Source organism: Bartonella pachyuromydis (assembly GCF_039543065.1).
GTDB classification, from domain to species: Bacteria; Pseudomonadota; Alphaproteobacteria; order Rhizobiales; family Rhizobiaceae; genus Bartonella; species Bartonella pachyuromydis.
In genome coordinates, this window is record NZ_BAABJA010000012.1 from 1 (window position 1) to 42,734 (window position 42,734).

At 37.3% G+C, this 42,734-nt stretch carries 33 protein-coding genes, 1 tRNA gene and 5 pseudogenes; 24 read left to right on the forward strand and 15 right to left on the reverse strand.

Going from position 1 to position 42,734, the window contains the following annotated elements; genetic code table 11:
• The 12 genes from ABD917_RS06980 to ABD917_RS07035 all read left to right on the forward strand — a co-directional run.
• Positions 1–119 (forward strand): EF-Tu C-terminal domain-related protein (locus ABD917_RS06980; protein WP_208436598.1); only part of this gene is annotated, 119 nt, incomplete at its 5' end.
• A gap of 43 nt (positions 120–162) precedes the next feature.
• Positions 163–238 (forward strand) — tRNA-Trp (locus ABD917_RS06985).
• A gap of 209 nt (positions 239–447) precedes the next feature.
• The gene (gene secE / locus ABD917_RS06990) at positions 448–660 is read left to right on the forward strand and encodes a preprotein translocase subunit SecE (protein WP_345119380.1); all 213 of its coding nucleotides are present in this window, start codon (positions 448–450) and stop codon (positions 658–660) included.
• A gap of 20 nt (positions 661–680) precedes the next feature.
• Positions 681–1,211, forward strand: coding sequence for a transcription termination/antitermination protein NusG (nusG, locus tag ABD917_RS06995; protein WP_345119381.1), 531 nt, complete (start codon positions 681–683; stop codon positions 1,209–1,211).
• A 149-nt stretch (positions 1,212–1,360) separates the two neighbouring features.
• Positions 1,361–1,789, forward strand: a complete 429-nt coding sequence (gene rplK, locus ABD917_RS07000) for a 50S ribosomal protein L11 (RefSeq protein WP_345119382.1) — start codon at positions 1,361–1,363, stop codon at positions 1,787–1,789.
• Positions 1,790–1,793: 4 nt separating this feature from the next.
• Positions 1,794–2,492: a 50S ribosomal protein L1 gene (rplA, locus tag ABD917_RS07005; RefSeq protein ID WP_345119383.1), complete on the forward strand. Its 699-nt coding sequence runs from the start codon at positions 1,794–1,796 to the stop codon at positions 2,490–2,492.
• A gap of 365 nt (positions 2,493–2,857) precedes the next feature.
• Positions 2,858–3,376, forward strand: a complete 519-nt coding sequence (gene rplJ, locus ABD917_RS07010) for a 50S ribosomal protein L10 (protein ID WP_345119384.1) — start codon at positions 2,858–2,860, stop codon at positions 3,374–3,376.
• A gap of 102 nt (positions 3,377–3,478) precedes the next feature.
• The gene (gene rplL / locus ABD917_RS07015; RefSeq protein WP_004860149.1) at positions 3,479–3,850 is read left to right on the forward strand and encodes a 50S ribosomal protein L7/L12; all 372 of its coding nucleotides are present in this window, start codon (positions 3,479–3,481) and stop codon (positions 3,848–3,850) included.
• A gap of 281 nt (positions 3,851–4,131) precedes the next feature.
• On the forward strand, positions 4,132–8,283 hold the full coding sequence (gene rpoB, locus ABD917_RS07020) for a DNA-directed RNA polymerase subunit beta (protein WP_345119385.1): 4,152 nt from the start codon (positions 4,132–4,134) through the stop codon (positions 8,281–8,283).
• A gap of 177 nt (positions 8,284–8,460) precedes the next feature.
• Positions 8,461–12,672, forward strand: coding sequence for a DNA-directed RNA polymerase subunit beta' (gene rpoC, locus ABD917_RS07025; RefSeq protein ID WP_345119386.1), 4,212 nt, complete (start codon positions 8,461–8,463; stop codon positions 12,670–12,672).
• A gap of 2,477 nt (positions 12,673–15,149) precedes the next feature.
• A complete protein-coding gene (locus ABD917_RS07030; protein ID WP_345119387.1) occupies positions 15,150–15,551 on the forward strand; it encodes a hypothetical protein in 402 nt (133 codons plus the stop codon).
• A gap of 905 nt (positions 15,552–16,456) precedes the next feature.
• The gene (locus ABD917_RS07035) at positions 16,457–19,195 is read left to right on the forward strand and encodes an autotransporter family protein (protein ID WP_345119413.1); all 2,739 of its coding nucleotides are present in this window, start codon (positions 16,457–16,459) and stop codon (positions 19,193–19,195) included.
• Between the two features lie 96 nt (positions 19,196–19,291).
• On the opposite strand, the gene ABD917_RS07040 is transcribed toward ABD917_RS07035, so the two are convergent.
• From ABD917_RS07040 to ABD917_RS07060, 5 genes and pseudogenes are all read right to left on the reverse strand, one after another.
• Positions 19,292–19,735: a toxin-activating lysine-acyltransferase gene (locus ABD917_RS07040; RefSeq protein WP_345119414.1), complete on the reverse strand. Its 444-nt coding sequence runs from the start codon at positions 19,733–19,735 to the stop codon at positions 19,292–19,294.
• 19 nt (positions 19,736–19,754) lie between these two features.
• Positions 19,755–20,843: pseudogene (locus ABD917_RS07045) on the reverse strand (HlyD family type I secretion periplasmic adaptor subunit); the annotation flags it as partial.
• Positions 20,844–20,858: 15 nt separating this feature from the next.
• On the reverse strand, positions 20,859–21,080 hold the full coding sequence (locus ABD917_RS07050) for a hypothetical protein (RefSeq protein WP_345119388.1): 222 nt from the start codon (positions 21,078–21,080) through the stop codon (positions 20,859–20,861).
• Positions 21,070–22,308 carry a peptidase domain-containing ABC transporter gene (locus ABD917_RS07055; RefSeq protein ID WP_345119389.1) on the reverse strand — a complete coding sequence of 413 codons (1,239 nt, stop codon included), beginning with the start codon at positions 22,306–22,308 and terminating at the stop codon, positions 21,070–21,072. Before ABD917_RS07055 ends, ABD917_RS07050 begins: the two co-directional genes overlap by 11 nt.
• Positions 22,256–22,738 carry an ABC transporter transmembrane domain-containing protein gene (locus ABD917_RS07060; protein ID WP_345119390.1) on the reverse strand — a complete coding sequence of 161 codons (483 nt, stop codon included), beginning with the start codon at positions 22,736–22,738 and terminating at the stop codon, positions 22,256–22,258. The genes ABD917_RS07055 and ABD917_RS07060 overlap by 53 nt, the downstream gene beginning before the upstream one ends.
• A 2,321-nt stretch (positions 22,739–25,059) precedes the next feature.
• Here ABD917_RS07060 and ABD917_RS07065 point away from each other — a divergent pair.
• On the forward strand, positions 25,060–25,425 hold the full coding sequence (locus tag ABD917_RS07065) for a response regulator (RefSeq protein WP_345119391.1): 366 nt from the start codon (positions 25,060–25,062) through the stop codon (positions 25,423–25,425).
• A gap of 373 nt (positions 25,426–25,798) precedes the next feature.
• Here ABD917_RS07065 and rpsI read toward each other — a convergent pair whose 3' ends face one another.
• Positions 25,799–26,284 (reverse strand): 30S ribosomal protein S9, encoded by a 486-nt coding sequence (gene rpsI, locus ABD917_RS07070; RefSeq protein ID WP_273720992.1) that lies wholly within the window; start codon positions 26,282–26,284, stop codon positions 25,799–25,801.
• A 2-nt stretch (positions 26,285–26,286) separates the two neighbouring features.
• Entirely contained in the window at positions 26,287–26,751 is a 465-nt protein-coding gene (rplM, locus tag ABD917_RS07075) for a 50S ribosomal protein L13 (RefSeq protein ID WP_208441926.1), read from the reverse strand.
• 293 nt (positions 26,752–27,044) lie between these two features.
• On the opposite strand from rplM, the gene recJ reads away from it, so the two are divergent.
• Positions 27,045–28,829, forward strand: coding sequence for a single-stranded-DNA-specific exonuclease RecJ (gene recJ / locus ABD917_RS07080; RefSeq protein ID WP_345119392.1), 1,785 nt, complete (start codon positions 27,045–27,047; stop codon positions 28,827–28,829).
• 19 nt (positions 28,830–28,848) lie between these two features.
• On the opposite strand, the gene parE is transcribed toward recJ, so the two are convergent.
• The 6 genes and pseudogenes from parE to ABD917_RS07110 form a co-directional block, all read right to left on the reverse strand.
• Positions 28,849–30,906 carry a DNA topoisomerase IV subunit B gene (gene parE / locus ABD917_RS07085; protein ID WP_345119393.1) on the reverse strand — a complete coding sequence of 686 codons (2,058 nt, stop codon included), beginning with the start codon at positions 30,904–30,906 and terminating at the stop codon, positions 28,849–28,851.
• Positions 30,907–30,987: 81 nt separating this feature from the next.
• Positions 30,988–31,725 (reverse strand): lipoyl(octanoyl) transferase LipB, encoded by a 738-nt coding sequence (gene lipB / locus ABD917_RS07090; RefSeq protein WP_345119395.1) that lies wholly within the window; start codon positions 31,723–31,725, stop codon positions 30,988–30,990.
• 147 nt (positions 31,726–31,872) lie between these two features.
• Positions 31,873–32,742, reverse strand: coding sequence for a TPM domain-containing protein (locus ABD917_RS07095; RefSeq protein ID WP_345119396.1), 870 nt, complete (start codon positions 32,740–32,742; stop codon positions 31,873–31,875).
• On the reverse strand, positions 32,742–33,386 hold the full coding sequence (locus ABD917_RS07100; RefSeq protein WP_345119397.1) for a LemA family protein: 645 nt from the start codon (positions 33,384–33,386) through the stop codon (positions 32,742–32,744). Before ABD917_RS07100 ends, ABD917_RS07095 begins: the two co-directional genes overlap by 1 nt.
• Positions 33,387–34,751: 1,365 nt before the next feature.
• A pseudogene (locus tag ABD917_RS07105) lies at positions 34,752–35,330 on the reverse strand (LysE family translocator).
• 77 nt (positions 35,331–35,407) lie between these two features.
• A pseudogene (locus ABD917_RS07110) lies at positions 35,408–35,641 on the reverse strand (integrase); the annotation flags it as partial.
• 9 nt (positions 35,642–35,650) lie between these two features.
• On the opposite strand from ABD917_RS07110, the pseudogene ABD917_RS07115 reads away from it, so the two are divergent.
• The 8 genes and pseudogenes from ABD917_RS07115 to ABD917_RS07150 form a co-directional block, all read left to right on the forward strand.
• Positions 35,651–35,983: pseudogene (locus ABD917_RS07115) on the forward strand (hypothetical protein); the annotation flags it as partial.
• 14 nt (positions 35,984–35,997) lie between these two features.
• The gene (locus ABD917_RS07120; RefSeq protein WP_345119398.1) at positions 35,998–36,843 is read left to right on the forward strand and encodes a hypothetical protein; all 846 of its coding nucleotides are present in this window, start codon (positions 35,998–36,000) and stop codon (positions 36,841–36,843) included.
• A gap of 246 nt (positions 36,844–37,089) precedes the next feature.
• A complete protein-coding gene (gene ssb / locus ABD917_RS07125) occupies positions 37,090–37,533 on the forward strand; it encodes a single-stranded DNA-binding protein (RefSeq protein WP_345119399.1) in 444 nt (147 codons plus the stop codon).
• A 48-nt stretch (positions 37,534–37,581) separates the two neighbouring features.
• Positions 37,582–38,076, forward strand: a complete 495-nt coding sequence (locus ABD917_RS07130; RefSeq protein WP_345119400.1) for a hypothetical protein — start codon at positions 37,582–37,584, stop codon at positions 38,074–38,076.
• Positions 38,077–38,170: 94 nt separating this feature from the next.
• On the forward strand, positions 38,171–38,428 hold the full coding sequence (locus ABD917_RS07135) for an AbrB/MazE/SpoVT family DNA-binding domain-containing protein (protein ID WP_345119402.1): 258 nt from the start codon (positions 38,171–38,173) through the stop codon (positions 38,426–38,428).
• Entirely contained in the window at positions 38,428–38,760 is a 333-nt protein-coding gene (locus ABD917_RS07140; protein WP_345119404.1) for a type II toxin-antitoxin system PemK/MazF family toxin, read from the forward strand. Before ABD917_RS07135 ends, ABD917_RS07140 begins: the two co-directional genes overlap by 1 nt.
• 84 nt (positions 38,761–38,844) lie before the next feature.
• Positions 38,845–39,072 carry a type II toxin-antitoxin system RelB family antitoxin gene (gene relB / locus ABD917_RS07145; RefSeq protein WP_273789883.1) on the forward strand — a complete coding sequence of 76 codons (228 nt, stop codon included), beginning with the start codon at positions 38,845–38,847 and terminating at the stop codon, positions 39,070–39,072.
• The gene (locus ABD917_RS07150) at positions 39,056–39,325 is read left to right on the forward strand and encodes a type II toxin-antitoxin system RelE family toxin (RefSeq protein WP_273722079.1); all 270 of its coding nucleotides are present in this window, start codon (positions 39,056–39,058) and stop codon (positions 39,323–39,325) included. The genes relB and ABD917_RS07150 overlap by 17 nt, the downstream gene beginning before the upstream one ends.
• A 1,013-nt stretch (positions 39,326–40,338) precedes the next feature.
• Here the strand turns inward: ABD917_RS07150 and ABD917_RS07160 are convergent.
• The gene (locus ABD917_RS07160) at positions 40,339–40,509 is read right to left on the reverse strand and encodes a hypothetical protein (RefSeq protein WP_345119410.1); all 171 of its coding nucleotides are present in this window, start codon (positions 40,507–40,509) and stop codon (positions 40,339–40,341) included.
• Positions 40,509–40,880, reverse strand: a complete 372-nt coding sequence (locus ABD917_RS07165; RefSeq protein ID WP_345119411.1) for a hypothetical protein — start codon at positions 40,878–40,880, stop codon at positions 40,509–40,511. Before ABD917_RS07165 ends, ABD917_RS07160 begins: the two co-directional genes overlap by 1 nt.
• 94 nt (positions 40,881–40,974) lie before the next feature.
• On the opposite strand from ABD917_RS07165, the gene ABD917_RS07170 reads away from it, so the two are divergent.
• Both ABD917_RS07170 and ABD917_RS07175 read left to right on the forward strand, forming a co-directional pair.
• Positions 40,975–41,136, forward strand: a complete 162-nt coding sequence (locus tag ABD917_RS07170) for a hypothetical protein (protein WP_345119412.1) — start codon at positions 40,975–40,977, stop codon at positions 41,134–41,136.
• 258 nt (positions 41,137–41,394) lie between these two features.
• A pseudogene (locus ABD917_RS07175) lies at positions 41,395–42,487 on the forward strand (hypothetical protein); the annotation flags it as partial.
• Positions 42,488–42,734 lie beyond the last annotated feature (247 nt).

A 42,734-nucleotide genomic window follows, 5' to 3' on the forward strand; every position in this document is an offset into this window, starting at 1 on the left:
ATGTTGCGATGGATGTTTCTCTGATTGTTCCGATAGCTATGGAAGAGAAACTTCGCTTTGCTATTCGTGAAGGTGGTCGTACTGTTGGTGCCGGTATCGTTTCTAAGATCATTGAGTAAATAATGGTCTTTGAGAGGATTTGATGGTATGATTTAAAAGGTTAGGGGTATAGCTCAGTTGGTAGAGCGGCGGTCTCCAAAACCGCAGGTCGCGGGTTCAAGCCCTGCTGCCCCTGCCAGAGGGAAATGAGAATTTAGCTGTGAGGAGGTAGATTTTTTGACTGCCTTCTTCTCTTTTTTGTCGATAGGGCTTGTTTTTTTGTGCGTGAATCGTTATTGAATAGAAAATGAGGAAGCTGCATACGGTTTGAGATTGGCTTTTCGCATTTTTATTGTATTTATTTTGTTGTGTGAGAACAATAAGGCTAGAAAGAATATAGTGTGACTGATGGCATCTAAAACCAATCCAATTACCTTTTTAAAGCAGGTTTATGCAGAAACGGTGAAAGTGAAATGGCCTACACGTCGTGAGACAGTTATTTCGACTGTTATGGTGTTGTTGGTAACTACTTTGGCTTCGGCTTTCTTTTTTGTTGTGGATCAGATTATGCATTTTGGTGTTTGGCGGGGTATTGATCTTCTAAAATATCTTTTTAGTTGAAAGTGCAAGGAAGTGTGACTGTGGCTGCTCGTTGGTATATTGTTCAAGCATATTCAAATTTTGAAAAGAAGGTAGCAGAATCTATCGAGAAGGAAGCGAAGCAGAAGGGGCTTGATCATCTGTTTGAAAAGGTTTTTGTACCCACAGAACGTATTGTAGAGGTTCGTCGTGGACGCAAAGTTGATGCTGAGCGAAAATTTTTTCCTGGTTATGTTCTTGTTCGTGCTGAGTTGACGGATGAGGTTTATCATCTTATTAAGAATACTCCCAAAGTGACCGGTTTTCTGGGATCAGATGCGCGTCCAGTTCCTATTTCTGATAGAGAGGTTGAGCAAATTCTTAAACAAGTTCAAGAAGGGGTTGAGGTGCCAAAATCTTCTGTATTGTTTGAGGTGGGGGAACAGGTTCGCGTTGCTGATGGTCCTTTTATTTCGTTTAATGGTATTGTTCAAGAGGTTGAAGAAGAGCGCTCCCGCCTTAAGGTGGAAGTGTTAATTTTTGGGCGTCCTACGCCTGTTGATTTAGAGTTTAATCAGGTTGAAAAACTTTGATTAGGCTTAAGGTGATTTGGATCACCTTGAGTAACCGGTGGGAGGTAATTTATAGCTTTTGTCGGCTTAATGAACCGAACCACTCTACTGCAGCGGGTAGCAGGCAAGGTGTGTTGTCTGTGTACCAGTGAGATTAAAGGCAGATTATTATGGCAAAAAAAAGTATAGGTCAGCTCAAGTTGCAGGTTCCTGCAGGGGCTGCTACTCCATCCCCACCGATTGGTCCAGCTCTTGGTCAGCGTGGTATTAATATCATGGAATTTTGTAAAGCATTTAATGCAGCGACACAGGAAATGGAAAAGGGGGCACCGATTCCAGTTGTTATCACCTATTACCAAGATAAGTCTTTTACCTTTTCTTTAAAGACACCTCCTGTATCCTTTTTCTTGAAAAAGGAAGCGAATTTAAAATCTGGCTCCAAAGAGCCTGGTAAAGTGTCTGTAGGAAGCGTCTCTCGCGATAAGATACGTTCAATTGCGGAAGCAAAGATGAAAGATCTTAACGCGAATGACATTGAGTCAGCGATGCGTATGGTTGAGGGTTCTGCTCGCTCTATGGGCTTGGAAGTGGTGGGCTAATGTTATGGCAAAACTAGCAAAGAGAATAAAAAATATCCGCAAAGATGTTGATTTTAATCAACTTTACGCTTTAAATGATGCTGTTTTGATGGTTAAGGAGCGTGCAGTTGCTAAATTTGACGAAACAATTGAGATTTCTATGAATTTGGGTGTTGATCCTCGTCATGCAGATCAAATGGTTCGGGGTGTTGCTCATTTACCCAATGGAACAGGGAGAAATGTTCGTGTTGCCGTTTTTGCGCGTGGTGATAAGGCTGAGGAAGCTAAGTCTGCCGGTGCAGATATTGTAGGAGCTGAAGATTTGTTTGAAAGCATTAATGGTGGGACGATTGATTTTGATCGTTGTATTGCAACGCCAGATATGATGCCTTTGGTTGGTCGTCTTGGTAAGATTCTTGGTCCGCGCAGTTTGATGCCTAACCCAAAAGTTGGTACTGTGACACTTGATGTTGCTGGTGCTGTCAAGGATTCTAAAGGTGGTGCTGTTGAATTTCGTGTTGAAAAAGCTGGTATTGTACATGCTGGTATTGGTAAGGCTTCTTTTGGGGTTGAGAAAATAGTGGAAAATATTAAAGCTTTTGCGAGTGCTGTTATGAAAGCCAAACCGCAAGGTGCAAAAGGTGAATATATCAAACGTGTTGCAGTTTCTTCAACTATGGGGATTGGAATCAAAGTTGATCCTACAACAGTTCGTTCAGAGTGATTTTTAAACAGATTTATAATTTTGTTTGGGGTAGATGAATATCAAAATTATATTTTAAGGTATCGATTTTTATCGGTATTGGGTTATCTAAGCTTTATTAGCTTAGGTTATGCCGGAGGAAATTCCGGAATATCCTGTCCGAGATTGTGGGTGATGCTGTTGGAGTATCTTAATCGAAAAAAAACCTGCATGAGACTGGGGTAAAAACTGAGAGTTAAAAGACTTAAAGGGTTTGAACCAAGGTTGCCTTTGATCGCTGTGCGTGAAAAAGGGGACAGGATCCTCATCGATAGCATAAATATTTTATGTTATCAAAGGTAACCAACAGATTTGTTTTAAGCAAATCTGTTAAATGGAGAGAGACAGTGAATAGAGCGGAAAAACGCGAGTTTGTTACATGGCTTAATGAGGCTTTTCAGAAGTCTGGTTCTGTTGTTGTTGCACATTATTCCGGTCTGACAGTTTCGCAGATGAACGATCTTCGTTCGAAAATGGGCGAAGCTGGAGGTGCCGTGAAAGTCGCCAAAAACCGTCTTGCTAAAATCGCTCTTCAGGGCACGGAATCTGAAACAATAGCGAGTCTTTTTACAGGGCAGACGCTTATTGCTTATTCAGAAGATCCAATTACAGCACCGAAAGTTGCTGTTGATTTTGCAAAAACCAATGATAAATTTGTTATCCTTGGCGGTTCAATGGGTGCAATAAGTTTGAGTGTAGATGCTGTGAAGTCATTGGCTTCATTGCCTTCACTAAACGAATTGCGTGCAAAACTTGTAGGTATGATTTCTACTCCTGCAACCCGTATCGCACAAGTTGTTAATGCGCCTGGTAGTCAGGTCGCGCGTGTCATTGGAGCATATGCTCAGGAGAATAAGGCGGCTTAAGGCTGTTTTGTATTCATAATTTATAGAAGAGTTTTGGCTTTTCTATTTTTTTGAATAAGTTTTAATAATGGTTCGAATCTTTTAATTGAAGGAATTTAAAAAATGGCTGATCTAGCAAAGATCGTAGAAGACCTTTCTAACCTAACCCTTTTGGAAGCAGCAGAGCTTTCTAAGTTACTTGAAGAGAAATGGGGAGTTTCGGCTGCTGCTCCTGTAGCTGTTGCTGCTGTCGCTGGTGCTGCTGCTCCAGCTGCTGAAGAGAAAACAGAATTTGATGTTATTCTTGTTGAAGGTGGTGCGCAAAAAATTAATGTTATTAAGGAAGTTCGTGCTCTTACAGGCCTTGGTCTTAAAGAAGCTAAAGATTTGGTTGAAGGAGCACCTAAACCTATTAAAGAAGGTGCTTCTAAAGATGAAGCAGAAAAAATTAAATCTCAACTTGAAGCTGCTGGTGCTAAAGTTGAACTTAAATAAATTTGATTTTATCGGCGAGCATTTATGTTCGCCGATTTCCTTTCTTCTAACAAGAAGATACGATCAATAAAGGCCTTTTCCCAACAGTTAAGTAGCTGTTGGGAATGGTTTTTACTCTTAGTCCCTTATTGTGCAGCCAATTAAATGGATGGTTTGTGTTAGGGGGACAAGTTGGTAATACCCTTATTGGGTATCAAGTGAACTGATCTGCATATGCAGGTTAATGATATAAAGCTTTCAAGGTTTAGTCTACCTTGAAGAGTAAAGATCAAGGAGCGACGATGGCTCAGACCCTAACGATGATGTCTCAATTCAATGGTCGTAAGCGCGTACGCAAATTTTTTGGTAAGATTCCTGAAGTAGCAGAGATGCCGAATCTTATTGAGGTTCAAAAAGCGTCATACGATCAGTTTCTCATGGTTGAGGAACCAAAAGGTGGACGACCAGATGAAGGTTTGCAAGCTGTTTTTAAATCGGTATTTCCTATTTCGGACTTTTCCGGTACAGCGATGCTTGAGTTTGTTGGTTATGAATTTGATTTACCGAAATTTGATGTTGAAGAATGTCGTCAGCGTGATTTGACTTATGCTGCACCATTGAAGGTGATATTACGTTTAATTGTTTTTGATGTTGATGAAGATACCGGCTCGAAAGATATCAAAGATATTAAAGAGCAGGGCGTGTATATGGGCGATATGCCTTTAATGACGACAAATGGTACCTTTATCATTAATGGTACGGAGCGTGTTATTGTTTCACAGATGCACCGTTCTCCTGGTGTCTTTTTTGACCATGATAAGGGAAAATCCCATTCATCAGGTAAGTTTCTTTTTGCTGCTCGTGTTATTCCTTATCGCGGCTCTTGGCTTGATATTGAGTTTGATGCGAAAGACATCATTTATGCTCGTATTGATCGGCGACGTAAGATTCCTGTCACCAGTCTTTTGATGGCATTAGGCATGGATGCATCGGATATTTTATCGACGTTTTATAATAAAGTTGCTTATGAGCGAGATGGGGATGGGTGGCGTATTCCTTATTCTGTTGACCGCTTTAAAGGAATGAAGCTCGTTTCTGATCTTATTGATGCAGAGAGTGGTGAAGTTGTTGCTGAGGCTGGTAAAAAACTAACAGTTCGTGTTGCAAAGTCTTTAGCTGAAAAAGGTCTAAAAGCAGTAAAAGTCAGTGAGGATGATTTATTAGGGTGCTATTTAGCAGAAGACATAGTCAATTATCAGACGGGTGAGATTTATCTTGAAGCTGGTGATGAAATTGATGAAAAAATATTGAAGACTTTATCTGATGTTAATGCAGATCAAATCAATATCCTTGATATTGATCACATGAATGTTGGAGCATATATCCGTAATACTTTAAAAGTGGATAAAAATGAGAGTCGACAGGATGCGCTATTTGATATTTACCGTGTAATGCGTCCAGGTGAGCCACCAACAATGGATACAGCGGAAGCTATGTTCCATTCGTTATTTTTTGATCCAGAGCGTTATGATCTTTCTGCGGTTGGGCGTGTTAAGATGAATCTGCGTATGGATCTTGATTGTCCAGATACAGTTCGCGTTTTGCGTCAAGAGGATATTCTTGCTGTTGTTAAGATGTTGGTTGAATTGCGTGATGGTCGTGGTGAAATTGACGATATTGACAATCTTGGCAATCGTCGTGTTCGTTCCGTTGGAGAATTGATGGAGAATCAATACCGCATTGGTTTGTTACGTATGGAGCGTGCAATAAAGGAGCGGATGTCATCGGTTGAAATTGATACGGTCATGCCGCAGGATTTGATAAATGCAAAGCCTGCTGCAGCAGCAGTTCGCGAATTTTTTGGGTCTTCACAATTATCGCAGTTTATGGATCAAACCAATCCATTATCGGAAATTACCCATAAACGCCGTCTTTCTGCTCTTGGTCCGGGTGGTTTGACTCGTGAGAGAGCAGGATTTGAAGTTCGTGACGTACATCCTACGCATTATGGTCGTATTTGTCCGATTGAAACGCCTGAAGGCCCTAATATTGGTTTGATTAATTCCTTAGCAACATTTGCGCGCGTTAATAAATATGGTTTTATTGAGAGTCCATATCGTAAAATTGTTGATGGTAAAGTAACAACAGAAGTTATTTATCTCTCTGCTATGGAAGAATCAAAGCATTATGTAGCGCAAGCCAATTCATCATTAGATAGTGAAGGGCGATTTACAGAAGAATTTGTTGTTTGTCGTCACGCTGGTGAAGTTTTGATGGCGCCGCGTGATCATGTGGATTTGATGGATGTTTCTCCAAAACAGTTGGTCTCAGTTGCAGCCGCTCTTATTCCATTTTTGGAAAATGATGATGCGAATCGTGCGTTGATGGGATCAAATATGCAGCGTCAGGCGGTTCCTCTGATACGAGCTGAAGCACCATTCGTCGGTACGGGGATGGAATCTGTTGTTGCTCGCGATTCAGGTGCAGCTGTGAGCGCAAAGCGCAGTGGTATTGTCGATCAAGTTGATGCAACCCGTATTGTTATACGCGCAACAGAGGATTTAGATCCTTCAAAGTCTGGTGTTGATATTTATCGTTTACAGAAGTTTCAGCGGTCTAATCAGTCCACTTGTATTAATCAGCGTCCTCTTGTGCATGTTGGTGATCGGATAGAAAAAGGCGATATTATTGCAGATGGTCCCTCTACTGATCTTGGTGATTTGGCTCTTGGGCGAAATGTACTTGTCGCTTTTATGCCTTGGAATGGATACAATTACGAAGATTCCATTTTGTTATCGGAACGTATTGTTGCCGATGATGTCTTTACTTCGATTCATATTGAGGAATTTGAAGTTGCAGCACGGGATACGAAGCTTGGTCCTGAAGAAATTACACGCGATATTCCTAACGTTGCAGAAGAAGCGTTAAGGAATCTTGATGAAGCTGGTATCATCTATATTGGTGCTGAAGTCCAACCTGGTGATATTTTAGTTGGTAAGATTACACCAAAAGGTGAAAGTCCTATGACCCCAGAAGAAAAGCTTTTACGCGCGATTTTTGGGGAAAAGGCTTCAGATGTTCGCGATACTTCTATGCGAATGCCGCCAGGAACTTTTGGGACTGTGGTTGAAGTTCGCGTTTTTAACCGTCACGGTGTAGAAAAAGATGAACGTGCAATGGCAATTGAACGTGAGGAGATTGAGCGTTTAGCAAAAGACCGTGATGATGAACAGTCAATTCTTGATCGCAATGTTTATGCGCGTCTTTCTGATATGTTGGCCGGTAAAGTAGCAATAGAAGGACCAAAGGGTTTTGCAAGCAGTAAGAAGCTTGACAATACGATAATGAGTCAGTATCCGCGCTCACAATGGTGGCAATTTGCTGTTGAGGATGAAAAGCTTCAGAATGAAATTGAGGCTTTGCGCAAGCAATATGATGAATCAAAAGAAGCATTGCAACGTCGCTTTATGGATAAAGTTGAGAAGGTCCAAAGAGGCGATGAAATGCCTCCTGGTGTCATGAAAATGGTGAAGGTTTTTGTGGCTGTAAAACGCAAAATCCAACCAGGTGATAAAATGGCGGGACGCCATGGTAATAAAGGGGTCGTATCCCGTATTCTTCCTGTAGAAGATATGCCATTTCTTGAAGATGGAACCCATGCTGATATTGTCTTGAATCCGCTTGGTGTGCCTAGTCGTATGAATGTTGGACAAATTCTTGAAACGCATCTTGGTTGGGCATGTGCTGGTATGGGTAAGAAGATTGGAGATTTGCTAGAGTTATATCAAGAGACTGGGGATATCCTGCCTCTGCGTCAGCGTATCGAAAATCTTATGCCTGATAATGATCATAATGAACCAGTTCGTCAGTATGATAATGAAAGCCTCTACAAATTGGCGCAACAGATGAAAAAAGGTGTTTCAATCGCAACACCTATTTTTGACGGAGCGCATGAAGCTGATATCAATATGATGCTGGAGGATGCAGGTTTAGATAGCTCGGGACAGGTTACACTTTACGATGGTCGGACTGGAGAGCCTTTCGATCGTCCGGTGACGGTGGGCTATATCTACATGTTGAAGTTACACCACCTTGTTGATGATAAAATTCATGCGCGTTCGATTGGGCCATATTCGCTTGTTACACAACAACCTTTAGGTGGTAAGGCGCAATTTGGTGGTCAGCGTTTTGGTGAAATGGAGGTTTGGGCACTTGAAGCTTACGGTGCTGCGTATACTTTACAGGAAATGCTGACAGTTAAATCGGATGATGTTGCTGGTCGAACAAAAGTTTATGAAGCAATTGTACGCGGTGACGATACATTTGAGGCTGGTATACCTGAGAGCTTTAATGTGTTGGTAAAAGAAATGCGTTCACTTGCTCTTAATGTAGAACTTGATGATGCACGTGAACTTATTGCACAACGGGCGTTATCTGATACATCAGAACAATAATTTAAAGAGCGCACTGAATAAGGTGCGCTTTGGTTGTCTTGAGAGGGCTAAATCAAGAAACTTTTATATAAGAGAGCACAGACAGTTTTTAAAAGTAGAAATAGGTTTTAAATAACATCTGTGATAAAACAAATGAGATATTACAACAGGTTCTAAGAATCTTTGAAGGAGAACGGCATGAACCACGAGGTCATGAATCTTTTCAATCCTCAAGCGCCAGCGCAGACATTTGACTCTATTCGTATTTCCATTGCGAGTCCTGAGAAGATTTTGTCTTGGTCATACGGTGAGATCAAGAAGCCTGAGACGATTAATTATCGGACTTTTAAGCCAGAGCGTGATGGTCTTTTTTGTGCGCGTATATTTGGTCCAATTAAGGACTATGAGTGTCTATGCGGTAAATATAAACGCATGAAATATAAGGGCATTATCTGTGAAAAATGCGGTGTAGAAGTGACGCTTTCACGCGTGCGTCGTGAGCGCATGGGGCATATTGAGCTTGCTGCACCGGTTGCTCATATTTGGTTCTTGAAATCATTGCCGGGGCGTATTTCTACACTTTTAGATTTAACTTTAAAGGATATTGAGCGGGTTCTTTATTTTGAAAATTATATCGTAACAGAACCAGGATTGACATCCCTTAAGCTTCATCAACTGCTTTCTGAAGAAGAATATATGCTTGCTATTGATGAGTTTGGGGAAGATCAATTTACGGCTATGATTGGTGCTGAAGCTATTTATGAGCTTCTAGCAGGTATGGAATTAGAAAAAATTGCCAATGATTTGCGCGTTGAGTTATCTGGAACAACGTCGGAATTAAAACAAAAAAAACTAATTAAACGGCTTAAGATCGTTGAGAATTTCCTTGAATCTGGAAATAAACCAGAATGGATGATTATGAAAACGATTCCGGTCATTCCACCTGATTTACGTCCATTGGTTCCGCTCGATGGTGGGCGTTTTGCCACATCAGATTTGAATGATCTTTATCGTCGTGTCATAAATCGTAACAACCGCTTGAAGCGTTTGATTGAGCTGCGTGCTCCTGGAATTATTGTGCGTAATGAGAAACGTATGGTTCAAGAAGCGGTTGATGCATTGTTTGATAATGGTCGGCGTGGGCGTGTGATTACTGGGGCAAATAAGCGTCCATTAAAGTCTCTTTCAGACATGTTAAAAGGAAAGCAAGGACGTTTTCGTCAAAACTTGCTTGGTAAGCGTGTTGATTATTCAGGACGTTCCGTTATTGTGACGGGACCTGAATTAAAGCTACATCAATGTGGTCTTCCTAAAAAAATGGCTCTGGAATTATTTAAGCCTTTTATTTATGCGCGGCTTGATGCGAAGGGATATTCGTCAACTGTTAAGCAGGCTAAGAAACTTGTTGAAAAAGAACATCCTGAAGTTTGGGATATCTTGGATGAAGTTATCCGTGAACATCCTGTTTTGCTCAATCGTGCGCCGACATTGCACCGTTTAGGGATTCAGGCTTTTGAACCTGTTTTGATTGAAGGCAAAGCGATTCAGCTTCATCCATTGGTCTGTACGGCTTTTAATGCGGACTTTGATGGTGATCAGATGGCGGTTCACGTTCCGCTTTCGCTTGAAGCACAGCTTGAAGCTCGTGTTTTAATGATGTCGACCAATAATATTCTTCATCCAGCCAATGGTGCCCCGATTATTGTTCCATCACAGGATATGGTCCTCGGTCTTTACTATCTTTCGATTGTTTCTGAAAAAGAGCCAGGAGAGGGGATGGCTTTTGCCGATATGGGTGAGCTTCATCATGCTTTAGAAAATAAGATTGTAACGCTTCACACGAAGATCAAAGGTCGTGTTAAAAATATAGGAAAAGATGGAAAAGAGGTTGCTAAACTTTATGATACCACGCCTGGCCGTTTAATTATTGGAGAGCTTTTGCCCAAAAATCCAAATATCTCATTTGATATTGTCAATCAAGAGATGACAAAAAAGAATATTTCTAAAATGATTGATCAGGTTTATCGGCATTGTGGTCAGAAAGAAACGGTTATTTTCTGTGATCGCATTATGCAACTTGGCTTTTCTTATGCGTGTCGTGCGGGGATCTCATTTGGCAAGGATGATATGGTTATCCCTGATAGCAAGTCACGTTTGGTTGCAGAAACGGAAGCTTTGGCCAAAGAATATGAACAGCAATATAATGATGGTCTGATTACACAAGGTGAAAAATATAACAAGGTTGTAGATGCGTGGGGTAAATGTACGGATCGCGTTGCTGATGAAATGATGAAACGTATTCAGTCTGTTGAATTTGATCCTAAAACGGGGCGTCAGCGTCCAATGAATTCTATTTATATGATGTCGCATTCTGGTGCGCGTGGTTCTGCAAATCAAATGAAACAGTTGGCTGGTATGCGTGGGTTAATGGCAAAGCCATCGGGTGAAATTATTGAAACTCCTATTATTTCAAACTTTAAGGAAGGGCTGACCGTTAACGAATATTTCAATTCGACACACGGTGCTCGTAAAGGACTTGCTGATACTGCATTAAAAACGGCTAACTCTGGTTATCTCACACGGCGTCTTGTTGATGTTGCACAGGATGCTATTATCTCAGCTGTTGATTGTGGTACTGCAAAGGGGCTCACTATGCAGCCGATTGTTGATGCAGGACAAATTGTTGCATCTCTCGGGCAAAGAATTTTGGGGCGCACAGCACTTGTTGATATTTTGCATCCAGTTTCTGGAGAGGTTATCCTTGAAGGTGGAGCAATGATTGAGGAAGCTGATGTTGCTAAGATTGAAGAAGCTGGAATTCAATCTATTCAAATTCGTTCTGCTTTAACATGTGAAACACGTCTTGGTGTTTGTGCTAAATGTTATGGTCGTGATTTGGCGCGTGGAACACCGGTTAATCAGGGTGAGGCAGTTGGTGTTATTGCTGCTCAATCGATTGGTGAACCGGGAACTCAGCTTACGATGCGTACTTTCCACTTAGGAGGAACGGCGCAAGTTGTTGATTCATCTCATTTAGAAGCTTCTTATGAAGGTATAGTGGAGATTCGCAATCGCAATGTCGTTCGCAATTCTGAAGGTCATTTGGTGGTTATGGGACGTAATATGGCTATTCTTATCAAGGATGAGACCGGCAAAGAACGTGTAGCACACCGTGTGAGTTATGGTGCGCATATTTTTGTTGATGATGGTGACGTCGTTAAATGTGGTCAACGTATAGCAGAATGGGATCCTTATACCCGTCCAATTTTAACTGAAGTTGAGGGGTATGTGGGCTTTGAAGATATGATTGATGGCTTATCAGTGACTGAAACAGCTGATGAATCGACGGGTATTACGAAACGTTTGGTGATTGATTGGCGTGCAAATCCTCGTGGTGCTGAATTAAAACCAGCCATTATCATCCATACAGATAAAAAAGCTGAAACCATTGCCAAATTGCATAAAGGAGGTGAAGCGCGTTACATGATGTCAGTGGAAACTATTTTGTCTGTTGAACCTGGTTCTCATGTTAAGGCTGGTGATGTTATTGCTCGCTTGCCCATGGAAAGTGCTAAAACAAAAGATATTACAGGTGGTCTACCACGTGTGGCAGAGCTTTTTGAAGCACGTCGTCCAAAAGATCATGCGATCATTGCTGAAGTCAGTGGTACAATTCGATTTGGTCGTGGTTATAAGAATAAGCGTCGTATTATTATTGAACCCAATGATGAAACTCTTGAACCAGTAGAATATTTGATTCCGAAAGGTAAGTTATTCCACTTCCAAGAAGGTGATCAAATTGAAAAAGGAGATTATATCCTTGATGGTAATCCAGCACCTCATGATATCTTGGCAATTAAGGGTGTAGAAGCTTTGGCATCTTATCTTGTTAATGAAATTCAAGAAGTTTATCGTTTGCAGGGTGTTCTCATTAATGACAAACACATTGAAGTGATTGTTCGCCAAATGTTACAAAAAGTTGAAATTACTGAATCTGGGGATTCTAGTTATATTCCAGGCGATAATGTTGATCGTATTGAACTTGATGAGATCAATGATAATTTGATTGCTGAAGGGAAGAGACCTGCATCTGGTACTCCCATCCTTCTTGGAATTACAAAAGCATCTCTTCAGACACCATCATTTATTTCGGCGGCATCGTTTCAGGAGACAACAAGAGTACTCACTGAAGCGGCAGTTTCTGGTAAAATTGATACTTTGCAAGGTCTTAAGGAGAATGTTATTGTTGGTCGTCTTATTCCTGCTGGTACAGGGGGTACGATTGCGCAAATCCGCCGTATTGCAGCAGTTCGTGATGATTTAATCGTAGATGAGCGGCGCAAATCTAGCAATAATGAGGCAGCTAAGGCTATGTTGACAAATATGGCAACTGAAGCGGTTGCTGAATAATTTGAATACATGCAAAAATAAATAAGAGAGCGCCTAGATTTAGAATTTGGGCGTTTTTTATGTTAAAATGCAGAAAATAGGCATTAAAAAAACAAATACGCGAATAAAAACTATGAGATGATTGTCATTATAAGTATTTAGGGTGTTTTGCTGTGTTTTCTTATTAATGTGCTTTATCTTTTTGTTTAATTTATAAAATTTTTTAATGTTCTCAGATCAAAATGCTTTTTTAAGGCCTTCGAGGCAGAAGAATGCATAGAGTAATGGACAGCGATCTTTTAAAGAAAAATGGCGTCCTATTTAAAATAAGGAAATGATTAATTTAAATATTTTCTTGATTGATATTTTTTATAAAAATTGAAAAAGTCATCATGAATGAGCAAAAGTTTTTTATAATCCGAAGAACAATTTATTCGGTTATAAATTAATACGAAATTTTTAATAAATACTCAAATTTTGCTTTATTATGAAGAATAAGAGTTTCTTATGCCTTTTTAGCATGAGACAATATAGATTAACTATTCAAGTCAGTAGCTAGTATTTAAGCATTGTTTAGGTGGTAAGATGTAAAAAAGGTTGCCAATAATATTGTATGTCACGCAAAAACCTATGTTGAAATAGAAAGACATACCAAGTTTATTATCAGCAATGGCATCCTCCTCCTCACCTATAAAGCCAGCTATAGAGCAATGGGACAAGGTATTGAACGGGTCATTATTTCTCTCAACCAAAATACCGCAGCAACCCACCAGACTATGATCAATAGATGAATTTTCGTTGAGGAAATAGTTTATAATAGTCTAGATATGATTAATGAATTGATGAATAAAAGATTTGGATAGTTTGATAAAATTCATAAAATTACATATCTCAAAGAACATTCTGTGGGCATAGTTGAGTATAATAAAAATGACAATGTAATCTATTTAATGAATGAAGAGGGAAACTCTATAACAGAGGGTAATAGAAATTAATACTTCAATTATTATAAAAACTGAAGAGAAGAAGCATAAATAGGCTTGAGGGTATCTGTATATTTTTTACAATGGCATATTTTAATATATCAGATGATGTAACCCGTTATGCTGTCTGCTAATAATGATCATAAAACACTATATTTACAAATTCACTCATGGAAAGTAGAGTTTTGAGAGGCACTTTATCAAAAGTTTTGAGATGAGTAATTTGATAAAGAAATTTTAGAATTTTGGATGTCATAATGGTAATATAAGGCGCTTATTGATATGAACAGCCGTGACAATATGATAGTGGGCAATAGATTATAGGATTTGGACAAGTATGGCGCCTATAGTATAGAACAAAAACAGAAATCTATCTTTTCGAACCAGTTTATAATGCTCAGAATATAAAAAATACAATATATGGCGTAAGCTGATCATAGAAAAGATCATGTTTAGTTATAAAATGATATATCAAATTCCATTAGCATAGGAGCTGGCCTCAAGCTATCTATTTTATCAGGTATCCGTAGAGATAAATTTTTTATGGATGATATTCTCTATCTTTCCGAGAGAATTATGGTTGTGAGTCCACTTAAAGAGATAGGCAGAGCACTATTAGACTATTTTTCTAGTACTTATAATTGTTATAGTCATATAGGTGATGATGCATGTACAGGATGTTGTTTTTCATCTAATTCTACACCAATTTATTCAAAAATTCATGATGCAAAAAATGAAACAAATCTTAAAATCATTAAGTACGCTGATCCTGTTAACTATACTGAATATGATTTTTTACCTCTTTCAGAGTACATAAGTATGTGAGATAAGCCTAGTGCAGATTTTAATGAGATAAAAAGGTATATTGTGGGAATGTTGAATGCTCCCCTCTTATGATAAAGCTTCAGAAAACACAACAGTCAGCATTAATGCAAAAGCAGTAAGTTATGCGTGCAGGTTTCAAGGGGGGGGTGAATAAATTTTACGGACCGAATTCGTGTTAAACTTTAAAAAACGTTCCATTCATCATTTGATGCTACCATTCTTTAGAGATGTATTAAACTTTAGAGATCTTCCAAAATCACTGAAATAGTTCTTTTGGGAAAAGTATCCAGAATAATATGAATGCGCGTTTTAAGTGTTACTGCTAGTGATGATTAACAATTTCCGGATTCTTTTTTCTTGCTTATGCGAAATTGTTTTTTCAAAGCATCATCTCAATGCTATCTATTGATAGTTAGTATACAAAAATGTAGACATAAGATGTATAAAAAATTCTAGATTATAACGCGAATATTGATAATAATTAGGGCTATAGGGTTGATGAAAGAGGATTTAACGATAATTCTAATCTATTTTGATATAGCATTTGATAATACTAATCGTTAAAAATAAAATATTCAAAACGATAATAAAAGTTTATAACGTTTATCATCGTTTTGGAAACAAAGTACAGGGTGTAAAATAATAAAGTTCTGGATTGTTTCGTAATATCAAATGATTCAAGGATAGAAAATGAAGAAGATTTTTAAATTATTAAGCGTGATAGTTCTATTTATTATGGCTGGATGTTATCTAGAACAGTCATCTCAAACAGTTGTAGATGCATGGGAGAAGTCCGGTGTAGATCAAATTGAGATAAAAAAGGCTCTGTTAGAATGCGGAATACAGTATCTTGATGGTCGTCTTAATACAGATATAAGTTTCAATGAAAAGTTAAATGCGGAGGAAGCAGAGCGTCTATGTATGATAGAAGCAGGCTTCCATGAGAAGTTTGGGATGGTAAAATTGTGTGAGAAATATAAAAATCTTCCCATTTGCCAGCCTGATGCAGTTATTCCTCAGCGAAATGTCGATAGGCGCTTGAATAGCCCTCATTGTAAAGAGCACAAAGAACAACCTGAATGCCAGCCTTAAGTTTTACTGCTGACAATGATCAAAAATTCTACCTTCTTACTTTTTCTTGCTTGTGTGAGATTGTTTCGCCAATCTATTATTTTCATACAGTTCTGAACTATCTTGGAACATGGGAGTAAGAAATAATTACTAAGCTTAAAAGTCTTTTATCGTCAGTAAATCCAGTGAAAAAGGGACACGTGAAGAAAATCGTGAAATTATTTGAGCGGCATAGTTTCCTTAAGCACAGCTGGATGTATGAACCAGCACCTTTATTAACACCGGCATAATGAGAAAATAAAGTATTAAGAAAGTTCAATCCAATAGGCTCTGTCAAAATGTAGTAAGAAACCAATTTATGTTCCTTCTGAAAATATGATTTGCGTATGAATGAATTTTCATCAATTTATGATACTTGTTCAAAACAGAGGTTATCACTACAAAGTGCAGAATCTTAAGAGAATTTATTTTATATAAACTCTACGAAGTAACTTATTTTTAGCTAGTTTAGTGATAGCGAGAGATCAACAGCCTATGGATAATGATACTTTTGCGGAGACCAATGCAACAAAACAAGAATGCTAGCGCATTTTGAAAATGAAAAAAGGTATCGGCGAATAACACAAGTTTCAGTTTTTAAAATTAGCAATTTGTTATAAAATATGGGGATATTTTCGTATATATTGGCAACGATCCTCTAAAATTTCACTGCTATCGGAGAAATCCGTGGAGTTTCACTTTCCATACGATTTGTTTTTTAGGGCGGATTATTCTCACTTTACATAAAATACAAAACGTATTACAAATACAGCGATTTACCAGATGAGAAGCTGTTATTTATTTTATATTCATTGCATTTAAATCCATAGTTTGTTTTTGCCTGTATTTTTTGTTTTGCTGAGAAAAAGAAAGTTTGAAGAGGAATGATGATTAGGGTACCTAAAAGTCACTTATATTCGTGTGTTGTAACAACAGCTATTTTTCCTTTTTTATTGAGTATAAATATTAACGCGAGTTCTCGTTCGTCTGTGTCACTTCCATGTGAGGAAGGAAAATTACCTTATCAATGTAGTGATGGCACAAAACATACAATTAGCGATAAAATATACAAATTTACTAAATCTTCTAAAGAAGAGAAGAGGCGAGGTAATTCTCTTTCAAACTTTGCTACCGTAGTTGCACAGCAGACAGGTACGGTTATTGAAGCAAATCGTCTACAAATGAGTGGTGTAAATGATGTAAAAGATACTTATGGTGTCATTGCATCGCAAGGGGGAAAAGTTGTCTTGAATGATTCAACTTTTAAGGATGTATCAACAGGTCTGAGAGCTGATAAGGGAGTAATCGAGGTAAATGGTGGAACTGTGGAGGCAACCGAAATAGCTGTTCATGCAGAAAAGCAAGGAGCGTCTGTGCTTTTAACAAATGCGAAAATTAAAGTGAAGGGGCAGGACTTTAGCCAAGGAATAGCTCTTTTCAGTGGCACCGATGCGATTATTAAAATGACAGGTGGATCGATTGATGTGCAAGATGCAGCTGCACTTTATGTGGGGGTAAGGGGGCGCGCAACTTTAGAGGGGGTTGGCATTTCTTCAAAAGATCAACCAATAGAGATAGATGAAGATGATGAGATTGGTTTTGCGGTTTTTAATGTAAATCAGAATGGTTCTCTTTCTTTAAAAAAGAGCGATGTTGTGGCAACCGATATTCATGGTTTATGGATGGGATTAGATTCTCATACACAATCAGGTCGGAGTGGTGAGGAGAATATTTTAATTTCACGCGTTAATATTGAAGATTCGAAAGTTACTATTACAGGTAAAAAATATGGCATGCATTTTGATATGGACAAAGAAAACAATGAAGACCAACAAGGATTTGTTTTTTTAAAAAATACGACTTTTTCTGTTCCAAATGGTACAGCTGTTCATAGTCATAAGAGCAGTGGTTATATTGGCTCAGCAGAAGGCGCAGAGATCTCTGGTGACTTATTACTCACAGTTGAGGAAAGGTCCTCTGTAACGATTTTAGCAGATTCTTCATCTCTTATAGGAGGCACCCGCGTTACGGATGATTCTATCGCGGAACTTTATTTAACAGGAGAATCAAAATGGATTTTAACAAAAAGGAAAGAGGCAAATTCGCAAAATGTAAACAGTGTAAATTCGTCGATTTCATTTGTAAAGCTTTCTGATAGTTCTCTTATCTTCGAAGATCCAACTCTGCAAGAATACCAAACCCTTTATGTTGGAAAAGGAGAAGGAGAAGTTTACTATGCTCAAGATAATGCTCGGATTTATCTCAATACGCATCTCAATAGTGATGGCTCGCTTAATAACCAAAAGACAGACCGGCTTTTGATCCATGGTGATGTTTCTGGAAAAACCACAGTCCATGTGCAGTTTATCACAGCAAGTCAAGGGGAGGGAGCAGACGGTGAAAACGCTAAAACCATTTCACTTATTCAAGTCTCTGGAAAAGCAGCAGAAGATTCTTTTCAGCTGAGTAGTTCTTACATTGCGCTGGAAGGTTTTCCTTATCAATATTATCTGAGTGCTTATGGTCCGGATTCTTCTCTTGGAAGAGCAGAGACCTCTCAAAGATTAGTAAAAGGTGATGGGGATTTTTGGGATTTTCGCCTAGAAAGTAAATATATTCAGCCCATTCAAAATACATCAAAACTCCCTTATTCTGAGCTAAGAGTGAGGAATGTTGTTCCACAAATTCCAACTTATCTTCTTTTATCAAATACTTTGTTTCATACTGGATTGGTGGATATTAATAGTCAAAATGAGCAATTGAAAACTGTACGCTCTTTTTCTGGTGGACAGATTGATAAAGCTCCTACTTTATTTGTTCATGGTTACGGTGGAAAACATCATTATGTCTCAGATCTTTCCCCGTTTGAATATGGTTATGGAAGTGATCTTGATTATAATGCCATAGGGGCTGGTATTTTATTCAAAACAATTGAAAATGCATACGGTACAACATCCTTTGGCATTATGGGAACCTATGGAAGACTTTCTTTGCGACCTCAGAATGTTGAACAAAACGAAGAGAGTATATTTCATAAACAGTCAGTGACGGCCTATGGTAATGTGGAACATGAGGCTGGTTTTTATGTGGATGGTTTTTTAACCTATGGTCTTTTAAAAGGTGATGTTCTCACTTCTGTACGGGGAAGAGTGGCAACATTAAAAGGAAGTCCCCTAAATATTTCATTATCTGCTGGTAAGGCATTTATCACTGGGTATGAAGGTTTTGTTTTTGATCCACAAATTCATTTTGTTTATCAGCATCTTCAATTTCATAAAGCACGCGATATCGATGGATTTGATGTTGATATGGGAAAGCTTGATCAATGGGTAATGCGTATTGGTGGGCGTTTAACTAAGACATTTGCAGAGCCTGAAAAGGAGCGTACCATGTCTTTGTATGGCAAAATTCATCTTTCTCATAATTTTAGAGGAAAACAATTTGTGCATTTTAAAGATGCTTTTCAGTTAGGTTCCTTTGGCTCTTCTTTGGAAGCTGGTTTGGGTATCAATTCGCAATTATCTCCTAAAGTTACACTTTATGGTGATCTAAATTATCAACATAAGCTTACTAAAGCTGGTTTTACCGGAATTCATTTTTCTGGTGGTTTACGCTATCGTTTTTAAAATGCGTTCGGGAAAGTTAAATCTAAGCGAATTTATTATAAGGGCATGTACGGTGAAAGTTTCTAAGTGAATTTATGCTCACGTACTTTGTAAAAACTATTCGGCTGGCTTTTTTGTTCTATAGCTACACCAGCGTGCAATTTTTCGTATCCCACCATCTTCATTACGTCGTACAGCATAACAATAACGCTGATCAGGAAATATGTTTCGTTGCATATCGCGTACAATATGAGCAGTATGACCATAAGGTGCAACAAAATCAATAAACCATACGTATTTTCCATTCTGCCAATTGGCATCGGGTAAAAACTCTCCCTTTTTAAGCATAGAGTGATGATTCTTTTCATTTAAAAAAGCCCAAGTGATAAAGGCGCAAAATTCTCCACGTTCATTTTTATAGAGTTTATATTGCCCAGTCTGTAAAGCTGGACCTAAGTTTCGTTCAATATCCCAAATTCGCCAGAGACGGTATAGGGAGATGTAAGCATTAAAACGACCATGGCACCCAAAGCCGTAAGAGGATCTATGAGTGATAGTGATGAATTTTCATTTACAGACATTATCTTTCCTTTAGAGATTGTTCTAAAATTTTTGTAATAGGTTCGAAGAAATAAGAAATGAGACGCCGTTTTGAAGTAATGACATCAGCTGTCACAGTCATGCCTGGGATAAATTTCAACTCTTTCTGATTAAAAGTGATGTGATCCTGATCGATTTTGATTAAGACAGCATAAGCACCATTAATTTCTTGCTCACGGCGGGCTGTTGCACCTACATTGGTAACTGTACCATAGACAACACCGTAGCGTTCAGGAGGAAAGGCAGAAAATTTTATGTAAGCACGTTGGCCTTTTTCTAAAAAACCAATATCTCGATTATCAAAAAACGCTTCGACAATCAGCCCACCTGAGCCTGGGACAATACGCATGAGAGTTTTCCCTGCTTCTACAAAGCCACCCAAGGTGTGGATACTTAAAACATCAATGCGTCCATCCACAGGTACATAAAGTGATAAGTGGTCAAGACGATATTGGCAGCTGTCAAGTTTGGCTTTTAATCCTTGAAGAGTGAGTTCTGTTTCACGAGAAAGTTGCCGATAGAGGGCGATTTCATCGGAAATAAGGCTTTGTCTTTGTTGGCGGAGAGCTTCTATTTCAGCCGTGTTTTCTTCTAAGCGTTTTTGATTGGCTAAAATTTCATGTTCTACATTTTTAAAGTCATGTAAACGTTCTAGATAAAGGGAGTTGCTGATGACTTTTGTTTCCATTAGGCTTTTAGCAGCTTTAAGCTTTTCTTGGCTTAATTGTTGATCGTCTTTTAATTTATCCAATTGCGCGTATTGAACAGCACCGCTTCGTGTAACACGATCAGCTTGGGCTTTCAGTGCTTTTACTTTATCTTGTAATGATTGAAGGGTCGCGTGAATGAGTTTTTCTCCCTCCATTTTCGCTGTTGTACTGCTTGAGGAAGGAAATTGCAAATAAGCGAGCCCTTTGGTTACAAAATCTTTCTCCAAAGGATCTCGCTCACTTAAGGCAGCTAAAATAGCTGCGGCAATTTGGGCTTGAAGAGTTTGCTGGGCAATATCGGCTTGAACGCGTGCGCGTTCATTGAGGGCTTCACGGGGATCCAATTGAATAAGGAGATTGCCTTGATGAACAAATTACCCCTCTTTTACGAGAATTTTCTCAATACGACCTGTATTTTGCGCTTGGACGAGTTGAACATAGGAAGTGGGAATAACCGCTCCTTGTCCCCGTGCAACAATCTCTGTTTTTGTGACAAAACTACCAATCACAATAAAAAGGAATAAGGCGACCAAAACAGTAATCACCATATGAAGGGTTGGCGATAAAGGACGCAAGTGTGGTACCTTATCTGCCATTTTTTGCTTCCAGATCAGTAAAATTTAATATAGTTGCATGCTGAGGAAAAAGATCACGTTTGTGGGTAATGACAAGAACAATACGCTCTTGCGAAAGTTTATATAAATGTTCAACAACTTGTGCACTGACTGTATCATCTAATGCAGAAGTGGGTTCATCCAAGATAAGAATCTGCGGTTCTATCAGAAAAAAACAAGCCAATGCTAAGCGTTGGCGTTGACCACCTGATAAAAAGCCCCCTTGCTCACCCACTTGGGTATGGAGCCCTTGAGGCAATTGGGCAATGAGATCATAACAAGCGCTAGCATGAATTGCAGCATTGATTTTATCTTCAGTAGCATCCGGTTTGGCAAGAAGCATATTTTCAAGAATGGTTCCAGAAAAAAGGCAAGGGCTTTGAGGAAAATATGCGATTGTTTTACGAACGCTACGGATATCAAAATTCTGTATAGATTGATCGTTAATCAATATTTGTCCACTTGCTGGGGGATAAAGGGCGCAAAGGAGTTTGGCTAAAGTTGATTTTCCACAGCCTGAAGGACCAAGCAACATGATAGGCTTGCCAGGTTGCAAACAGATATCAAGATGGTTGACAATAGGTTTTTCTCCGTAAGAAAAGAAGATATCTTTTGCTTCAAGATAAGGGGACGCAGTGAGTTGAAGAGGTGGTTTTTCTGTTTCCCATTCTGAAGGTGCGTTAAGAATATCACCTAAACGAAGACGAGAGATTTCTAAATGTTGCCATTCTTCCCATAAGGATGCAAGGCTTAAGATAGGACCAGAAACATTGCCAGCAAGAAGATGAAAGGCAATAAGTTGTCCTAGTGTGATTTGATTTTGCAGCACTGCTTGGGCGCCAAAAAAGATGATAAAAATGGTGAAAAGATCACCAAAAATATGGCTTAAAGCCCCATTCAAGAGATGAAATTTACTCGTTGTAAGGCTTTGATCGAGACTGCGGGCTAAAGTTTCTTGCATCCGTATCGTATGAGCAGGTTCTTTTACGTGTGCTTTAATGGCTTCAAGATTGCTAAAACTTTCAATAAGGCGTGTTTTATGGGCGGCTTGCAGAGTGAATGCGCGGCGTAATTGGTGGCGTAAAAAGGGACCAACAGATGCTAAAGAGCTCATTTGTAAGGGCAAAATGATAAGGACAATAAAGGTAAGTTTGGGACTAATGGAAAAGAGTGCTGCAAGGTAAATAATGGAAAACAGAACATTCAACACGGTTGTGGCGATGGTTCCTGTTAAAAAAAACACGAATTGTATCAACCTCTCCAATACGCGAAAACAGTTCTCCCACTTGCCAATGACGTAACACAGACAAGGAGAGACTTAACAGATGGGTGTAAATACGCCGTCCAAATTCTAGCGTAAGCCGATTGGCTAAATAAGTGCCTAGGTAACCAGATAGAGTGCTAAGAGCTGTGCTAAACAGCATGATAGCAACCATCAAGACAACGATAGCATAGAGACTTTCAGCACGCTGAAAAGGGAGAATACGGTCAATAATTGCCTGAAAGATAAAGGGGTTCACTAAACCCAGCAAACGCAAAACAACAGCAACGCAACTGAGTTCGAGAACATAATAAATATATTTCTTTGTTGTTCTTGTAAACCAAGAGAAGACTACTAGTTTTTCTTGTGAAGGGTTCATTTGATTTTATGTTTGTTTAAGAGAAAGAGCGATGTATGTCGCATATTTTACAGTATTGTAAATATTATTATTGCTCAATTAAAATATACATTTTGTGATAATATAATATCAAACATAATGTATCTATTATTTATACATTATTTTTATTTTATTTTAACTTAAAATTATATTTTACAATGCTCTAAACCGCATGATAACCATTTTATCTGTATCACTCTGATACGTTTAATAAACAATAAACAAGGAGGAGGAATTATATGTTTGGTTCATTTGGGGCTAGCATATCTAATGGTTGGTCTAGCTTATCTATAGTATATCTAATAGTTGGTCTAATTTTACATCAATAAATCTCTCAAGCAGTGGAACACAGTATGGGTGTACAATTGGGGATTATCTCTCGACAGCACATTCATATGGATTAACCGGATCTACTATAGGATATGCTGGTGGAACATTTATAGGAGGGCTAGCAGGAGCTGCAGGAACAGGTGGATTAGGTTTTTGGGGCGGGGTCGGACTCGGACAAACGATTGGTAGTAGTGTTGGTTACGGTGTAGGAGGAATTGCAGGGTTAGATGCTCAGTATAATGTGTGCTATTATTAGTTTATAAATATAGCTTTTATTTTATAATAATCTTATAGACGCATTTTTATTAATGTGTCTATAAGTGTTGATAAAATTAATTCTTAGATAATAATTATATATTCTAATTTGGAAATTTTTTATGTTATGGATGTTTTTCATATTATTAGCGAATTAATTAAATTAGTTTTATCAATATCTATTTTATTTTTCTTTATAGCTTTATTTGAATTGTATTATAAATCTAAGTAGTGTTTTAAAAAAGATATTAGTAAAAAATCATTTATAAGAATAATTTCATTTTTTGTATTTTTCTTCTTATTATTTTCTTTAGTTAATTTTTATATAACTTCATATATTTAATTTGGAGTTTGTTATGATTGATCTTATCTTTAATATTAAAAATACATTACTTGCAACAAATGTATTTGTAGTTTTAAGTATGTTTTATTCTAAATTAAAATTTCCTACTTGGAGACAGTCTATAAAATTAGGGTCAATTATAATTATTATATATTTTATAATATATTTTGGACTTTATTATTTAATGAAATAATTTGTAGTGGTTATTATTTATGTGGAAAGATTTTAGTAGTTTTATTGTAAATATGTTATTATTCAATAATAAGTGTAATTACAGCTATATTTTATTTAAATTTGTTTTTTAAGTCTAAAGATTATAGTAAAAAAGAAAATAAAGTAATGTTATTAAATTTATTTTTTATACTTATATCTTAAACTTCTTTTGTATATTTATTTTTATTATGCTTTATAGATATAATTTACTTGATAATGTATTAAATTATATAAAATAGTCTGTTTTAATTATAATCTATATTATTGTATTATAAAAAAGTAATTTTCTATTATTAAAAAACTTAGTTAGGCATATTTCTCAATTTTGGCTAACAAGAAAAAGAGCAAAATAAAGCTTCATATCCTCTCTTTCAATAAATAAAAACAATGCTTTCATCTGATGTTGCATAATAAGCCTAGAGCTATACAGATGTTATTGTTTATCAACGATAAAACTCATGGGATTGATGTATAGAAATTACGAAAGATTAAAAAAGTTTTCTCTGTTCTTCATATTTTCTCACTAATTCATTTTGAAGAATAATAAAAAATAGGAAATAAGTGGGAAGGAAATATTAAGAATTTATAATGAGATATTTCCAATATTGCTAGCGCTTTTGCATTTAATTTTGCACTAATTGCATGTGTGATTTCTTCCCCAAATTCGTTTAAAATTCATCGGTAATCTTTGTTCTGAATGTATTATTGAAGAACTTTGTTAATGTATCATACAAATGTTTGAGACAACAAAATATTATAACAGTAAGCACCTTAATTTAACAGGTTAAACGCTGATTGTTTACACCCAAACAATCAATGCATATCAAAGTAAGTTATATTCTTCCTCTTTTAAATGCCCATTTGAGCTAAGTTGGTGATTGATATTTTTCTACGATGAAAAAGCTTCTGCGTTACCAAGATATCCATAAATTTTGTAGATCCGTTCAAAAATACACGATAATCTTACAGTTATTATGATTTTATGCTTATAAAATGAAAAAACGAAGTGATAAGCATGGCAAATATTTGCGAAAAAATGCTTTAATAAAAATGATGGAGTCTCTTTGTAGTTTACAATTTTTTTTATCATTTTATCTTAACTGAGAGGGAGTATATATTCATTTCTCTTGATCTATTTATCTCAAAGGGTGGAGTTATAGTAATGTCAAAAAAAGTCATGATCGTGGAAGATAACGAACTGAATATGAAGTTATTCCGTGATCTTGTAGAAGCGAGTGGCTATGAAACTGTTGAAACTCGCAATGGTCTTGTGGCATTAGATTTGGCTCGTTCATCCATGCCCTCTCTTATCCTTGTAGATATACAATTGCCTGAAGTATCAGGAATAGATGTGATTAAGCAATTAAAAGAGGATGAGGAGCTTCGATCTGTCCCCGTTGTTGCTGTAACAGCTTTTGCTATGAAAGGGGATGAAGAACGAATTCGCGCCAGTGGATGTGAAGAATATATGTCAAAGCCCATTTCTGTTCCGCATTTTATCTCAATGGTAAAGAATTTTTTAGACTGAAACTTTGCTTGATAATAGTAGAAAAAAGAGACTGAAAAGTGCATGAGATCACTGACGGTAGATAGGCAAATATTTCTGTAAAAAGAGCATGTATATGAATAAGTTATTTATGCTTGAGTTAGTAAAGCACAAATTTTAAAAATAAAAATCGAAGTTCTAAAGCTTTTATGGACGATTTCTTTTTAGTTCTTAAGCTAAAAAATAAGGTATTTTGCGCCCTTATTTTTTTCTAACAAATATAAATTTTCCGCTATATTTGCCTCAAAAGTAGCATTGATGAACGAGCCAAATCTTGTGTCATAAGAATTTTGCTTTAGCAAATAAAAAAAGCCCCGTTGAAAACGGGGCTCTAAGCATTGTATAAAAATTAAAATTAGCGTTTTGAGAATTGGAAAGAACGACGTGCTTTTGCTTTACCGTATTTTTTACGTTCCACAACACGGCTGTCACGAGTAAGAAAGCCACCTTTTTTCAAGATTGTACGAAGTTCTGGTTCGTAATAGGTTAAAGCTTTGGAAATACCATGGCGCACTGCACCAGCTTGTCCAGAAAGACCACCACCTGCAACGGTTGCAACAATATCAAATTGGCTATCCCTGTTTGTTGCAACAATTGGTTGGCGAAGAATCATTCTCAAAACAGGACGTGCGAAATATTGGTCAAATTCCTTATTGTTAATGGTAATTTTTCCAGAGCCTGGTTTGATCCACACGCGGGCAACAGCATCTTTACGTTTTCCTGTTGCATAGGCACGTCCCTGTGAATCAAGCTTTTGCACATGGATGGGAGCGACATTTTCATGAGCTTCTACAGTATTTGTGACGACACTAAGCTCAGCAAGAGAATTAATTTCAGCCATAATCAAGCAATCCTTTTGTTTTTGCGGTTTAAAGCACCAACGTCAAGAGCTTCGGGCTGTTGTGCCTCATGCGGGTGTTGGCTCCCAGCATAAACACGGAGATTCTTCAATTGACGACGGCCAAGAGGTCCGCGAGGAATCATGCGCTCCACAGCTTTTTCAACAACGCGTTCAGGAAAACGACCTTCAAGAATCTGACGCGCTGTACGCTCCTTAATTCCACCGATATAGCCAGTATGCCAATAATATTTTTTATCGGTATATTTTTTACCGGTGAGAGATATTTTATCTGCATTGATCACAATAACATTGTCACCGTCATCAACATGTGGAGTAAATGTAGCTTTATGTTTACCACGCAAGCGGTTAGCAACAAATGTGGCAAGACGGCCTAAAACGAGGTTTTCTGCGTCAATAATAACCCATTTTTTCACCACTTCAGTTGGCTTTTGTGAAAAAGTTGCCATAGAAGTATCCTTTATTAAAACCCTTATCACGAAGGGTATTTTCGTTGTTTTGCGTTGAAAGTTGTACCATAGCGAAATATTTAACGCGTATTGTTTATTCTGATATAATGTCTTTTGATTTACGTCAAGAGAAATAAAAACTTTATAAAACAGTACGTTATCATTGAGGTGTTATAGTACCTCATGCAAAGAGATGCCTATGTATATTTTATTGAGAATAAATATGGCAAAAAACTGTTTTATTTTGAAGGCATGATTGTATTTTATTCGCCTTCATTATAACATAAGCAACAATGCAGCGGTCCCGTTATTTTCTCAATGTTGAATCTTCTGCTTGTGGTCAAGCTTGGTTAGATGCTCTTGATATTCAAGGGATAAATAACGCACGCGCTATTTCTCAAAAATTTGGTTTTCCAGATCAATTAGCCCGTGTTCTCTCGGCAAGAGAAGTGGATGAATCAGAAGCTGTTGCTTTTATCAATCCAACATTGCGCACACTTATGCCTGATCCAGAAAGTTTTATCGATATGCAATGTGCAGCAGAGCGCATCGTGAAAGCTATTTTAAATCAAGAAAAGGTTGCAGTTTTTGGTGATTATGATGTGGATGGTGCTTGTTCATCGGCCCTTATGGCGCGCTTTTTGCGTTATTTTGGTATTGAGGTAAGAATTTATATTCCAGATCGTATTGTTGAAGGCTATGGCCCCAATGAACAAGCAATGAGGATGTTGGTACAACAAGGTGCTGCTTTGATTATCACGGTTGATTGTGGAGCAAACAGCCCAGATGCAGTCAAAGCAGCCAGACTTGCAGGTGCTGATGTTGTCGTTTTAGATCATCATCAAATGTCAGAGATTCATCAAGAAGCTTTCGCACTTGTTAATCCTAATCGTCCTGATGATCTTTCTGGACAAGGACATTTATGCGCTGCTGGTGTTGTTTTTGTTACCTTAGCGTGGGTCCATCATTTATTGCGAAAGAAAAAATTTTTAGGAAAACTTCCTGATCTTCTCAGTATGCTTGATCTTGTTGCTTTGGCAACCATATGTGATGTGGTTCCCTTACAAGGTGTTAACCGTGCTTTTGTGGTAAAAGGTCTCCAAGTTGCGCGTTCTATGCATAATCATGGGATAGGGGCTCTAATAAAAGTTGCACGTATAGGTGAGCCACTGAATAGTTTTCATTTGGGTTTTTTGTTAGGTCCTAGGATTAATGCGGGAGGGCGTATTGGTGACCAAGCTTTGGGAGCACGTTTGCTTAGTTGTGAAGATAAAGATGAAGCAAACAAAATAGCAGAACAATTGGATCTGCTTAATCAAGAGCGCCAAGAAATGGAAAGTATTCAATTAGCGCAAGCAGAATCTTATATTGCTTCTCTTTATCAAGATGGTAAAACACCTCTGTCCCTCGTACTTTCTCACCAAGAATGGCATCCAGGAATTATTGGTATTCTTGCATCCCGCTTAAAAGAGCGTTTTTTTTGTCCTGTTTTTGCCATTGCTTTGAAAGAAGATGGAAGTGGGGTAGGATCGGGGCGTTCAATCAGTGGCATAGATTTAGGATCCCTTGTGCGTGAAGCTGTTACACTCAATTTATTAGAAAAAGGGGGGGGACATAGTATGGCAGCGGGGATTACAATCCAATCGACAAAAGTTAAAGCTTTTCAAGCATGGTTGGAAGAAAAAGTTTCTTTAATGGTTTCACAGTTGCATGCTAAAAAGTCTCTCAGTATAGATGGTTGTCTTTCTGCTGCTGGTGCCAATAAAACGCTTTTTGATATGATTGAAAAAGCCGGTCCTTTTGGTTCAGGAAATACAACACCTGTTTTTGTTCTTCCTTCTCACCGATTAATGAACTTGTCTGAAGTGGGGAAGGGACATCTTCGTCTTATTATGGCTAATATGGAAGGAAAAAGCTTGCAAGGAATAGCTTTCCGTGCTGTGGGAACATCACTTGGTGATTTTCTACTGAGAAATGTTGGTGAAATGATCCATTTGGCAGGTAATCTTAGTTTGAATTATTGGAATGGAACAATCACCCCACAACTACGTGTAATTGATGCTGCGGCAGTGGTTTGAAGAGGAATTTTTTTGAAAATTAAATATCGAGATTAGAAGCAAAAGTAGAGTTTTCTTGTATGAAGCGAAATCTTGCTTCTGGTTTTGTTCCCATGAGATTTTCTACAATATTTTTCGTTTTTTGCATTTCCATTGCGTCAATAGAAACGCGTAGCAATGTACGTTTCTCAGGATGCATCGTTGTTTCTTTAAGCTGGTCAGCGCGCATTTCTCCAAGTCCTTTAAAACGCCCAATTTCAATTTTAGTTTTTCCAGCGAATTCAGTTTTTAACAATTCATCCTTGTGGATATCGTTACGTGCATAAGCAATTTTTCCTCCTTGTGAGATTCTGTAAAGGGGAGGGACCGCCAGATATAAATGTCCCTGACGAATAAGATCGGGCATTTCTTGAAAGAAAAAAGTGATAAGGAGTGAGGCGATATGAGCGCCATCAACATCTGCATCCGTCATAATGATAATACGTTCATATCTGAGATCTTTTTCACGATATTTAGAGCCTGTTCCACATCCAAGCGCGAGTATAAGATCACTTATTGTTTGGCTTGCATTCATTTTTTCGTGTGCAGCACTGGCTACATTGAGGATTTTTCCACGAAGAGGTAAAATTGCTTGATTTGCTCTGTTTCGAGCTTGTTTAGCCGAACCACCAGCAGAATCACCTTCAACAATGAATAATTCAGCTCCAGCAGCACAGTTTTGGCTACAATCTGCGAGTTTCCCAGGTAGGCGTAATTTACGCACAGCCGTTTTTCGGTTTATTTCTCTGTCTTGGCGGCGTTTAACGCGTTCTTCAGCACGTTCAATAACCCAATCAAGAAGTTTTGTTGATTCTTGTGGAGAATTGGTCAACCAATGATCAAAAGGGTCGCGTATTGCATTTTCAACAATACGCTGTGCTTCAATTGTTGCTAGTCGATCTTTGGTTTGTCCAACAAATTCAGGATTTTTTATAAAAACTGAAAGTATTGCAGCTGTTGAAATCATCACATCATCGGATGTAATAAGAGCAGCGCGCTTGTTTCCTATTAATTCAGCGTAAGACCTCAAACCGCGCAAAAGAGCTTGACGCAGTCCCATTTCATGTGTTCCACCTTCTCCAGTGGGAATAGTATTGCAGTAAGATTGTACATGAGCATCGCCACCATGCCAAGCAATAGCCCATTCAACAGAGCCATGACCATTAGAGTGATTTGTTTTTCCAGAAAAAATTTCCGACGTTACGCGATATTCATCTTTGAGTGATGAGAGCAAATAATCTTTAAGTCCATCAGGAAAGTGGAAAATAGCTTTTTCGAGAATATTTTTTGTGTCTTTAAGGATGGCAGGATCACAATTCCAGCGAATTTTCACACCACCAAAAAGATAGGCTTTTGAACGTGCCATTTTATAAATTTTTTCTGGATCAAAAGCGGCTTTTTCACCAAAAATTTTAGGATCAGGATGGAAACGAACACGTGTACCACGACGATTATAAACATCACCCAAATCTTCCAATCCAGATTGAGGAATACCTCGTGAAAAGCGTTGTCGATAAAGTTTTCGTTCTCGTGCGACTTCGACTTCCATATCGTCAGAAAGAGCATTGACAACAGAAATTCCTACTCCGTGGAGCCCTCCAGCAGTTTGATAAGCTTTTCCGTCAAATTTTCCACCTGAATGGAGTTGTGTCATGATGACTTCAAGAGTAGATTTATCAGGCATTTGAGGATGATTTTCAACAGGAATGCCACGTCCATTATCCGTAACCGTTAAATAACCATTTCTATCTAATGATACGTCAATGAAATCTGCATAACCAGCAACGGCTTCATCCATTGCATTGTCAATAATTTCAGCAAACAAATGATGAAGTGCTTTACTATCTGTTCCACCAATATACATTCCAGGGCGTAAACGTACAGGTTCTAACCCTTCAAGCACGCGAATAGAGAGAGCATTATAGCTCTCTTCTTGTGTATTTTTTTTCGAAGTGATTGCTTCTGAGCTCACGAGAGATTGCGGATTTTTTACTTTTGTATTTATCCGAGACTGCGCATTATTTAAAATACTAAAAAGATCTTTACCGTTATCGCTCATAGCGTTTGATTATCCACCTCAAAAATATAATCTTCATGAAAATAAACTTTATGCCTGTTTTTCATTTAAAAATCAATGCCATTAGGAAACATCAATTGTTGGACCGAAAATTTGTTCGAAGGTTTGTTTAAGAACAATATCAATATCATGCATGGTTACAGGAAAACCGAGATCAAAAAAGCTGGTTACACCATAATTAGTAATTCCACAGGGAACAATCCCTGAATAGTGCGCTAGATGAGGATTAACATTAATAGCAACGCCATGAAAACTCACCCATTTACGCACGCGAATGCCAATAGCTGCAATTTTATCTTCAGAAGAGAGGCTGTTTTGTGTTGATGGAAAGTTGTGTCGTTTAATCCAGACACCTACACGATCTTCTCGGCGTTCACCTTTAATATTAAATTTTGCAAGCATTTGTATAATCCATTCTTCGAGTGCACTAATAAAAGCACGTATATCTTGCCTTCGGCGTTTAAGATCCAGCATAATATAAGCAACACGTTGTCCTGGACCATGATATGTAAATTCACCGCCACGTCCTGCTTCATAAACAGGAAATAAATGAGGTGCTAAAAGATCTTTTTTATTCGCACTTGTACCAGCTGTATAAAGGGATGGATGTTCAAGGAGCCAAACTTGTTCTTGGGCGTTTTTTGCAAGAATGTTTTCTACACGCTCTTGCATATAACGCAGTGCTTCGGGATATTCGACTAAATTATTAGTTATTTTCCATTCAACTGGAGGACTTCCAAGAACTGCTTTAAACTGATGTGATAAGTGGTCACGATCAATATGTTTTAATTCAAATGTCATGAGTAATATTTTATGTTGGTGTTTAAAGGAGCGTTATAATCAATAAAAAATTATAGAGTAAGAAGTAAAATAGTTTATTAAAAGTAAGATAATACGGTCATAAATTTTATCTTAAGAATCGGTTACGTGTAAAAATCTATTTTTATTTTACCATCTTCCGGTTGCTCCACCGCCTCCCGATGATCCACCACCTCCAGAGAAGTCACCGCCCCCAAATGATCTACCACCTCTTGAATCTTTGTTAAAAATACCACCAGAACGCCTACCGCTAGCATTTAAATTTAAAAACCAAGGTGTGAAAATAATACCTATCCAGAGATATTTCTGTGGGCCTACTTTTTTTCCAAAAATCATTGCGAAAACGGGCAAAACAAATATGATAAAAAATATTAAAAATATAATTGCACTGGCTATCATTTCTTCTTTTTCAGCTCGTTTACGTTGTGCTTCAATAATTTTAGCCTTTTCTCTAATTCGAACAGAAAAATCAGAATCACTTTCTGTAATGACATTGATAATTGCATGAACTGCTTCGATAATTCCTTTTTGATAGTTTCCCTCACGGAAATTGGGAAGAACGAAGGTATTAATAATAACTGTGGAAAGAGCATCGGTTAGCACCCCTTCTAAACCATATCCTACTTCAATACGCATTTCACGTTCATTGGGTGCAATGACAAGTAATACACCGTTATTGATTTGTTTTTGTCCTATAGCCCATCTTCGGAACAGAGAATTACTATACGTCTCTATGTCGCTTCCTAACAGAGTAGGAAGAGTTACAATCACAATTTGATCTCCGGATTTCTCTTCAAATTCAACCAGTTTTTCTATTAGATTATGCTTTGTTGCATTATCCAGCAAATGAGCCACATCGTTAACATAGCCCGTTAAGGGGGGAAATTTGCTCTGGGCGTAAGCGATATTCCCTAATGCAATGATCAGATAGAGAATATTTAAAAAAGACCATAAATGTGGAAAAACAAAATGTTGTATAGAATGTCGAAACAGTTTCATTAATTAAAATTGACCTTTGGGAGTTCCTGGTTATTGATGTCAATCGTAAATGTTGGCATAGGTTTAGCATTACGAAACCATAATTTTGCCCAAATTACTGTTGGCATTGTTTTCAGTGCTGTATTATAAATACGCACTGTTTCAATATAATCACGGCGTGCAACAGAGATACGGTTTTCAGTTCCTTCTAATTGTGACTGAATAGCGAGGAAATTTTGATTTGCTTTTAGATCAGGATAGTTTTCAACAACAGCCATAAAGCGTGAGAGTGCGCTTGATAAATTTTCTTGGTTGTTGAGATATTGCTTCATTATTTCTGGGTTATTCAACATATCTGCATTAATGTTGACTTGCGTTGCTTTAGCGCGTGCTTCAATCACATTGGTAAAAACAGCTTGTTCATGGGCAGCATAGGCTTTGACAGTTTCCACGAGATTGGGAATAAGATCAGCACGACGTTGATATTGGTTCAGTACTTCACTCCATGCAGCATGCGCTTTTTCTTCATTTGTTGGTATCGTATTAAATCCGCAGCCACTTAAAAATGGCACTAAAAGTGTCAACAAAATAACGATTAAAAATTGTCTTAACATTTTAGTTATAGGATGTATGAGTGGAATTGAAACAGTTTGTACATTTGACATAAAGGTATCTCCGCAGCTATTTCATGTACTATATAGGATATATCTTTTTAATAAAAAGTATTTTTAATTCTATAAAAGAAATTTTATAAATAAACGAAGATTATTATACGATTTTATTGTAATTAAGTAAATTGATTGATATTAAAATAACAATGGTATATAAATATCCTCTTATAAAATGCTAAATTATATTATGTAATATTATTACCAATAATTATTTACAGCGAATTAATTTATTTCCAAATTTTATTTTGGAAATTTCTTATTTTTTAGAGAAAACAACGGAAGTGATAATTTTAGAAGTTTTAAAAAGTTGTTAGAGAGGCAAACTTGGAAAGCTTATGCTCATATTTTTAAAATACAAGTAAAAGTAATATCTCAATGAGAAAATATTATGCGCTTTTTTGATAAAACAGTATACTAATTTGAGTATCTTATGTCATATATCAGATAAAATTCTTCTCATGAATGGAGATAATAAAAAGAACCAGCTTTATGATTTCTTTATTTCAATCACTATTTCCATTATGAGAGGAGAGGGCAGAAGTTCGTTGTGTTTTTTGGTGAAAATCAGATTTGATTGCGCGTTTAAATTCGAATAGCTATTCAAAATATGCTCTTATAAGTATGTTCAAACTAAGATAGCAAAAGCATTTTAAGTACTACGCGACTGATGAGCTATTGTGATAATGAAATGAGGCTCCTTCTTTGATTATGTACGATAACGATGGCAGTGATATATCCAATTCCTAAAACGCATATACGCAGATCTACCTTACGCGCTTAAAACTTTAATATGCACAAATGGCAAATTGAAGTGCGTCACTATGCAACTACCGTGAAAAATGCACTGTGTAAAAAATAAGATGCTGATACAGGATATTCATGTATAATCTGTAAAAATTCAAATGACCGTCACAGGATAATTACTGCCTGACTTTTTTCAACTGGAATATTGCAAACAGCAAAGAAATTTTTATAGATTGACTGTAACTTAAGCTGTAATTGCTTCCTATTCGGCAAAATTAGCAAAATGCATTTGCCATGCCTATCTATTAAGGTAATCCCTAGGTATGAGCAGTCACTGTAAGCCTGCTATGATTTTTCAGTATTTACAATCTGCAATTTATGTAGCCTATTTGGTAATAGTGTGGTCAATAAGATAGCTAAAACTCTCACTAAAGAGAGCATTCTTAATTTTTATTTATTAAAATTTAAAGAGTACGCTCGATGAATTCATTTAGCTATATGCATAAAAAAATAAGGCAGCATTTTTGATTGTATCAGTTCTAGCGAAGATCTCAATATAAATAGCGATAAACAAAAAACGATGAAAATTTTTGCCGAAAGTCGTACAATTTATTATCAAAAGATGGAAATATCTAAAGAAAACAAAAAAGAAAACAAAGATACAATTGTTCCTGTCGCTATATTAATATATCCTTTTACGCGTTGCTTTTTTAAAATGATACGAGCAAATGATATAAAAATGGTCATTAAAGCAAACCATGCAAATATATTAAAGGAATGTATGGTTACAAGTTCAAATCCTGTTTTAATGCTACCACCAGAAGATAGGAATTTTGGAAAAGCTGCGATATAGAATATCGATACCTTTGGGTTTAGTATTTGCGTAATAAAACCATCTACCTAGCTGGTTAAAATTTTTACTTCATCCTTAGTATTGCTTTCATTTTGTGATATTATTTCTCTTGAATTTAAGTTGTTTATTCTGGATTTAAGCGATTTAACTCCCATATATAATAAATAGCGCCACCCATAAGTTTTACTAAAAAAAAGCGTTTTATTGTTGAGAATAATTGCTGACATACCTAGTATGGAAAATGCTCCATGCGCATATGTTGCTGTGCATAATCCTGCAACGTTAGCGAGAGCATTCTTTTTTCCCCAATCTCGTTGTGTTATCGATGATAAGAGCCATATTGGTCCTAGGGAGTATGACTAAAAATAAGGAGCCTATAAAAAAGGTAACTATTAGATGATTCAGTTGACCCCATATCTTAAGCATGACCGGTGACATAAGCCGCCCATTTATCCATATAGACACGGCGCTGTTCTAAATAATCAGTCCGACGATAGGCACGCTCTACTTGCCCCCCGACCGTATGAGCTAGAATGGTTTCAGCGACTTCATAGGGTGCATCGGTTGTTTCAGCAAGCCAATCGCGTAAACTAGAACGAAATCCATGCGGGCAGGCATCAATTTTATTTTTTCTCATATATTTTGCCATAGAACTCTCATTAATCTTTACGAATATGATGATGGTGCAAGAGAATACGAGGAATTCGATGGTGGTCAATACCATGAGATGCCTGCGAATGTTGATTACAGTACCAAAGAGCAAGTGAAGGCATGGATTTATGGTGATAATTTACCAAAAAGCGTATTGAGTTATGATGCGTTAATAGACGAGTTAAATGAGAAAATTAAACAGCGCACAAAGGATGATCAGTTGATTTGTGAGATAACGAATGATTTTGAGAGAAGCTACCCATTATCGAGTGAAGAGATAGACAGAGAGCTAGAAAAAGCGCTTGATATTCAATTCGGTAAGTACAAAAAAAGAAAAAATTAGATTAGGAATGGCCTATGGGTACTATAACTGTATCTAAAAAATATGAAATTACAGATAGAACAAAACAAGTTTACGATGCTGAAACTCGTAAACCTAAACACTTTTATCGCATTCGTGCATTAAGGGATTTCGATGATGTCAAGGCAGGAGACATCGGCGGTTTTGTAGAAAATGAAAGCAATCTCTCTCATGATGGCAATTGCTGGATCTACGATAATGCCATTGTGGTATATGATGCTATTGTTAGTGAAAATGCAAAGGTACGTAATGAAGCTGCTGTTGCTCAAAATGCTAAAGTTTATGGTAATGCTGTAGTGAGTGATAAAGCCAAGGTTTATGGTTGTGATACCCATGTTTATGGCAATTCCAAGATTTTTGATAATGCTAGTGTTTGTGGTACCATGTGGGTTCGTGGCAAGGGATGGGTTTGTGGCAAATGCGTGGTTAGTGATAATGCTAAGGTTTATGGGAACGCAAAAATTTGTGGTCAAGTTTGTGACAATGCCGTGGTTTATGGCAAAGCCTTTATTTCTGTAGAGGCAAAAATTTATGATGATGCCAAAGTTTGGCATAGTGCTTATGTAAAGGGCTTTGTTTATGGCAATGCAAAAGTATCAGGATCTTCTTGTGTATACGAAGAGTCTCATATTTTTGATAATGCTAGGGTTTATGGCAACGCCCGTGTTTATGAGAATGCTCGTATTTATGAAAAAGTAGAAATTTATGATGATGCGTGCGTTTCTAACAGGTCTATTATTGCAGAGGGTGTAAAAATTTATGGGAATGCCGTTATTAATGGCAAGCAAAAGATTTGTGATGATACTGATGGTAGTGAACAAACTTTAGATAAAACAGCATAAATAAGAGGCGGGAGCTGCTTTTGTTTTGCTATAAAAAATATGAAAAATGCAAGCGATTAAGCAAATTTAAGTACTATTAATAGCGTATACTCAGTAGCTTATAATAACTTTTTAACAAGATTAATACCATTAATACTGATAATACATTAAATATATGTTATTATCTTATTGAAATAATTGAAAAAATAATGAACTTATTATAAGATTTTATGTGTATAAAATGCAAATCAAATGGAACTCACAAACATGTTGAATAAAGTGATTTTAATTGGCTATCTTGGAGCTGATCCCGAAAGCAAAACTATGAATTCTGGTGCCGAAATAGTCAATTTTCGGTTGGCCACTTCTGAAAGCTATACAGATAAAAATACCCATCAAAAAGTAGGGAAAACAGAATGGCATTCCATTGTGATTTTCAATCCACATTTGGCAAAAACTGCGCTTCAATATTTACACAAAGGCTCAAAAGTTTACGTAGAAGGCAAATTACAAACCCGTAAATGGCAAGATAAAAACAGTATTGACCGCTTCACAACAGAGATTGTTTTGCCACAATATAAAGGCGAATTGCACCTACTTGATGCCAAGAAAGAGCAATCCACTCCTTCATCTGTCACTTCTCAAAGTTATGCTATCGCTTCAGGTGCTGATGATTACGGCATATCTGCTCATGACAGCATGCCATTTTGATTTAAATAGCAAAAAGAAAAATGTGAGTTTCTATAGATGAGGGGATGTATGAGAAAGCAAGATGCTGACATTTTACAAGTAAAAGTACGTCAAGATCCTGTTAATCAATTGGCAATTGAAATGCGTGCAAAGCGCTTCTGTTTGACCATAGAAGAGGCTAAAAATCCGCTTTCTGGGACTTATATTGGGCGGTTATGTTTACAAGGGGTGCTTACTCAAGATCAGTATGATGCTGCACAAAAATATCTTGAAGTAAAAAATGACTATTCGTGTGCAAAAGGTTTACCAAGCGCTGTTTATAATGAAATGCCCTCCTCTTGTGATGAGGCAGCAAGAGAAAAGTGGGTTGAACGTGCAACAGAGCAGTTTTCTAATATGCAAGAGGTGATAAAAGAAACACAACATCTCTATAGACAGTATAATCTTTATGCAGCAATGCAATATATTGTTGTTGAAGACCACACATTAGCACATCTTGTGAATTCATTGCGAATTTCTCTGAATGCTCTCCAGAAATATTTTGATCAAAAAAAGAAATGGTAAATGTTTTACGAGTATTTTTATAAAAGCATCAAAAGCTCTTGAAATAGTTTTTAAGATGTTATATTTTTATATAATATATTAGAGAGGGTGTTTTATGCATACAACAAAATTACGTAAAGTTGGAGGGTCGGTGATGCTTTCCATACCACCTGCCTTGCTTGATGTTCTCCATCTTACTGAAAACACACAAGTAGGTTTGGCTGTTGATAATGGACAATTGATTGTAAAGCCACAAACATTTCCAAGTTACACTCTTGATGAATTATTAGCCCAATGTAATCCTTCAGATGATTTTGCGGATGAGGATATAGAGTGGTTTGATGCCAAACCTGTTGGTAGAGAGCTCTTGTGATGAAGCGGGGCGAAATTTGGCTTGTATCTCTTGATCCAACTTCGGGTTATGAACAAAAAGGGACGCGTCCTGTACTGATTGTATCACCAGAAGCGTTTAATCGTGTAACGAAAACACCCATTGTCTTACCTATTACAAGCGGAGGAAATTTTGCTAGAACAGCAGGTTTTGCTGTCTCATTAATGGGAGTAGGATTGCATACAACAGGCGTGATACGTTGTGACCAGCCACGTGCTCTTGATATTGGAGCGCGTCAGGGTAAGAAAATGGAAACAGTTCCCTCCATGGTTATGAACGAAGTCCTTGCTAAACTAGCAACATTTCTCACGTAGTTTTTTTGCGGCATGGCGTGAAACGTTTTTCTGTACAATACGTTGTTTTTGTATTACAGTGAATACAAATATGAGGATTGCGTTATGACAATATCTATTCGTTTGCCAAGTGATCTTGAAACACGTTTGAATAATTTGGCTTCTAAGACAGGACGTACAAAGTCTTTTTATTTGCGTGAGATTATTGAACGTGGAATAGAGGAAGCAGAGGATTATTATTTAGCTTCACAGGTCAGAGAGCGTGTTCAAAGAGGAGAGGCTACTTTTTATAGCTCTGAAGAGGTGAGGAAAGAGCTTGGCTTGGACGATTAGATATGAAAAAAAAGCTCTCAGTTTTTTAAAAAAATGCGATAAAAAAGAAGCGCGTCGGATTGTTGATTTTTTAGATCAACATGTTGCTTTTCTTGAGGATGTGCGTGCAATAGGTAAGCCCTTAAGAGGTCAATTATCAGGTTTATGGAGGTATCGTGTAGGAGATTACAGGATATTGTGTGATCTTTATGATAAAGAGCTTGTCGTGTTAGTTTTGGCTGTTGGACATAGAAAAAATATATATAAAGGTTAAGGGAAATCTTTTATAAAATATTTTGATTTTTAATCAAAGATTAAAAGGAGTAGTACCGCGCAACTAATTAGAGCGGTTGTTAATAAAAAGAAATAAGCAGGAATTTTTAATTTAAAACGCCAAAGTAAGTTAATGATAATGGACATGATACTAATAAATATGAGGACTGCTATGACAACGATGAAATCTTCAAATGTTATGCGTCTGCGAGGCTTTTCATAATCAGAAACAGTGGAAAACGAAATGTTATATTGATTAATTCCACTATCTGATAAAATCTTGTTTGGGTGCTGTTCTACTACGTATTGCTTTTGCAAAACTTTAATTTTTTCATGTAAATTTTATCAGTATTGGACGACTTGTAATGAGTAAGAATCTGTTCACTGTTAGCATAATCAGAAAGAAAAAGCCCACTGATCACTATGACTAATAAGTAACTTATTTTTTTTTGCTGATAAATAATTCATTATTTCTTTTATGGTTGGAGTTTAAGTATTATTAAAGATTAGGGAAAAAGACTTAATAAATATTTTGATCGTTAGACAATTTTCCAAATAAATTTGATCAACGCTATAAACGCTATAAGACAAATTAATATCAATGCTATAATCGCTACGATCCCTACAATTTCATCTAAATTTTGTATTATAGCAATAAAAATTAACATTCCTAAAAATGCTATTCCTAATACAGGATAAAATACAAAGGCTGCTGCCATAGCTGTTGGAATTGGAGGGACAAGAGCTCATAAAATGCGCTGTCAATATTTTCATCTTTTAAACTTAGCTTTTCTTCTCTTGCACATGCACTTATTATCAAAAAATACGAGACAAATGCTACAAATATTGGTACAATTAATTTATCTTGTTGTTGGTTGTCTAATCCGAAGGGGTTAAAAGCAAGTATCATAAGACTAATTATAGTAAAGAACGGTAAAAACAAAATTAGTGTAAATGTCTTTTTAATTCTGCATAAATCTGCTTTTTTGAAAAAGAACACTGAATTTTCCTTTTTTACGTGTCAATCGTTCTCTTTTGTTCTTGAAGAGCGAGATCACGTCCTCTTATCGCTTTACGATACAATTTCAGATACTTAACGACAGAATAAAGAAGTGAAAGAGAGGTTGTTGTTATTGCACAAGCACCCATAACGCCGATCAGTTGGCCTAATATTGCAGCAGACATTATTTTTCTCTCCTTGATCTTAGCTTTTGATGAGCAATTGCTTCATCGAGTTGCTGAAGAGCTTTGTTGAGTTTCTTCTTTATGACGATGTACACGATAGCAGAAATTGGTAAGGAGCCGTAGAGAAGCAACAGACATATCAACCCTATTGCAGTTGCTGCATCCATTTGGCTTTTATCTGCATTCCCTGTTATGACGAGAAAAATCGATAGACAGAGGCTTATAAAGAGGATCAATCGAGATTCTACGCGTGAAACCACACCCGTTGCGATTGTTTTCTTAAGCTCTTTTTGGATATTGAGTGCAGCCTCCCATTGAGGAGACAGATCATTTTGTTTTTCACACAATGTCTTTGATGTTTGTGTTGTCATGTTGGTATCATTTCATGCTGTAAAGATTTGGCGAGTTTGATCAATCGCTTACATCTCACCCTCTTTTTTATGACAGTGAGAAAGGATTGTGGTGATGATAGAGAGTGTGAGTGTTCTATCGCAGCTGTTGTGCATCTCCCCCCTTTATATCTTAACCCTTGATTGTATAACTGATTCGCTTAAGGGAGACAATGGTATCTCATGGATGGGATCTCTGATTGATGGCACAAAACACTCCATTGAGGTGATAAAATAAAAAAATATACAATATAGCGATTTTTTCGTTGACAGCGCGTGAATAATGGTGTTTTTATAGCCACGCTGTACAAGTGGAATTGCGTCCAAAATTACAGTAGATCGTTTCTCGTTAACCCCCTTTTATAATGATATGATTGTTTGGATCCCTGCGTTTGCGGGGTTTTTTGTTATCTGGAGAAAGTATTTGATGACAGCAGAAAATACAGAGGTGACTTCGCAGCCAAAAAGAATACCACCGAAAGCGGGGACAGGTCTTGGCGCTCCTGCTGCTACTCGTGCGGCAATTGGGGCTGATGTTGTGCTGTGGGAGGTAGAGCTGGTGTTGCAGGAGCACAAATAACCAGTAAAGCTTTAGCAGCAGAAGAAAGGGCGGCACAATCTGCTTTAGCAGAGGGTGCGGAACGGGCAGCGGCAAAAGCTGCAGGTGAAGCAGCAATGAAAGCAGTAGCAAGTAAAGAGGCGGCAAAATTTAGCTTGGGGCGTGCAGCAAAAACTGGAGCCATTTATGGTGGGATAGCAGGCAGTGGTGAGGGGGAAGGGCTTGAGATACTCTAGTGTCTGCAGGATTAGGTGCGGGGCTAGGCGTTGCAACACCATTTGTTGCCAGTGGTGTATCAAAAGCAACATCTTTTGCGACAAGATCACTTAAAAAAACGCCTGAGGCTCTCAAAAAAACAGCTGAGAAATTGTTTGGTAAAACTGAACCAGTAGAAAAAGAGGCATTTCACATAAGCGATAGAGCGCTTAGGGATGTAAGCCAAACTTTAGGGGATGAAGGTGTTGATAAGCTTGAAAGGGCATTAAAACAGCGTGGTCCTGATTCAATGATTATTGATCTTCACGATGGGCTTGCTACAAGAGCTTTTAAGGCAGCAAAAAAAGACCATGATACATATTCGCTCGTAAGTAATCGTTTGAATGAAAGGCAAGGTGCAAGTGCACTGCGGGTAAAGGATGCGTTGACAGATGTGATGGGTCCAAAAGTAGATACGCTTAATTTAAAGCAAGAGATTATCAAACAAGCACAGAAAAAGGCTGAACCATTTTATGAGAGGGCGAAAGCTTCTCCTATTTCTAATGCTGTCAGTAAAGATTTATCGCGGTTGCAAGAAACTCCTGCCTTCCAAAAAGTCTATAAAAAAGCAATTGCACAAATGCCAAATGAAGTGGATGCAAACGTTAGTGGGATCAATGAATATCCAAAGCTGAATATGCGAATTTTACATAAGATAAAAGAGGTTTTGGATGATCAAATTAATTCTGCACGTATCAAAGGAAAATGGGGATATGCTCGAGATTTGACTGATTTCAAACAACGCATTCTGGACATTTTGGATACGTCATCTCCTTATAATAACGTATAATACAAAAAAATACAATAAAGTCAATACGTTGCGTGTAATTATTTTATATGAATCCACTTAAGAATCCACACTTTTATGCATGATTCATTTGACCATTTTTTAGATAAGATTATCACGTATGAATAGAGCATAAAAAGCAAATCATGATGCAAATATTATAACGCATGTGTGTATTTAAATGAAATGAAAAGCAATTATCATTCATAATAGTTCATAAATTTTATGATACGTT

Coding starts and splice junctions, on each gene's coding strand:
- ABD917_RS07130 (WP_345119400.1), top strand. CDS start 37,582: ATGAGAAAGCAAGATGCTGACATTTTACAAGTAAAAGTACGTCAAGAT.
- ABD917_RS07060 (WP_345119390.1), bottom strand. CDS start 22,738: ATGAACCCTTCACAAGAAAAACTAGTAGTCTTCTCTTGGTTTACAAGA.
- parE (WP_345119393.1), bottom strand. CDS start 30,906: ATGAGCGATAACGGTAAAGATCTTTTTAGTATTTTAAATAATGCGCAG.
- rpsI (WP_273720992.1), bottom strand. CDS start 26,284: ATGGCTGAAATTAATTCTCTTGCTGAGCTTAGTGTCGTCACAAATACT.
- ABD917_RS07140 (WP_345119404.1), top strand. CDS start 38,428: ATGAAGCGGGGCGAAATTTGGCTTGTATCTCTTGATCCAACTTCGGGT.
- rpoC (WP_345119386.1), top strand. CDS start 8,461: ATGAACCACGAGGTCATGAATCTTTTCAATCCTCAAGCGCCAGCGCAG.
- rplM (WP_208441926.1), bottom strand. CDS start 26,751: ATGGCAACTTTTTCACAAAAGCCAACTGAAGTGGTGAAAAAATGGGTT.
- ABD917_RS07165 (WP_345119411.1), bottom strand. CDS start 40,880: ATGACAACACAAACATCAAAGACATTGTGTGAAAAACAAAATGATCTG.
- ABD917_RS07035 (WP_345119413.1), top strand. CDS start 16,457: ATGATTAGGGTACCTAAAAGTCACTTATATTCGTGTGTTGTAACAACA.
- ABD917_RS07170 (WP_345119412.1), top strand. CDS start 40,975: ATGATAGAGAGTGTGAGTGTTCTATCGCAGCTGTTGTGCATCTCCCCC.
- ABD917_RS07135 (WP_345119402.1), top strand. CDS start 38,171: ATGCATACAACAAAATTACGTAAAGTTGGAGGGTCGGTGATGCTTTCC.
- secE (WP_345119380.1), top strand. CDS start 448: ATGGCATCTAAAACCAATCCAATTACCTTTTTAAAGCAGGTTTATGCA.
- rplK (WP_345119382.1), top strand. CDS start 1,361: ATGGCAAAAAAAAGTATAGGTCAGCTCAAGTTGCAGGTTCCTGCAGGG.
- ABD917_RS07095 (WP_345119396.1), bottom strand. CDS start 32,742: ATGAAACTGTTTCGACATTCTATACAACATTTTGTTTTTCCACATTTA.
- rpoB (WP_345119385.1), top strand. CDS start 4,132: ATGGCTCAGACCCTAACGATGATGTCTCAATTCAATGGTCGTAAGCGC.
- recJ (WP_345119392.1), top strand. CDS start 27,045: ATGCAGCGGTCCCGTTATTTTCTCAATGTTGAATCTTCTGCTTGTGGT.
- rplL (WP_004860149.1), top strand. CDS start 3,479: ATGGCTGATCTAGCAAAGATCGTAGAAGACCTTTCTAACCTAACCCTT.
- lipB (WP_345119395.1), bottom strand. CDS start 31,725: ATGACATTTGAATTAAAACATATTGATCGTGACCACTTATCACATCAG.
- ABD917_RS07100 (WP_345119397.1), bottom strand. CDS start 33,386: ATGTCAAATGTACAAACTGTTTCAATTCCACTCATACATCCTATAACT.
- ABD917_RS07050 (WP_345119388.1), bottom strand. CDS start 21,080: ATGGCAGATAAGGTACCACACTTGCGTCCTTTATCGCCAACCCTTCAT.
- ABD917_RS07160 (WP_345119410.1), bottom strand. CDS start 40,509: ATGTCTGCTGCAATATTAGGCCAACTGATCGGCGTTATGGGTGCTTGT.
- ABD917_RS07065 (WP_345119391.1), top strand. CDS start 25,060: ATGTCAAAAAAAGTCATGATCGTGGAAGATAACGAACTGAATATGAAG.
- ABD917_RS07120 (WP_345119398.1), top strand. CDS start 35,998: ATGGGTACTATAACTGTATCTAAAAAATATGAAATTACAGATAGAACA.
- ABD917_RS07030 (WP_345119387.1), top strand. CDS start 15,150: ATGAAGAAGATTTTTAAATTATTAAGCGTGATAGTTCTATTTATTATG.
- ssb (WP_345119399.1), top strand. CDS start 37,090: ATGTTGAATAAAGTGATTTTAATTGGCTATCTTGGAGCTGATCCCGAA.
- relB (WP_273789883.1), top strand. CDS start 38,845: ATGACAATATCTATTCGTTTGCCAAGTGATCTTGAAACACGTTTGAAT.
- rplA (WP_345119383.1), top strand. CDS start 1,794: ATGGCAAAACTAGCAAAGAGAATAAAAAATATCCGCAAAGATGTTGAT.